This is a genomic window from uncultured Ruminobacter sp. (genome assembly GCA_902764345.1).
In the GTDB taxonomy this organism is placed as follows: Bacteria; Pseudomonadota; Gammaproteobacteria; order Enterobacterales; family Succinivibrionaceae; genus Ruminobacter.
In genome coordinates, this window is sequence record CACWVT010000010.1 from 1 (window position 1) to 57,671 (window position 57,671).

Genomic DNA, 57,671 nt, shown 5'->3' on the forward strand with positions numbered 1-57,671 from the left:
GGCTGACTTAAATAAGAATCAGCTGGCAAATCTGGCGATGAAGGCTTAATTTGGTAAAAAATTTATTTTATAGGTTTTTATAGATCCAAAATAGCGGTAGTAGCTGCTGTTGCTGGCTGAAGGTTACACGACCGAATTCATTACCTGCAGCCTTGATAAGAGGTACATTGTTTTCAAACATACTCTGATACTGCATTTCCAGAGTAGGCTGATAAGCATAGCTGTTATCAAGACCGAGACTTGCATTTGCGATATCAAGATCTCTCTTTCTGGCGAGGTATGAAACATTGGTGCTGTTGGCTTCGTATGAAGCAAGTCTTGCATTATACGCGATACCTCTTACACCTTTACCATTGTTGGCTTCAGCACCGATAATGCCTGAAACCATGGTCCCGTGGAGGATACCGCTGTCCTGTCTTACCTGATTGAGACTGAGGTTGCCGTTGATAAATGATGCAGTGGATGAAGGGCTGTATTTCTTGGAAGCCAGATCCTCATGCTTGAAATCAACGGTTGTATCCCATACGCCGACCTTAACGTTCTTACCGGAAATAAGTTCATTGTTGGCGTCTGTTAAGTGCCACGCAGGGATAACATTAAGATCCACACCGGCAACAGGAGCCTTTCTTACCTTAAATGGATTCTGGCCCAGGTTTTTGATATGCCACTGATCCGTGAATACAGGATCGCCGTTAGAAGCGTCAGCTCCCATCTTAAAGCTGAATGTCTCTGTTGCATTGCTTGAGTTTGCAATAGTGATTGTCTCATTGAATGAATAGTAGTTATCGGTAGTACCGAGTACGGTTTCAGGAACGTAATAGAAAATCTGACCGCTTGCCGCAGCCTTACCGGTCTGAGGATGATTCTTTGAAAATTTGCCGTATCTGGCTCTGATGGTGAACTGCTGCCCTGATGAGGTTCTGCCGTTTGCAGGCTTAATGCTGTAACTGAACACATACGGCTTTCCGGTAAATATATCGCCTGCTTCAGCAACGGTAAGCGAAATAACGCTGTCGGTTATTGCTCTGGTCCCGCCCGTAAAAGGTTCAGCTCCGTCACCGTCATTCGGATCTATGTCCACATCAGCATAACTATCGGAAGCGTTGCCCCCGGTTACGTCTTCTCCGGAATCAACTCCGTCGGCAGGTTCACTGACACTGCTGTCACTGCCGTCGCTGTCGCTCACTACGGAACTGATGTCGTTTCCGCTGCTCCCACTGCCGCCACATGCGGTAAGCGCTGTCAGAGAGGAAATAAGAAGTGCGTTGAAAATAGGTAAATAAAGATTCTGTTTAATGTTAGTCATAATAATAAGTCTCAGTAACGGCTTCCCATTTTAAGGGCAGGGGGATAACACGGGATGAATACGCATGAACAGTACTCGCCCAAAGGATCCCTATGCGGAAACAGGAAAACCGTCAGTAATTATCTTGAATGATATATCCTAAATTTTACGGACGGACATGTCCGTGAAACGATTTCAGTTACTTTAAGTCAGGCTCAATACCGTGATCGTAGGATACGGAAACACTGCGTACCCCCTCGGTATTACCGAGCTCATCCTTAAGAGACTGCCACTGGTCGTAATCATGAACGGTGATTTCGTAAATGTTCTTACTGATCTGTTCAACTTCAAGACCTGCAGGGATGCAGTACTGCTCCTTGGCACACTGAACAAGAATCTTATTGGTGATGATGTAATTGTGATTGTCTGCAGTTTTGACGAAGGCGAGATGCTTAGGATCCTTCTCACCGGCAACAACGACCTTGTCACCGAGAGAACCGATCTCGTTCTGATCTCTCACGATAAGAAGAGATTTTCCGTCGGCTGATTCTCCGGACTTCTTAACGTCTTCCACCTTAAAATTCTCGGTTATGACGGTTATTCCGGCATCCTCAAATTCTTCGGCCTGGGCAGCGACACTTAACGAACAAAATGTGAGCTAAGTATAAAAAATCATGAATCGATTTTCATACAAAATTGCACAAAAAATTCGTTATTTTTTAGACATGGTTCAAAATATTAGAATTTTTTTTGTAATTTTGATAAAAAAAGGCAGTTTAGGACAACGAAAAAAAAGATTTTTTTATATTTTTTACTGAGTTTTATAAAAAATACCTATATCTAATTCTCCTTAATCATTGAATTTACAGGCATTCGGAGCATTAATCCGGTCTTTAGGAATGTGGTTAATCCTTGTGAAGAAAACGGAAAAGGAACTATCCCGAATGATGAAATCCGTCGGTCGGCAGAAAGAGAAGAACAAAAATTTCTGCAAAAATGTTGCTTTTTAAGCCAGATTCACAGAACCGGAAAACGGTCAGTGTTTTGGATAGCTAAATTTAATTTAGCCAAATATAATACTTAATGACCTGTGCGTCACTGACCATATCCGCCTGCTGATTTCAGAAGACACGGATCCGGACATACTGACGTCATTTTTCATCTGGACACGGAGTAACAATATGCACGACTACAATTACTTTGTTCCCGTCCGACTCGTTTTCGGCAAGGGGAAAATCGATGAACTGCCTAAGTACATGTCAAAGTACGGACGCAAAGTTCTTCTCGCCTACGGTGGCGGCAGCATCAAGAAAATCGGTCTTTACGATAAAGTTAAGGAACTTCTCAGCGGATATGAGGTTTTTGAACTTTCCGGAATTGAACCGAACCCAAAAATCACTTCCGTCAGAAAAGGCGTTGAACTGGTTAAGAAGGAAAATATAGATTTCATCGTAGCAGTGGGTGGCGGCAGTGTTCTTGACTGCTGCAAGAACATAGCAGCAGGCGCTTTCTATGACGGAGATCCATGGGATCTTGTACTGGACGGTTCAAAGGTCGGTAAGCATCTGCCTTTCTTCACCGTGCTTACCCTGTCCGCAACAGGTTCCGAATATGACGGTGGCGGAGTTATCTCCAATCCTGATACGAATGAAAAGCTGGCTCTTCTCGGTGAAATATTCCCTGAAGTATCCATTATGGATCCGCAATATACGTTCTCAGTATCAAAGTGGCAGACCGCTGCGGGTTCTTCGGACATCATGTCACACGTTTTTGAATCATACATCGTAAAAGACGGCAATATATTCACCGACGGCGTGTGTGAAGCCATGCTGAAAACCGTCATAGAATGTACTCCGAGAGCTCTTGAAAAGCCTGATGACTATGATGCCAGAGCACAGCTTATGATGGTAAGCTCTTTCGGATGCTGCGGACTTCCTGCACTTGGACGCACCAATTCTCCATGGGTATGTCACGCCATTGAACACGAACTGTCAGCCTACTATGACATTACTCACGGTGCGGGACTTGCTCTCATAACCACCGCATGGATGAAATACAGTCTCAACGAGGAAACTGCGCCTCGCTTCGCCCGGTATGGCGTCAATGTGTTTGGGCTGAATCCAGCGGACGGAGTAATGGCTAACGCCGAAGAGGCTATCAGACTAACCTCTGAATTCTTTAAGAAAATCGGCATGCCTCAGACACTTCGTGAAGCCGGAATTAATTCGGATGAACACTTCGAAGCCATGGCGGATCACATATTCTCCCACTGGTTCGGTGATCTGAAGAGTGCCATCAGACCTCTGGATCGCAATGACGTCATTGCAATACTCAGATCTGCCATGTAACCGTTAAAATTCAGCCGGAGGAAATTTTAAGAACTAATTTTCTTCAAAGGGATAACTTAACACTTTTGTAATTACTGAAAGAAAACCTCTCACTCCAAAAGACTGAGAGGTTTTCATTTGGAGGAATTATTGAGACAGGACAGAAAATTCCGGCACTGTCAGGATGCGCTGATATTAGTTCCGTCAATCATATCAGGAACATTTTGGCTACATTGATTACCCGTAAATCAACACCGGGAGAGAATGTGGCGAAATATCCAAAATAATCCCCCGATAGTTCTGTTCAACTTTAGGGGGCACTTCACAGCAGGGGATTTTTATTTGGCCATCGATTTTGCTTCATCCTTATTACCAGGAGCGGAAACGGAACCTTTACCAGGCTTATCCTCCCAGATATCAAGATTCAGCTCAGGATTGTCCTGATTTGCATTAAGGCTGTACTCTTTTATATCCTCCTTGGCTTCTTCAATTTCATCCGGTTCCATAATTTCCAGCTCTGCCCCGAAAAGAACGAGTCCGGGTCTCAGGTACTGCTTGACGAAGTGATTGGAGCCTTCCTTAAACTCAAGAGACACTTCGTTTTCACCGAATTCTGACGCAGTCTGAATTGTATGAGTTCCCGGTTCCACAAGTCTGTAAAAGAAACTGCACCTGGTAGAATCCCCGATATACTGTCCGTCAACATAAAGTCCCTTATCAAAACCAGCACCGATAACATTGCAGGTTCTGTACAAATAAAGACCTGACCATCCTGCAGGAGGAGGATTAAACTCCTTTGCGTAACTCTCGGAAGAAGCGTCCTGAACGGCAACGCTGGTACATCCTGTTAGGGCTGATGACACAAGCAACACAATACAAGCTAGATATTTTCTCATAGATACTCCTTCATCCAATCGGGCAGTTCCCATCCGTCTACTCTGTTTTCCGACTTATTCAGCTCAGAACCTCATCCTCCCCGTAAAATGACGGTATATTACTGCCTGCAAATATCCGGACTGATATACACGCCGGAACGTGCGGACATAATCAAACATGATGTAATGGCAGCATCCCACGGAAAACCGCCGGGTTGCCGTCACAGGTAATGATGTTAACGGCAACCGAAATAAACGATGCGATAACACTTACATACTTATAGTCTACATTGCTTTGGTTGATTTTTAATCACTTATCACTGAAAATAAATTCTACATTTGTGACTTTACTCCTGCTTTAAGTTCAGGAGACATCTCATCAGGCATATCAGTTATTTGGCGGAAATGCAAAAAGCCTCTGTGTAAAAAATAATACCCGGACATTATTTCCGCGTACTAATCCTTATTACGTGGAAACAGCCGGGCGTGAGTATTAGACGGCAGGGGACACATGGCCAATATGAATTACATAAAAATTAATCCGGATAAATCTGCGGAATAATTAATATCCCCGCTTAATATTCACTCTGTTTTCCAGAGTCTCTCCACGGGCATAATGTCCGAGATCATTCATGAACTTTTCAACCATTACGTCTACGGTTCTTTTAAGCGTACGCTGTCCTGCCATGTGCGGTGTGATTATAAGATTTGGAGCGTCTTTCAGCGGGCTGTCTTCGGAAAGAGGTTCCTTTTCGAGAACATCCAGTGCGACACCGGCAATTACGCCGGATTTAAGAGCTTCCGCAAGTGCCGGCTCATCAATGGCACTGCCTCGTCCGACGTTGATAACCACGGCGTTTTCCGGAAGAAGTGCAAGCCTTTCTCTGTTAAGGATATGTATGGTTTCCGGAGTTTCGGGAAGACTCATGACAAGAATGTCTGTTTCAGGAAGAATTCCGTCCAGATCTGAAATCTGATGCACGGAAGTAAACGCAGGGCAGTCAGATTTACCTGATTTCGAAAGACCGGTTATGGACTTCGGTCCGAAGGCACTGACTCTTAACGCATAATTTCTGCCGATATCACCGGTTCCCAGCAGGGTGATTCTGCTGTCATAAACGGATCTGAGAGGTCGATCATTTCGCCATACGCCGTTTTTACGGTCTTCGGCATATTCAGGCATTCTGCGAAGAAGCATCAGGGTAAGCATGACAAGATGCTCCGCTATTGTGACGCCGTAGGCCCCTGATGAACATGACAGCATGCATCTGCCACTGGTGAATTCATGCTTTGACGTATAGTCGTTAACTCCCGCAAGCGGAAGGCACAGCCACTTAAGATTCTCAGGTACATCGTTTTTCGGATTCATTATGCCGAAAAATATTTCAGCTCTGCCAGTAAGGCTTTCAGCCTTATTCCTGTCGGTTTCATAAATAACGTCAAAACCCAGCTCTGCAGCATATTCCTTTAATCTGATTAGTTTTTCTTCAGGAAGCGGTTCTGATACAACGATAAGTCTGCTCATAATAAAATCTCTCTTGTCCGTAACTGCAAAATAGCCGCAATGCCATAACGATTATTAAAATCACGAAGACAGTTTATATCATAACAGGCTTCTCTGCCAAAGAAAGAAGATTACATGCATTATTATTCTGCGTATGCAGACATGAATGCGAGGGGACATGGAAGGGAGTTTATGAAGCGATGGGAAATTCCGTAAAATTGGCAATTACCTTACAATCTTCTTATTCATGTCACGGTCATTACGTGTCGCAGCCTTGGTTGCCTTGGACTTGTTTACGCCTGAAAGCTCCCCGTTGGTATAGTAATGAAATGTTCTGATTCTTTTAGCGGGATCATCATGAAAAGGATCTGCTTCCATGATATCAAGCTGCAGATGCCAGTCAGTTGCAAGGGTGGTTACCTTATTTCCGAGTCTCTGCATCTCAAGAGCAAGGGAAACAATGGTAGGGTCAGCGTAATGACAGTTAGAACTGTCATGTATAACTGTAATTACTCCTTTACTTTCAGAATAAAGAACCTTCTGGAGAACGTCAAGCGCACGCTTCTTGCGATCATTTACGTATTTTTCACGCGTAACGGTCTCATTGACGGTCGGAATCGTTTTGCTGTGTCGTCTCAGTTCCCTGATTACGGCAGTGGTGGTATAGATTCTGTCAAATTTGTATTCCTTGCGGAATCTGTCAAGAACAGTGTAAACCGATTTGTTTTTCTCCATCCAGATAAAGGAGGAGGTATCGATTATGGCCACGTTGGATTCAGTGACAAACTTGCTTTTCTTATTTGTTTCGTATCTTGATGAAATAGGGAGTTGCTTACGTTTATCTGATCTGGCTTTACGTGCTCTGAAAATTTTTATCATCAGACGCGCAAGCATCAGAATAACAAGCAGTACAACAACAGTCCTTAGTGTCGGATACTGATTAATTAAACGTAAAACGGCCGCCAGTCCCTGGTATATCATTGATCTTCATCCTGCAAATCATGTCCACTTGTATATTATAGAATAAAAGATGCTTTTTCACAAAAATTGCTAAAAAGATCACGCAAATATCTGTTTACATTCGTGAGAAACAAAACATTTTAACGAATACAGTTTACTTATCAAAAGAATCTGGGGCAGATCAGAATAAAAAACAATACTGAACCATGAAAAATAACTGTATAAAGTCATGCTCATGGCAGGGCAGGACAACATAAAAGATATCCGTCTCCACTCCAGTTAAAAAAAACTGCTCCCTAATTATACACGGGAGCAGTTTCAATAATTCAGTCACTCTGTTTAATCTAAGGCATAACCGTCTATCTGAACATAAACGCTATTGTTAAGTTCGTCTACGTCAATAGGGCATATACTTCTTATTTTCAGCTTGAAACTGCCGGTTGACGGAACCATTTCGGTAAAGAAATCTGACGTGCTTATGAGGAACGGATCTGCTGTTTCCTGCTTAAAAAGTGTTCCTGAGAAATCCCAGTTGGCATATACGGACTTAATCAGAGATTCTGTTCCGCCTGGCGATGTCATCGAGATCTGCAGAAGATTGTTTACTCTCGCAACTCCCTTTTTACTGTCATTTGCGGCGTCTGTGCAATCACTTTCGGAGTTTGCAACATACATCAGAGAGCCTACATTAATTTCCAGATTGTCGATCTCAAATGCTTCAGGAACCTCACCGGGATTATCAGCATTTACAAAATCTGACAGCGTACAGACAGTGGTTAATCCTCCGTCAGGGCTCTCGCACGGATTGGCCCGGGTACTTATGAACACTTCAGGAAGCTCCGAACGAAGCTTACATCCGGCATCGTCGTCACAAGCCAATGCTTTCTTAACGGCTTTTGCAGCGTTCACCACACCGAATCCGTAATAGTTTGAAAATCTTAGTCCGGATGCATTATCGTGCCAGGCATTCTCCAAAGTGATGTTTTCACCATACTGACTTACATAAGCCTCTATTGGGTCATAGGCCAGGGGCTCCCATCCCTCGGTTTTATCGTTATTTGAAGTCTTGGCCAGTATGTATCGTACCTGAGGAACGGTAACGTCAGGTTTAGCCTGAATGATAAGTGCAGTTACCCCTGTAACCATCGGTGTCGCTGCTGAGGTTCCGTTCATTCTCTGTGTATAAAACTTCCGTTTGTCATAGTAAGCCTCTTCTGTTCTCCACGGAACATTTTTATCCCAGTCAGAAAACTCTTCCGGAAGATAACTGGAAAGGGAGGTAACAATGGCAGCTGATGAGCTTTTGCCATCTTTACGATAACCGAATTCTCCAGAAAAACCGGCAACCCAGACATGAGAACCGACGGAAGAATAAGAAGACTTCACACCAAGAGAATTGAGTGCGGAGACATTGATAAAATATCTTCCTCTGTTTAATGAGGAGGTCTGATTAAACTGACAATTTACATTTAAATCTTTACAGGTTAACGGATAATAGTTCGAATGAGAAAATAAGACTTCATCAAATTCATTACCGGCAGCCTTTATAAATGGAATGCCGTTTTCAAACATAGCCTGAGCCCAAAGTTCAAGATTAGGATCAAATCCTTCTCCGTGACTGTAGTCCCAACCTATACTTGCATTCACCACGTTATTTACTGCTTTATCCGTCATCTCATTAAAAAAGAAGCCGGAATCGTAGTCATATGAAGTCAGCGATGACTCATATGCAACTCCTCGTCCGCCTTTTCCGTTTGATGCTGAGGCTCCGATTATTCCGGCAACACAGGTTCCATGAGCATAATCCGCAGACTTCTGCAGCTTCTTCAGTGTAAGTCCGGAGTTCACGTAGGATTTGGCGCCAGAAGGTGTATACATTCTGGCTTTCAGTTCCTCATGATTGACATCAACGGGAGTATCCAGTACGGATACTTTTACTCCCTTACCGGAAATAAGTTCATTGTTTGAATCTTTAAGGTGCCATGCGGATATCACGTTAAGATCTTTTCCTTTGGAAGGGGACGTAGTGACACTGAATGGATTCTGACCAATGTTTTTCAGATGCCACTGATCCGTAAAAAGGGGATCTCCGTTTTCGGCATCAGTTCCTAGCTCCAGGAACTCAACCAAACCATGCTCACCGTCAGAAATGGTAATTTCTTCCGTAAATCCGTAAAAATAAGGAAGGGTATTCAGAGTGTTTTCGGGAACATAATAGTAATAAACGCCATCTTCCGCCTGCTCTCCCGTTACAGGATTCTTATCAGTAATAACGCCATACTTTGCCGACAGTTCATATTCCGGGGCTCTGTATCTCTCCGCAATTCTAAAAATATAAGGCTTTCCGGTGAACATATCCCCGGATTCAATTCTGCTAATCGGGTGGTCTCCGCCACCGCTTCCTCCACACGCCGAAACAGAAGCCAGAACGGCCGTAGCGAGAAGAAGGAGGGGGATTTTTGATGATACAGAGTTCATTATTCACCTGCCTTTGTATTCTTAAGCGAAGGCTTAACACCATAATAAAGTGATGGAGAGACGTTCTTCACGCCTACAGCATTGCGAAGACGTTCCTGCACGGACTTCCACTCTTCATAATTATCAACCGTAATCTCATAGACGCTTCTGCTTAGTTTTCTTGCGGCAATATCATCCGGGATGCATTCAGTATCTTTTGCACACTGAATCATAAGAATGTTTCTGATTATAAAGTTATTACGTTCATCATCATGTCTCACAAAGGCGATGTGATCAGGAGCTCTGGTTCCGGAAATAACAATCCTGTCTCCAAGCGTTCCCAAAATTCCTTCAGTTTTATTGATTTTCTCCGCCGCATCCAAAACCTTGAAGTTATCCGTATATACCGTTGTCCCGTTACTTTCTCTTATCATCATCTGAGCATCGGACGCGCATGCCGTAACCGAGAACAGGGAAAGAGCCGACATAAGAACTGTTTTAATCTTCATCACAATCTCCGAAAGTATGACTACCTGTGGTCTAACTTATAATGTCACGAAAAAAACATGCATGCACAAGTATGCTTCATTCATGTATTGTCCAGGGCAGAAGAAGTATTACGCCGGATGGCAATCAATCTCACCATGACAACCATAAACACGCATGCTGACCGATTAGAAAATTGTAAAACACGAATACTGAACAATCGAAAATTACTGAACGGTATTTAGACAGAGGTCGCAATAAAACATTAAAAGAAGATCCCGCAAATAAGGCTCTGCGGGAACCGGTTCTCCGTAATTTTTCTACGAAATAAGGGAATCTGTCTGCCCCCCAAAAAAAATACCGCACCAGTACATTGTTTAACGGTGCGGTATTTAATTTCTGTTCGTTTTGTTCAAACGTTCCGTCGGACTTCAGAGTCCTGAGTCCGTGAGATCAGCTACTTGGCATATCCGTCGATAAGGACAAAGACATCACTGTTAAGGGCTGAGACATCAAGCGGACACATACTCTTGATTTTGAGAGTAAATTTGTCTGATGCAGAGACATCTTCGGTAAAGAAATCAGACGTCTGAATTAAAAACGGTTCTGTTATCTGTTTTCTGTACGTAATCCCTGAATAATCCCAATTTGCATACACAGGTTTAATCAGAGCTTCCGTTCCGGCAGGAGAAGTCATGCTGATCTGCAGAAATGCGTTCGCTTTGGCAACCCCGCTCGCGTACTCTTCAGCCGCATCAGAACACACGCTGTTTGTGCTTGAAGCAAAAACTAATGAACGGACATTAATCGCCAGATTATCTATTTCAAAAACAGCATTAGTATCACTTGGATCATCGACGTTCACAAACCCGGACAGGCTGCATGTTATGTTCAATCCGCCGTCTGTACTGGTGCAGGGACTTGATCCGGAGCTTTTATACATTGAAGGCAGCTCCTTTCTCATTTCGCACCCCTCATCAGAATCACAGTCAAGAGCTTTCTGCACTGCCTTTTCAGCGTTAACGACACCAAAACCGAAGTAATTGGAGAACCACAATCCGGCACCATTCTTATGCCAACCGTTTTCAAGAACAATGTTTTCGCCATCAAACTCGCTTATTTCCTTCTTAACAGGTGAATAATCAAGTGATTCCCATCCTGATGTATTCTTGTTGTTAGCAGTTTTAGCCAGAATATATCTTACCTGAGGCACTGTCACGTCAGGCTTTGCCTGATTAATCAAGGCAATAACGCCGGTAACTGACGGTGCAGCCGATGAAGTTCCGTTCATCCTATGAGTATAGAACTTTCGTTTGTCGTAATAGGTCTGGTTTTCTCTCCACGGACTGTCTTCATCCCAATCATCATACTTTTCAGGTAAATAGCTTGAAAGAGTGGTTACCATGGCTGCTGATGAATTAGCTGCGAGGCGACTATAGCCGAACTCACCGCCGGTACCGGAAACCCAGATATGTGAACCTGTACTTGAATATGAAGATTTTTCACCCAGGGAGTTCAAAGCACCGACATTAATAAAATATCTGCCTCTGTTAATTGATGATGTTTGATTAAACTGGCAGGTTACACCATGATTTAAACAGTATTTCGGATACTGTTTACTGTCGTCAAATTCAACATCTTCAAACTCATTGCCAATAGCCTTCACGAACGGTATTCCGTTTTCAAGCATGGCTTGAGCCTGAATATCCAAATCAGGTTCATAAACGGAACTGTCATCAATCCCCATACTGGCATTGATTATATCTATATCATCCTTAACAGTCAGAACACTATACTGCAAATCCGTACGCATCTCATACGATGTCAAAACAGAATCGTAGGCAATGCCACGTCCGCCGACCCCGTTATTGGCAACAGCTCCTATAATACCGGCAACTGCAGTACCATGAGCCAGAACATCATACTCCTTCAAATCAGTAAGAGAAAGATCTGCGTTTATGTAAGATCTGGACAGCGAAGGAGCGTATTTATGAGCCTTAAGATCTTCATGTTTAAAATCAATTCTTACGTCGTATACCGCAACCTTTACATTTTTGCCTGAAATCAGATTGTTTTTTGAGTCCTTAAGATGCCAGGCAGGTATCACGTTAAGATCTATTCCTTTGACAGGGGATTTTGCGACACTGAAAGGATTCTGTCCCTGGTTCATGATGTGCCACTGTTCATTAAAGAGATAGTCACTTTGGCCTGATGCGGTACCTATATTCAATTCGCCATTGGCAGTGTCTTCCGGAGATACGGCCTCAAATTCTTCCTTGAAATTATAGTAATCTGACGTCGTTCCCAATACTGATTCAGGAACATAATAAAACAGCTTACCTGTTTCTGCCTGCTCACCGGTTAACGGATTAACATCAGAAAGTTCACCGTATCTTGCAGAAAATTCATAGCCTTCGCGATAAGCGTTATTGATGGAAAGAACGTACGGCTTGCCGGTAAACATGTCACCATAGGTCTCAACCGTAAAAATTTTATTGTAATCCGGGTCGGGCTTCGGGTTATCACCGCCACCGCCGCCACCGCCGCAAGCAGTAAGAATTGCCATACTCAACAACGCCAAAGTTGGTTTCTTTGTTAATAATTTCATGATTTTCCTTCAATAATGACGCTACCTCTTTATTATGGGTTTATGGTTCCGTATTCATATTAAAGAGGGGAGAAGCCAAAAATATAATTTAAAAAAATCCATATCGGTTACCGCAGTGAAACCGGCAGCACCATCATTTACCGTAACACGGTAACAAAACATTTATTTGAGCTGAGGTTTGATTCCGTACTCAAATGAAGGCGCCACTTTGAGTACTCCGGCAGTATTACGAAGTTCTTCCTGAAGTGATTTCCATTCGTCATAATTACTAACCTGAAGCTCATAAACACTTCTGCTGATCTTTTTAGCCTCAAGACCTGACGGAATACAGTCCACATCTCTTGCACACTGAACTGAAATTGAATCCTTGATAATGTAATTATTCTCATTATTGGCGTTCTTTACATATGCTATATGATTTGAAGCCTTTTTTCCGGAAACAACAAATTTGTCTCCGAGCGAACCAAGCTCATTTTCGCCGGAAACAACGATAAGAGACTTTGTTTCGCCCTTGTCCTGTTGCTCAACCACACTGAAATTATCAGTGAAAACCGTTGCTCCGTTACTTTCAATCTCATCAGCTGACGCCTGAACACAGGCAATCACTGAAAATAATGACAGGGCAGAAATAATGCTTTTTTTCATGATTATCCTTACGTCTGTAAAACATATCCTAAACCGTTTAAGAATGGCCTTCGATATTACGACGGCACAAACTGAAACGAACCGACATGTCATACGAGTGGCATGTCATTATTATGGTCAGCATTAATGTTAGTAAAATGTAAAAACAATATCGAATGATATACATGAATATTTCGACAGGGATCGCAATATACGGAAGTCGTAAAAAAACAGGATGACAGGGGGCAAAAAACAACGGAATTAGTATTACCTGATTCCGATTCGAAATCCGCTTAAGTGAAGGCTTTACGCGGTGATCATGCAAATAGTCAACTCTCAGCAGAATCCTGCGGTACGCAGTCAGTGTTTTTCACGGACCGGACAATAAATCTGTTTCTTACGATACGGTTATGACTGTCATCGACACTTTTAACATTGTATATGAGAGATACTAAAAGGTGGAGCTGTTCCATTTTAACGATCCCGTTAAAAACATACCGGTAATCTGCAGACGTTCCGGGAGTGTCGGCAGAATAATTACCGGAAAATTCACACCGGTATCATATAATATGGCAGATACGGTTCCCGATACATTTGACCATGCAGCAAGGTAGAGAGGGAAAACATCCGGACACGGATGACCGAATAACGCAGTCTAAGACATATATGGGGATATCGACATACCGACACACCCTTTTGTTAACATAATGGATATTATGCGATCATGTATATATACAAACATTTAAGTTTGCATGCGTTTATTTTCCCCCATTGTTTTCCACTGTAACACCTCTTACTTCTTATCGTGAGTAACAGTCTTTGAGATATGCTGCATTACAAATTCAAGATCGAAATTGGCAAATCGCGGATATATGCTTACCAGATAACTTACAGGTATCTTCTTGATCATTTCTCTGCTCGGAACGTTCACGCATAACTGATAATACGCATAGAACTCACCAATCCATTCAGCAATCTCCGGATCTATGGCTTTACCTTTTTTAAACTCATAAACTTCATTTTTGTCTATGTATTCAAGAAGATCCTTAAGTTCAAGCGTATGCGAACCGACCTCATTCTCATCGATAACTCTTCTTGTTTTTGATTCCATGTAAAAATGAATGAAATCAGCGGTATCCATCTGTGGATATTCCCTTGCAACATATGAGAAAAGCAGTCCCTGTGTTCTGACAAGCATTGCCAGGTAGTCCATTGCATCCTTTGGCTGTTTATCTTCGTCCATATTATCCTCTTGGTATTATTCAGAGCGGTAAAGGTTAATGAAAGCCCTTATAAGCCCTACTCATATTTTACCAATTGAGCATAATTACATAATCTGTTCCATATCTAAAAATTACCACTTAATTTCTTATTGAACACATTATATACATCTTTTATATGTGTTTATTCCGTTTAAGATACGGAAACATATCGTGGATAAATATACTTAGAGTTTTGACGGAGATATTCTTTTGTACCGCATTTTATAATTGATACCATGTTTGATGGAATTATGTTCAGAACAACCTCCGTTCAGCATCAATTTTTCAAATTAAAAGAAGAACTGTATGACTCAGGCAATATCTTTAGGAATTTCATTCAACACGGATAGTAGAATCCGTTCTTAATCCTCCCCAGTCCCAATCCAAATGAAACATATGCTCCTTGCTGATAACCTTTGACATATTCCACTTATCTAATGGTTGAACAAATGCTCCTGCATTTCTAAACATGCAGGACATATTGGTAACGTTGGAAGTATCCCAGTTTTGCAATGGCTGGTTGAATACAAATGCTGAGCGGAACATTTGCGACATTGTTGTTACTTTTGAGGTGTTCCATGATCCTATCGGCTGATTGAATGACCTGGCGAAACGAAACATGTTTGCCATACAGGTTACATTTGACGTATTCCAGCCTCCTATAGGCTGATTAAAGCTCGATGCCCCACCGAACATTTCATTCATGTCAGTGACTTTTGAAGTATCCCAATCTCCGATAGGCTGATTGAAGGATTCTGCATCCCCGAACATGCCACTCATATCTGTTACGTTGGCTGTGTCCCAATTTCCAATCGGCTGATTGAATGAAGAAGCTCCGCAGAACATGCCACTCATGTCGGTAACACTTGAGGTATTCCAGTGAGCCAAAGGTTGATTTAACGCTTCACAGGAACTGAATATGCCACTTAGATCAGTAATGCCGGAGATGGTTGGAATATTCACGGATTCCAGTTCTTTAAGACCGTGAAAAGCCATTGCCAGAGAGTGTATCCTGGGACCAAATCTTATTTCAAAATCAAGATGTTTAAGGGGCTTTTTCAGATTGGCTGCGTAAAAAGGATTTTTTTTGCTGATATAACCATAAAATTTCTTCCAGCTTTCATGCAAACCTCGACGTCTGGTAAATTCATAATTAATAGTCAGCGTCTGCAGATTGTTTGAAATAATCCGATCAATCAGGTTATCAGTTATATCTCTGGAAGAGTTAAGCACAGGATTCAAAAAGTCCTGTTTATGATTAAAAAAAGACTTTATAAGATCACTCAGCATAATGAATAGTCATTTGTTATGGTAAAAATAGCTTCAGATATGATAAATGAATAAACAATTATTTGCCATTCTCACATTTAATGTACCTTAAAGTTTTGATACGTAAAGATACAAAATCATTGATATTTATTTTCTTGACACCACGTGGTTCGATATTAGGAAACTTACCTCCTGTTGCTTCTCTCTGGTTAATCCATTCATACAGGGTATGAGCAGTTGGATAACCTAATTGACGAACGGTTGGAACAATTTTTTTTAGTCTGTCATAAAGCTTTAAAGCCGCCTTGATTTGCTGGACGGTATATGCCATAGATCACCTCTTCTAGGTGTCCAGAATTTTGTCCGCATCCCCCACCCTATGAGGTGAATAGCCGACTTGGGGAATAAAGGGATTTGGCAGACTGCCGGAGTTGCAGTCTGCCATTTGATGTTTATTCTGCTCCTTTTGGTTTAGGTTTAGGGAAAGAATAAGATGTTGTACCTTGAAACATCTCATTCATATTTGTAACATTGGAGGTATCCCAGTTACCGATTGGCTGATTAAAAGCTTGAGCCATTCGGAACATACCTATCATATTAGTAACCTTTGAAGTATCCCAGTTGCCGATTGGCTGATTGAAAGCTCTTGCTACATTGAACATAACACTCATATTAGTAACCCTGGAAGTATCCCAGTTGCCGATTGGCTGATTGAAGGATTCTGCACCCATGAACATCCCACTCATATCAGTAACCCTGGAAGTATCCCAGTTGCCTATAGGCTGATTAAAAGCCTCTGCACCTTGAAACATACTGCTCATATTCCTCACATTTGAAACATCCCAGTTGCCGATTGGCTGATTGAAGGATTTTGCTCTCCAGAACATACCACTCATATCAGTAACCTTGGAAGTATCCCAGTTGCCGATTGGCTGATTGAAGGCTGTTGCTTCGAAGAACATATGGTTCATATCAGTAACCATGGAAGTATTCCAGTCGCCGATGGGCTGACTGAAGGATTTTGCTCCTTCGAACATTCCTCTCATATCAGTAACCTTGGAAGTATTCCAGTTGCCGATTGGCTGATTGAAGGATTTTGCACTATAGAACATCGACTGCATATTAGTAACCTTGGAAGTATCCCTAATATTCACGTATTCAAGGTTTTTAAAGCCAAAAAAAGCACAGGCAAGAGAATTGCTTTTATCAGTCAGTTTTACCTCAAACTCAATGCGTTTTATAGGGATGATGCTATTTGCTCTCCAAAAAGGATTATTTCGATTCTGTTCATTTTTCCATTTGTAAGAATCTCCGTATTTTTTTTTACATTGTGTGAATTCATAATTTATGGTTAATGAATCAATCTTGTTATATGCAATTTTTTGAATTAAATCGCCGGTAATTTCATAAGGGGAATTAATTACTGGATTACGCTCTTTCCAATAATTATACCCTCCGAAACCCCCAACCCCCACCAAAATAACAAGTCCTGCAATAATCCCAAATTTCAAACTGTTTGATTTACCTTTAGTTGGTGATTTTATGGTCGTTCCACAGTGCTGACAAAAAACAGAATTATCGGGTATTTCTTTCCCACATTTATGACAATACATTCAGTAATCCTTGTTAGTACGAATTTAAAAGTCATCATATCATTAATTATTTTTGCAATTTGTATTACCTTTTGACAATTTTGACTTATTCCTCTCTTTGTAAATCTCCTCTGTTACTTGGCACAGGAAAGAGAAGGAAATTTTTTTGTAAAAACAGGTTACTTCTGGGCATTAGTAGGTAGGAGCAATACTTTTACAGGAGAGCCACAATGCAAGTAACCGAAGTTACATCAGTCACTACACCTTCCACCGCACTCAGCCAGATTACACATGAGCAGCTGCAGCATGAATTTAATTTTCTGCTGGCTGAACATATCACGAAAACCATGCTCAACCGAGGTCTTATAACACCTAATGAGTACCGGCTCATCATGGCAGAGAACAAGGTCACTTTCCCGACATCTATCTCGCAAATCCTTTGATTATTGAGTTGATAGTGTTCCAACACAGAGCAAATATGTTACCGACAAAACGGATTGCGAGACACAAACACTGATCACTTTAGGGAGTAATTATGCACATAAAACAAATCAGCAGTTATCCGGAACTGCACATTGAACGTAACCACGCTAGTGATGATCTTCTTCAGGAATTCAACTTTCTGATCGCTGATCGTGATAAGGCATTGGGCTATGAGGCTAAGAACGGTGAAATGCTGCTGCCGTTCTCCGCTGGTTTGCTCGAAAGAGCTGTCCGGGAAACTGGCTATTCGGGAAGCTGGGCGATTTGGCTCGTGAGGTGAATAGCCGACTCGGGTAATGAGGAAATCTTAATTTCCCCTTTTATGAATTTGCATGTTTGCAATCAATTTTAGGCATGAGTGGATGAAGCTCTGCCTAATTATTGGAGTTCGACTCGTCTCTCTTTCTGTTTAGTTCGATAATCGCCCTTTTATATTCTTCATCAAGTTCTTTTTTTTCTCTTCTTTCATCAAGTTTGTCGGAAATAACAGACCTAAGGGAATCACCAATATTTTCTGCTGTTTCTCCGTAATCATCTTTACGTACAATATCTCTACCACAGAATAAACCTTTAAAGAAGAAAAATATTTGAGCGATAATACCACCTATTACAAGATATCCAATGAAAAATAAGATTATGTAAAAAATTACTTCCTTAACCCCCCTCTATTTCACTTCTCAGTCGAATATCGAACTACACTCTCTTATTAGATATACCTATGAACAACGCATAGATAAAACAGGCAAAAGGAATAATAAGCCACAGTAAATTCCACAAAGATCTTCCCAAAGTTTTGGTTCTTATACCTGCCACAACAAAACACACTATACTGGCAATGATGCATACAGCCTGCGCAGTCAAATAAGCATCACCTGTTGCAGGTGAATATCTAAATGCCTGAACAGTAAAAACCCCCAATAAAAAACACGGCCAAAATATTAAGTTGTAGGTCAAACGATTCATTTTGCTTCTCTCCTTTGAACATAAAAAGATTAATTGTTTTATCAATGAACTAACCGACAGCCGATTTGCGCAGGCTACATAAGTTAGTTCAAATATGATTATTCACGAATAGATACCATTACATTATCCCCATATCGCGCAAATACTATGTTGTAGTCTCTTCCTTCAAATGAAACCCAACATTGTGATACGGGATCACCTGATTGCCCACCATGCTCTTCGCAATATTTGGCACAGGCTTCGTAATATACATCTTTCAGAATTCCCCCATCCTTACCATTTGAAAGTAAATACACTAATTTTGAGTCGATAACTGACTCTCTCCAACCCTTTAAGAGTCCAAACATAATTTAATCCTATCTGAATATCACTTGGCTAAAGATTGGGCAGTCTCAGCATTTTTCGGTCCGGGAACTGATCCTTTTCCAGGTTCATTCTTGAATAATTTTAAATTCTTTTTTGGATCGTCTTTATTTTCAGCCAAATTGTAATCAGCGATATCTTTTTTAGCCTCTTCTTCATCCATTACTTCTAAATTGGCGCCACCTACAAATACACCCGGTCTTAAGTACTGCTTAACATAGTGGTTCTTACCCTCGATAAAATTCAAAGACATATCGTTCTCACTAAACTCTGACTCGGTCTGAAGTACGTGCATCCCCGGTTCCACAAGTCTGTAAAAGAATCGGCATCTGGATGTTTCCCCTATGTATTGTCCGTCAACGTAGAGGTTCTTCTTTAACGACATTCCCATAATATTGCAGGTTCGATACAGATAAAGTCCTGACCAGCCTGAAGGTGGAGCATTAAATTCCTTTGCATAATTCTCACTGGCAGTATCCTGAACTGCGACACTAGCACACCCTGTCAGAACTGCAGATAGTAATAAAACAATAGCAATTTTATATTTTTTCATAATGTCTCCTAATCACAATAATTCCAGCCTTCCTTAATTTTCCAGTTTATATCGTTTTGATCTTTAACTTGCTTTTCGTACGAAGGCAGATAACTGCTACCTATATCTAGGCTAATGTATCCACCGGCATCCCACGGAACGATAAAATATGTCGAATAACTTCTGTAATCGGCCTTATATCCGTTTTCTCTAGCAAAGGAATTCAGCTCACTTCCACTGATAGTAAATCCTCTTACTGCGTAAGCATGGCTCCAAGAATAATCGGCACGTTGGTATTTAATACAAGCCTTTAAATCGTCTGTTGCCAAAGATTCATGGGCAGCCAAACATACGATAGGAAATAACAATATGGTTTTCAGAATATTCATCTCGCAACCCCGCTATCATTTCCCATTTACCAGCGACTTTTAGCACAGGGCTTTCCTGTATAAGGATTAACATTCCCCTGAACAGACCAGTTATTATTGTGGTAACCGTCTCTTCCTGAACGATAATGAGGGGAAACATAGGAACCATTACTGCGATAATATCCATTCACGTGTGATGATGAATGGTAGCCACCTCTATGACCACCAGCTTCTGCAGAAGTAACCCCAACTAAAGCTACAAGACTCGCTACAACCAAAATTAGTTGTCTCATATTTCTCTCCCTCCGATAAAAATACCCAATATATTCAAGTTTACATTGAGCCTTTAAACCCTCTTTTTCTATTACCTTGACGCACATCTCGATACACGGCTGTACAACTTTTAATCCTTCAAAAATTATTTTTCTATAGCCTTCGTCAAAACATGGTTTTCACATCCATTGATATAGTAGGAGGTCAAAGATTTATGACAGAACAACAGAAATCCATAATCAAAACTCTGCGCGAGCAGAATTTCAGTTATAACGCCATTGCCAAAGCGATGGGTGTCACCGTGGCTACAGTTAAAAGTTACTGCCAGCGTGCAGGTCTCGCAGGCAACCGTAAGGAGGCGTTTAAGTCTCAGTCAGATACACCTTTGGAGCTTCCGACTTTCTGCAGATGCTGTGATACGTAAAGATACATAATCATTGATATTTTCTCTAAACACTACTGTTTAAATTTATGAGATTTTGGGATTATGTAATTCTTTCAGAAAGTGGAATTACAGACGACTGATGGATACAAAAGTATGCCTGATTGCTTGGAAATACGCTTCTTTGACGATTCAGTTGCGGTAAGACGCATTAAGACTTTCAATGGCATTTGTGGTGTAAATTACCATTGTGCCAGATAGGTTGAAAAGTTTAAACGGATGATGAGTAAACGGTAGCATTTTGATGAACGACTTGTTCGCAGATTAAGCTTAAAATAACAGTTGAATAATTTGCTGGTACTAGTTAAATTACTGACATATGAACAGTACGGCTAATTGTTAACAGGAAGTTATGTCCTGTATCACGGATAAAAATTCGGCGCTATGATAAAATGACAGTCGATGGTGTTGAGTTCGGGGTGGTTAAAGTCATGGGAAGCATTCTGAATCCTGACAAGGAGAACAGTTTTATAAGACTTGCAAATCGAGAAAATAAGTATTTGTTTGTTGATAAAACTGATTTTATTGAAAAAACCAATAAGCGATTGAATGAAGATAACCGCTTCTTTGCCGTAACCCGTCCCCGCAGATTTGGGAAAACAGTAACAGCTCATATGCTGTCAGCTTACTATTCCAAAGGATATGCCGGTCAAAAGATTTTTGATAATCTAAAAATAACGAACAATGAATTTAAAGACAGTTACGAAAAATACCTCAACAAATACAATGTCATTTATATTGATATGAATACCATTGACGGATTGTTTGACGGCTATTCCAACAAGAAACAGAAGGTAGATGGCGTTAATGATCTGGTTGACTATTTCGAGTATTCAATAATTAAAGAATTAAAATCAAGCAGTGAATTTGCAGGGTGTCTCGAAAAACATCAGATTGAAAACACAGGACTTTTGGAAACTTTACTTGCGATTACTCAGGATTTGAATACCAAATTCATTTTTATTATGGATGAATGGGATTTGATATATCGGGAATATTGTAACGATGAAGTTCTACAGAAAAAATTTATTAAGCTGTTAAAAAATTTGTTTAAGGCTGATGGTGGACAGGTTTGCTTCGCACTTGCATATCTTACGGGTATTCTTCCGATCAAAAAATATAACTCTCAGTCTGCACTCAATGGCTTTGATGAATATAACATGCTTTCTCCTGGTGACTATGCTGCTTACTTCGGTTTTACGGAAGATGAGGTTGCCAATATTGTAAAATCACCTAACTGTAAAGTGTCACATCATGATTTAAAGGAGTGGTACAAGGGTTATAAAATCAAAGGTGTGGATATTTACAACCCTAATTCCGTATGCAAAGCTGTCAGCCGAAACGAATGTCTCAGTTATTGGAGCGGAACATCATCCAACGAAGAATTCATATCTTTGATTAACATGAATTTCGCTGGAATTAAGGATGATATCATCCACCTTATAGAAGGCAGCACTATTCAATTCAACTGCAGAACTTTCCAAAACGATATGGTGTCAATTGAGAATAAAGATGATATTTTCTCGTTGCTGGTATGTCTTGGTTATCTCGGGTGCGTTGATGATGAAGGAGATTATCGTGTTGCCTATGTGCCTAACAAAGAAATAAAAACAGCTCTTTCTTCTCTGGTGAAGGCTCAGCCATGGTTTAATTCAATGCCTATAATTGAGCGTTCAGAATCGCTTTTTAAAGCCATAACAGAGCTTGATGGTAATAAGACTGCAGAAATCATCACTGAGATTCATAACTCACCTAATGTATCCCTTCTTACCTATAACCGTGAAGAATCCATGGTGTTCTGCCTTATATCCGGTCTCAAGTGGCGAACCGAACGTGAATATGAATGCTTCCGTGAACTGCAGTCCGGTAAAGGAAGCGCCGCTCTGATTTATGCACCGAAGAGGAACATAAATCTTCCTATCCTGCTCATAGAATTTAAATATGGTCAGAGCGCGGAAGAAGCTATGGAACAGATTAAGGAAAAGGAATATTTCAGCAGATACCGTGATGGTGATTATCCTAACGATGTGTTGCTTATAGGCATTAACTATAATCCTAAAACAAAGGATCACCAGTGCCTGATTGAAAAGTTGGAGAAATAATTCATGCCTAATGATTGTTATACCCGACAGAATCTGAAAGAAGCCAAAATGTGCGCTTTCAAAACTATTGGGAAAATTCAATATCCGAGCTGTCCTCAATGTGGAAAAATCGGTAGTTATACCAGTGGAATAACTTTATCACCTCTTATAGAACTCATAAATCACATTTATAACGGGCATGAAATTCTAAATTTACGCCCCGGTCCAGTACTGCAGTACTGTGACAAATGCGGAACTGTTTATTTCAATCCGGCAAACACTGAAGTTGCTCTTAGCGGTACCCGCAACAGGATCGCCGTACTGTCAGGATTTTGGTTTATGCTGTTTGCCATCATTACGGGATACATACTTTATCTTTATTTTTCCGGATTTTTGAATTGTCTTACCGGAATGCAAGCATCTGCGGGAAATCTTCAGTGTACTGTTACACCTAACCTCATTATCATAAGCATATTCTGTTTTTTGGGTTTGGTTTCATTGATTTATTACGGCGCAAAATATTCCGATGACTGTAAAAAAGAATTTGCCGAATCTGCCCGAAGGCTTAGCAACACAGAATACCTGAAGGCCATGGAAAGATTTGGTATAACACTGCCAGTTAAATACAAAAAACTAATAAATTCCCGAGATAATGCCAAACAAGGCATTTTTTTCATCGACAATTCACAACGTCAAGACGACGTATATCTTATAGATAACTACTGTTGCAGTTACTGCGGTTATATGCTCAAACGCCCGTCTCTTTATGAAAAGAGCATCGGTCCCGCGCTAATCAAATGTCCGCAATGTCACATAAATCTTTATGACAACAATGCAATCGAGCTTGCGGCTCCGGTAAAGGCGTGGCAGTCATACAGATATAAATGTTTTCGAAAATCGCAACTGATATGTATTCTCCTGTTTTCAGGACTTTCCTTTATTTCGGTTGCAATTATGATTTCAGTTGGATATTTTCTTAAGAGCGAGCTACAGGAAATAATGTATGCCGAAGAATTATTCGGCCCAGATGCACCGAATATAAAGCTTTTTGGTTGTGAACTGATGATAGAAATCATCGCTGGAATAGGACTGTATAAATTTTTGCTCGCCATATTCAGACTCCACCGGAAAGGCTAATTTATGAAAAATTTCGATACACTGTTCTCTGAATCAGAACATCGTATGAAAAATCATATCTATGCTGAAAAGGTTGCAAGAGGAGAAAAACTTTTTGAAGAATGGGAAAAATCCCAAAAACTTAAACATTAAGAGAAATGCATACTACCTGATTGCGGTAATTCCCATTACTTCCATCCCTACATCAATTTTATCCCTAATACCACGCTGGAATGTATACGGACTTAACTCGAAAGTATATCCGGTAACTACACATATGCCGTTTTAAGTCAGTGTTTAATCTTCAGTAACTGTTTCTAGACACTTTCTTCTTTTAATTTCAATATATCTCAGAGTTTTCCTCGATCTTGTCAAAAGTGTCGAGGTACTTTTTTATTTTCAGGAGTTTCAAAATGAACGACAGCACCCTCAGGCTTTCTGCCGACACGTCAGCTCTCTCGGATTCACTCTCCAAAATTGCCGAAGAGATGACGGCCATGAAGGACGCTGTTTCCTCCTCGGCTGCGGCTATGGGAGCAAATCTTGATGCATCCGCAAAACAGGCAGAAGCTACCAATGCCGCCATTCACGGACTTGATGACAGCGTTAAGACCGTAACGGATTCGATTGAAGCTCAGACTAAAACCGTAACCGACCTCGGTAGCGAGCAAAGCAAGGTAACAAAGGAAATCAGCGAGACCTTAAATATTCAGAACTCCCGGCAGAAGGATGCCAATACCACTCTTGCCGAGCAGAAGAAAATCATGCAGGAGCAGGAAACCGAAATCAAAAAGGTAACCAAGGCCGTGGACACACAGACCGGAGTTCTGCAGAAAAATGCCGGTGGCTGGAAAATGCTGATGACCGGCTTTGCCATCAAATTTGCCTCTGAAATCGTGGACGGCTTCAAGAGCATTATTTCCACCAGACTTGAGGCCTCCCGTGTCTACGAGGACATGTCAGCAAGACTCACTCCGCTGGTTGGTGATTTTGAAACTGCTCAGAAAACCTTCTGGAGTCTGAACGGTCTTGAGGATGAGACGGCTACCGCTACGGATAAACTCGCCAAAGCCTTTGTAGACTTAGGCAACAACGGACTTACCAACTCAAACGAACAGCTTAAGACCTATGCCACCATCGCCCATGGAACAGGCAGAGACATCAACTCTCTGACTGATGCGGTTATTGCCTTCTCTCAAGGCTCAACAAAAGCACTCCGGCAGTTCGGCATTACGGCAAAGAATAACGGTGACACCATCTCTCTTTCCTATAAAGGCTCAACCACTGAAATTCAGAAGAACAGCAAGGCTCTTGATGAGTACCTTTCCAACCTTGCCAGAAACAATTTTGACGGAGTAATGGAAGCCAAGCTCAACACTGTATCTGCCGCTACCGGAAGACTGGATAATGCCTGGGGAACATTCTGCACAAGACTAATGAAATCTTTTTAATTCTTTGAGGACATATTGTTCAAATCATGAATAAGGTCGGCGGAAAACGTACTCAGGCCTTATTTTGCATACGAGAAATTCTTGAAAAAAATTTGTATGAATGACGCAGATTCAAAGAAGCAGTGGGAAAAAGAAAGATAAAAATCGAATATAATTTCTTCGGTATTATTTTATGATAATATTATTCAGAGCTTTTATAGTGTTTCTCCCGTTAACTCATTTTTGATTTTTCAGTTTTTTCAGTTATAAGTTAAGAAACATTAGTCTCATGATTAGATTATGAAAATGCCAAGCTTTTTTTATGTTTCTTTATACGTAATTGTAAGGATAATGGAATGATAAAAAGTGGGAATAAAAAAAGTCGTATTATGGCCATACTCACATCTGAAAAAACAGGCGTTATTTCACTTTTAGTGGTAGCAATTATTTTTCCATTGGCAATGTTTATCCATTCCTGCAATCAAACAGCTCTCATCGTTCCCGGAAAGAAGTTGGAAAAAACATTGAAAAACATGTCCAACGAAGCGCTTAGCATTCGAAAGACGAATAAGGAAGTAACTTCAGTGACTGGTTTTAAATGCCAAAAAAGATCGAATTTTCTGGAAGCGAGACACCACTGTACGGCTAATGTTCATTTTACAGATGGAACAATGTCTCAGATTTGCATTCTCCGGGATTTTTATCATCCCATCATAGGCTACCGACTTGAAACTCACTGTGTGAACATGACAGTTTCCATGTGTGAATTTGATTCAGATATTGTGATTAAAAAAGATTTTTGCTTTAAAACATTATTCTATGATTTTCACAATGAAGTAGTACAGTAATTAAACCTTAGCTTCATTCCCTAAGAGAAAGCCGACAGTTATCTGCCGGCTTAAATTTATAGAATTTCTAATAGCCAATCTGCCCATTCCAACTACATTCTGTCATAGTCATATTTTGTAGACACCATTCTGTCATTTTCATCAAATATAACTATTTGCTGGTACTAGTTAAATTACTGACATATGAACAGTACGGCTAATTGTTAACAGGAAGTTATGTCCTGTATCACTGATAAAAATTCGGTGCTGTAATAAAATGACAGTCGATGGTGTTGAGTTCGGGGTGGTTAAAGTCATGGGAAGTATTCTGAATCCTGTTGATGGCAATTCATTTGTTGATTTAGCCATATTCAAAGACGAGGATATTTTTGTAGATAAGACTGATTTTATCGCAAAAATGTCAGAAAACATCAATAAGAACAAACGCTTCTTTGCCGTAAACCGTCCCCGCAGATTCGGAAAAACCGTAACAGCTGATATGCTTCTGGCTTATTTTTCTAAAGAGTATGATGGCAAAAAAATTTTTGATAATCTGAAAATTTCCCAAGAAAACAACTACGCCGAGCACCTGAACAAATATGATGTCATATACATTGATATGAATTCCATAAAAGATAAGTATCTCTCGTATAAGGACGACAGTTCTCTATACATTGAAGGTATAGATGATATCGTAGATTTTCTGCAATACATGGTTATTTGTGATCTAAAGGAAAACAAAGAATACGCTGAACAAATAGATAAGGCTCCATTGGTTGGGAAGAAGTCGTTATCCTCTGCTTTGGAAGCTGTATGCAAAAATACAGGCGAACCATTCATTTTTATTATGGATGAATGGGATCTGATTTACAGAGATTATCGAAATGAAGATGCTTTACAGGAAAAATTTATAGAATTTCTGCGAGGTTTATTTAAATCAAAATCCGGACAGGCCTGTTTTGCATTTGCTTATCTTACCGGTATTCTTCCTATCAAGAAGTATAACTCTCAATCCGCATTAAACGGCTTTAAAGAGTACAATATGCTTTCTCCTGAACCATATGAAAAATATTTTGGTTTCACAAAAGACGATATTGCAGAAATTTTAAGAAGTCAGTCATGCGATATTAGTCATCAAGAACTAAATGAATGGTATGAAGGATATAAGCTTAATGGTATCGATATCTATAATCCTGATTCTGTAATTTCAGCTGTTAATGACGGTAAATGCAAAAGTTACTGGAGCGGAACGTCATCCAATGAAGAAGTAGTACATCTGATTAACATGAATTATGACGGAATTAAGGATGATATTATTCATCTTATTGAAGGTAGTACCATTCAGTTTAATTGCAGAACTTTCCAAAACGATATGGTGTCAATTGAGAACAAAGATGATATTTTCTCGTCGCTGGTATGTCTTGGTTATCTCGGGTGCGTTGATGATGAAGGAGATTATCGTGTTGCCTATGTGCCTAACAAAGAAATTAAAACAGCTCTTTCTTCTCTGGTGAAGGCTCAGCCATGGTTTAATTCCTTGCCTATAATTGAGCGTTCAGAATCGCTTTTTAAAGCCATAACAGATCTTGATGGTAATAAAACTGCAGAAATCATCACTGAGATTCATAACTCACCTAATGTATCCCTTCTTACTTATAACCGTGAGGAATCAATGGTATTCTGCCTTATATCCGGTCTCATGTGGCGAACCGAACGTGAATATGAATGCTTCCGTGAACTGCAGTCCGGTAAAGGAAGCGCCGATCTGATTTATGCACCGAAGAGGAACATGAACCTTCCTATCCTGCTCATAGAATTTAAATATGGTCAGAGTGCGGAAGAAGCCATGAATCAGATTAAGGAGAAGGAGTTTTTCAGCAGATACCGTGATGGCGATTATCCGAACGATGTGTTGCTTATAGGTATTAACTATGATCCTAAAACAAAAGATCACAAGTGTCTGATTGAAAAATTGGATTAAATAGAAATGTATAAAATAATGAAAGCCAAAATATTTTGTCTATCATTGTCATTCTCTCTGACGCTATTAAACATTTCACATGCCGGTGATTATCCAAGATGTGAAGAATTAGCAAATAGCTATTTCAAAAGTTCCACTAACGGCAATGAAGAGCAAATCAATGATGAGGATTTATCATTATGCAGAACGGCATGTATAAATTAATATTCGATAAATAATTACTTGGTGCTTATACCGATATCAGTCGGTACATGCCGTTCCTCTTTCTTGACACTCATGTGTCTTTTTTGTATCTTTACAGCAGGAAAAAACGAGATTCAAACATTTACTGTTTTACTTATATCAAGGGCTTTACGCGGTAGTCTGCGTAATGAAATACACTATGAAAAAGAACGATCCTACATTATATGCTCCTGTAGAATGGAACGATTTAACCCAGAATTTCATGTTTGAAGACATTCTGTATCATAAATCTGCTGACGGCATTGCCAAGATTACCATTAACCGCCCTCGCGTACGTAATGCTTTCAGACCTAAAACCGTTATGGAAATGGAACGCGCGCTTGCTGACGCCCGTTTCGATGCGGATATCGGCGTAATTATCTTTACCGGTGCAGGAGATCTTGCCTTCTGCTCCGGCGGAGATCAGAAAATCCGCGGTGACTACGGCGGATATAAGGATGACAGCGGTGTTCATCATTTAAATGTTCTGGATCTTCAGAGACAGATCAGAACCTGTCCAAAGCCAGTTGTTGCAATGGTTGCAGGTTACGCAATCGGAGGCGGTCACGTGCTTCACCTTGTATGTGACCTGACCATAGCTGCCGACAATGCCGTATTCGGCCAGACAGGTCCGAAAGTTGGTTCATTTGACGGCGGTTTCGGTGCTTCATACATGGCCCGCATCATCGGTCAGAAGAAAGCCCGTGAAATCTGGTTCCTCTGCCGTCAGTACAACGCCGAGGAAGCTCTTGAAATGGGGCTTGTAAATACGGTTGTTCCTTTGAAGGATCTGGAAAAGGAAACTGTTGCCTGGTGCCGTGAAATGTTATGCCACAGCCCTATCGCCTTAAGATGCATGAAGGCTGCGCTTAATGCCGACTGCGACGGTCAGACCGGTCTTCAGGAGCTTGCAGGAGATGCAACCATGCTCTTCTACATGACTGAAGAAGGACAGGAAGGCAGAAACGCCTTTAACGAAAAGAGAAAACCTGACTTCTCCAAATTCAAGCGTAATCCTTAACATCAGAAATACTGATTTTTACTCAAGGTTCATCTGACTGATAATGCCAGATCTGAAAAACCGAACCATTGGGTTTCCGGGCAGGACGGAGCTTTGCCGCCCTGCCCGCAGATCAAATAATCCCGAATCACGAACATTTCTTTCTTTGTTATTTCCAGGTAATTATGTCCGCAGATTTCTCTGAACTGAAAATTTACGAATACGAAATTCCTCTCAGAAAAGAGCTTAAACTTCAGAGAGGTGTTCTCCGTGAACGTAAAGGTCTTATTCTTGAGCATCATGGAATATATGCGGAAATAAGTCCCCTTCCGGAATTTTCCCGGGAAAATCTGGCTGATGCGAAGAATGAGATAATCACCTTCCGGAATTTTATCAGTTCGGAACACGCTGATGCATGCATATCAGATTCCGGTGAAAGCGGAAAACAAAACGAAATTCTTCAATATGCCATGTCGGCATTAAAACCTCAATGCCCTTCCGTGCAGTTTGCCATTTGGATGCTCATGCATCCGTTATCAGGTGTTTCCAGAAAAACCGCCTATGATTTTATTCTTGGTAATCCGTCAGAATCACTTGCTCTTTTCAGAAAAATCGTCAGCCGATACGAAGCAGAGAGACAATGTTACGGCGAGAACGTTAAGTCCGGATTATCCGTATGTGGTAATTCTGAAGCGGGAAATGACTGTTCAGATGAGTATCCAGAAAGAATCATCAAGCTTAAAATCGGATTATATCCGCGCAATGACGAACTGATGATGCTGAAAGAAATGGTAAAAATATTAGAAGAACACGAAAAAACATCATCCGTCAGAATCAGACTGGTGCTTGACGCCAATCTTTCCCAGACTCCGGAGTCGGTATTGGATTACTTCAGTACCACTGCTGATTTCATTAAATATATTGAAGACCCGTGCCAGGATATTGCCGGCCTCAGAAGAATCTATCATGATTTGCCGGTGGGATTTGACGAACTATTCAGATCCGGACAGGAAGGAGGCATGCTGTCAGCAATGAAAGCACTGAGCAGCAGTGATACCCTGGTCGTTAAACCGGGACTGACAGACAATATTCACGAACTTCTTAATCTTTACCTGAACCGCAACAGCATTAGGAACGTACCTCTGAATATGATTACTGATGATTCGACAGATTCAGATACTGAGAACCACACGGACAATGATTACCGTAAACTTAGTCTTCCGGGACTTACCCTCTCATCAGCGTTTGAAACTGCCGTAGGTATTGATTACATTGAAAGACTTTCGGAGTTTCTCGGTCTTAATCCGCCGGGAACCGACACGCTTAAATTCTTCCCCGACGACAGTATTGCTCCCGGTCAGATCATAAACAGGTACTCCAAAGAACTGCGCTGACTTACATCAGAGAAGATCCGCAGGTTTTGTCCCTTCCCGCCGTCATCTGCCGGACAATTAATAATAAATTCTTATAAAATAATTCCATGACTTTTGAATTTCGCTCATAAAATCAAAAAAAATTAATATTCCTGAAAACATGTTCTGATAACATGAATATTATTACAGCATCTCCAGTAGCTCTCCAAATGTTTGAAGATTGCTGAGACAATCCCTTAAAACACGTAAAGTGACAAAGGTGCCCGCCACGGCAGTTAAGTTGTATGCCAGGCCTATGATGTTTATTTTCCGAATAAACAGAATAACAAACAGACGACTACGGCACATAACTGCCTTTAAATGATGACTGTTTTAATAACCAGCGATCAGCAATTATTTTTTCACGGGCATTAACATGAAAGACCTAGTTACCACAATCTCAAGCTATCTCTCGGCCGCTCAGGGTTTTATCTAGGGACCTCCAATGATTATCCTGCTCCTCGGGCTGGGACTTCTTCTGACATTAAAACTGAGAGTACTACAGATCAGAAAGCTGTCAACGGCGCTGAAAATGGCATGTACGCCCCATGACGGAGATCCAACCAAGCTGGGTGACGTAACAAGTTTTGCCGCACTCTGTACCGCCCTTGCGGCCACTGTCGGTACGGCAAACATAGCAGGTGTGGCCACGGCGGTAAGCATCGGCGGCCCGGGTGCACTCTTCTGGATGTTTTTCGCTGCCTTTCTCGGAATGGCGACAAAATACGCAGAATGCATGCTTGCGGTCAGATATCGTGAAAAAGATTCCTCCGGTAACTTTATCGGCGGACCGATGCTGTACATCAGAAGAGGTATTGGACCAAGATACTCCAGAACAGCCAAAATTCTGGCAATAATGTTCTCCGTATTCGGCATTCTGGCCGCATGCTTCGGCATCGGAACCTATACTCAGATTGACTCGATCGTAAAATCAGCTGTTCAGCTTCACTGTAACCCGGTTCATGCCTCAGTTCTCGTGACAGTTTTAGTTGCAGTAATCACGTTCGGCGGCATAAGAACCATTTCCACAGCCTCCAGGTTCATCGTGCCGGCCATGGCGCTTCTGTATATCGTGGGATGCTTCATCATTGTCGGTTACAATATCAGTGCCGTTCCGGATGCCATTCAGCTCATCATCTCAAGTGCCTTCCATCCTGCTCAGGCCGTGGGCGGCTTTGCCGGAGCAACGGTTCTTATGGCTATACAGAGCGGCGTGGCCAGAGGTATCTTTTCTAACGAAGCCGGTCTTGGTTCCGCCCCTATTGCCGCGGCATCAGCCAAAACAAACTCCGCTGTGGAACAGGGGCTGATTTCCATGACGGCCACATTTATGGATACCATGGTTATCTGTATGCTGACTGGCCTTACTATTGTCGTCACCAACGCCTGGACCTCAGAATTTACCGGCGTCGACATGACCACCAAGGCATTTCAGTCAGTAATCGGAGATACCGGCGGCAGGCTTATTGTAAACGTAAGCCTTATACTCTTTGCCTTTACCTCCATCATAGGATGGAATTTCTATGCTGAAAGATGTGTTATATATCTTTTCGGAACAAAGGCAATCAGATTTTACAGACCGCTATACATATGCATTGTGGCATCCTATATTCTTGTCGTTATTTTCGTTGATATCCATAACATTTCCGGAAATACCGCCATATTCGCCATTTGGACAATGGCAGACATAGCAAATGGTCTGATGGCATTCCCTAACCTTATCGCCATCTTCCTCCTGAGAAACGTTATCTATGAGGAAACTGTCAGATACTTTAAAATGAAAAAGGCGAAAGCAGCCGGAAAGATTCTGCCAACCGAATAATGCGGAAGCAGCTTCTGTAGAATCCGTATGGCTTAAAAAGACAGAGTTTTCTCTTTAGGCCATACCCAAGCAAAGAAGCGGCCCGGGGATCTGCCCGGCCGGAATGCATGTTCCTCCGGTTCTGCTTACCTGTCGCATTTGGATCCGCTCCTGATGATAAGAGCCTTTCCGGTGGTATACATCCGACCCAGACAGATTTCCGTAACGGAACCGCCCGCAAGGTTTTCATACATGCCGTCCGGAACAATGCTGCCGAGTGTCTGTCCGTCTGCAATCAGGATGTCTGCAAGAGCAACCGTGACTGCCTCGCCTTTCATCGGAAAAACCCCGATCATGACTTCACCGTCAAATGGAACCGATTCATCAGGTCTTGGCGTATTCACGGTGTGGATGCCCTCCACCGTATCATTCTGCAGCACGTGCAGTTTATACGTACTGTCCGTAAATACATGATCCTTTTTCATGTCCGCCAGACGGCGAATCAGCGTTGAAATTTTGGCAGTCAGATCAATCTTCATTGTGAATCCTTTCTCTGAAGACAGGCCACTCCATCCTGTCTGTGTCATTCCGGAAGCATGACTCACTCATAACAGAGCTGCGTAATCGCCGTGGACCGGCCATTGTTCATGCATCCTGGCACTGCAGATTATTTGTGTGCAATTGGACGTTTTATATACAAAACAATGGCATCCTTCACACGGGAACTCCAATTAATCCGACATAATAACTTTTTTTATGTGAACGTTAACGGAGAAAGATATTTTTAGTTTTTTCCTTTTCTCAGACAGTCCGGAGGAAGACGCACCGGAATACAGAGCCCTTCCGGTGGTTATGACAAAATCGTATATCTTTATATTCTCCTTACGTTTTGATAATTACGGCAGACCGCAACAAATCCTTTTTGATAAATGGTGTGCAGAATTGAATTTCACCGTCTCCGTCATGGAGATCGTGATCCCAAAAAATATTACTTCTTATGATGACTGATGTTGATAATTATACAATCTTTATAAGTACGGTCCCCTCAGTTCACGGAGAATTGCCATGAAACAATCATTTATTCCGATCCTGTCCATACTTTCTCTGGTAATCAGTCCCCTTGTCTGGGCTGATGAAGCAGAATACGGCGAAAATATTGAGCCAACCATCATTACGGATAATTTTAAAGTCGAAAACGATACCCAGGCACCAAACGGATCCAGTACCGAAAAAGCCGTTAAAAACGAAAACGAGCTTGGAAAACTGGGAAACAAAAAGGTTGTTGTCGGAAACAGGGATCCCCATCATCTGGCATACGTAAAAAACAGCGATAACAGCAGCTACATAATAAAGGATTCCATACTGGTAAAATGTGCAAAAGGCGTGGACTGCATTCCACCAGGACTAAGCGCCTCCAAATTAAGCAGTACCGTGTATGAAGTAACCGTTAAATCATATGACGAATGGAAAGCCGTTCAGGATGAATTACGGTCGGCTGCTGGCGTCATCAACGTGGCTCCTTCATATGAACACGGGATTTCACCGTCACTTAAATAAGTCTTTTTACCGATGATAATTTGAAAGGCTGCAAGCGGTGCATGGCGCCGCATGTCTTTATAAGAAACGACAGCCGGAACTTACCCGGCTGTACGTTTAACGGACAATCAGGAAAACCCGTGCGGAATTCCGGATGTCAGTCTTGGAGATATGTTTATGAAATGTCCTTTTTGCCAAAAAGAAATCAACGACAATTCCAAATTCTGTCCTGAATGCGGGAAAAAACTGCAGTCTGACACCATTTCTGAAAACAGCAGGCTTCAGAACACTGAGGTTTCCGATGATAAGGAGCCTGCAGGCGGATTGAAATCCGCTGCCGAAACCGCCGGAAACTTTCAGAAAGACGCTGATTTCGAGACGGAACGTAAGGAAGAATTCAGTCAGAGGAACAATGACCCGGAGCTTAATGCAGTCATCAAAAAACTCGACAACATGAACATCATGCAGATTGTCTGTCTCGTGTCTTTTTTTATTCCCGTGGTGAATTTACTGGGACAGATTCTGCTTCTTGTCATTGTCATCATGTCTCTCGGTCTGTCCGTCAGGGTAAGCAGTGTTTTACGCAGATTCCGCTATTATGAATATGCCAGGATATCTGATGGCATTAAAACCAAGTGTGCGGTCATACTGCTGTCGTCAATACTGATGGCGGTAGCGGCAATCATCATGCTTATCGGCGTCGGACGACAGTCCGTTACACTGATGGTTGGAGGCTATGCCGTCTGTTTCGTTATGTCACTTGTGGCAACGGTGCTTGAAATTTACTGCTTCCTCCGCCTCTACACCATAATGAACGTTATGGATTCAATTGCACACAACAGGGAACATCCGAAGAAGCCGGGAGCCGGACTGGTTATCTGTGTTCCCATTGTTTTTGTACTGCTCATATTTACGCTCTCAGGCATAGCTGCTGTCATCGGTTTACCGATAGTCATTCAGCATATGAAAAACTGCATTTTTACCGAAATCCTCATGGAGGCCCACAATGTTCAACGACAGGCTGCAATCTGCGCCCATGAGTATAATTACACTGATTTTGCGGGAATCTGCGACAACACCTCTGAGGCCACCGAGGGCTTCGGCTGGAAGCTGCGTTCACCACGCGACTACGCTACCGAATACGTAGACTCAATAGAGGTAACCTCGACAAATGCGGAAGACAGCGATTCGGGATATCCTGAAATAAAGGTTACCGTTAATGCAAAGGACAGTTATTTTCCGGATCCCGATCCAAAAATCACCTATGTGGGGATAGCAATCAATGACGATATCCGCTGGCGGCTGGATCCAAGAGAAACCACCGTTATCATAGATATACAGTCACCATGGTCGGTCTGGGATATACGCTGATTTACGGAAAGTTCCTAATGATAACGGCGGCAGGACAAACATCCTCTCCGCCGTTATCGTTAAATAAGATTCAGATCCGAAAACCTGAAGTCTGACCGTCCGTCAGTCAAACCAGTTGCCTTCCTGTTTTTCGTCATCGGCAAGATTTATGTTCTTGCGGAACAGAATGGTGAGAGCTCTCTGAAGCTTATCCTCTTCCACAACTATCATGTCGGTGCTGATACCGTACTTGGTAGCGAATGCGTCGAGACCTTCAATGGCCTTCGGGCATGACGGATCGGATACTGCAAGATAAAGAGTATTATCCACGATGCCCATCGGAACAAGTTCATATTTCATGCAGTAATCTTCGTTGAGATATTTCTGGGGAGCAGTTTTGGGATTGAACTGACTGAAATCCATTGACGGGAGTGCATACTCTTCAGCCAGAAGATCCATGAGCTGCTTTGGTTCAGCATAACTGAGACTGATTACCGTCGCTATAACTGACTTCTCATATTCTTCACATTCACCGATAACAACGCTTTTTTTAGGACTGCTGATAATTCCCTTATCAACAAGAAGATTCAGTAAGGCTGACTCTAATGGCATACGTATATTCCCCAAATAGACTTCTTTAAAAACAGTAACATGCCCGCCCTTACCTTTTGCGGTCCGCATGAGCGGAAAACGGTCGTTTTCCGGAATATGCGGATTATTATTAGACTATGATTACCGCAGGGCTGTTTTAAAAATTTTTTATAGGCGACACACAAATTTCAATACCTGTTTACTATTTTACAATAAAATCATGTTATTTTTCAGTGAAGTTATTGTTACATATCACAAAAATTCTATCGAAAATTCCATTTTTATTAAAATCTGAGAAGCCCTTGATAAATTCCACGTATCTTGCCCCTGATTTCTGCTTTATTCGGGATGCCTCACTCACGGTTTCACTGCTGAACATGTACTTGCCGTCGGTGATGAAGAGAACATCGGCCCTGGCAAAATCAGGCTCATTCTCTATCATTTCCGACACCTTAAGCATGGCATTATCTATGGATGTACCGCCTCTGAATGAACGTCTGAGGAAGGAATTCACCTCTTCAAGCGATGCCTCGGTACGACTGCTTTCCACGGTAATGTTTTCAGTTTCGATGGCGAAGTTTATGATGTGACATGGTCTTGATGCCTCGAGACACTTAAGGGCCAGAACCAGAGCAACGGCTTTGCCGTAGTCTTCAGCCTCACCCTTCATTGATCCGCTGGTGTCGACACAGATTATGACAGGCCCCTTTTCCTCCTGCTTCTGCGGTTCGGTTCCCTTTCCTCCTTCAAAAACACGGGCCATTCTTATGAAATCAAAGGTAAGAAGGCAGCGGTTTATGAGCTTTATGTCAAAGAGGTGCTCCAGATCCGGATCGGAAAGTCCCGCCAGTTCTTCCGGCAGGGCATAGTCAAGCGTGTCACCCAGCGTGACACCTGATATGTGCTCCCCGCGCACGTTCCTGCGGTATTTGGCCATTCTTTCGGTATAAATCTTTTCTGCCCTGTCTCCCGCAAGGACATCCAGACTCAGGTACCTTCCCAGGGACTCAAGCATTTTCATGAGAGGAATGTTTTTCCTGACCACGTTAAGGTATTTCAGGAATATGCCGCCGGATGTCGAAGGGCGAACCTTCGAATAGGCACTCAGTACCGTTTCGCGTCCGTCGGTATTCCCCCTGTTACGCTGTTTCAGGTAGGCGGAAAGATAATGCTCCGTCATTTCACGGGTTTCCTCGTCATCTCCGCTGCCGCCGAAGGATCTGGCATAAACGGAATACGGGATCCCCTGCCCGGTACAGAAACTGATATTGTCCCACATTTCGTTGAACTGGGTTTCAAGAGCCCTTTCGAGGAAACTCCTCATGGACTCTTCCTTCTTAAGCTCCAGTCTGCTTATCTCGTTTCTTACCGTGGTAATCAGGGCTTTTCTGATTCCGTCAGCCACATTGAACTCACGTCTGCACCGGTCGGTGAGATCCTCAATTCTGTCAGTCTGCAGCATGCCGTCCTGCCTGGACCTGAGAGCATGGAGTTCCGTTTTGGCCGCTGCAAGTCCGGACATGCGCTCGCGCAGTTCACCGGAATACAGCTGACTGTGAAGATACTTCTCCCCCAGAACATCCAGATCGGAAAGATATTTCTCCTTTTTGCGAAAATCTTCGAGGGATCTGCGGGCAAGATAATCCGCCAGGAGAAGATCCGACGCATACCTGCTGTGATTTTCCAGTCTGGAATTAAAGGCCCCGGAGAGAGAGCCGTTAAGTCTGTTCAGTCCTGCAAGTGCCGCATCGATATTGTTGATTACGGATGGAGACGGAGTCCTGAGTTCCCGAAGCTTATTCTCCCTGAGACTGCGGAGCTTTTCCACGCCGCAGGCATAGAAATCAGTTATCGGAAAAACACCCGGCACGGATCCGGTGCGTTCACGGGAACCGGTTACCGTTTTTCCTTCCGGGGAAGGTTCCGTGTCAGAAAATCCGGAAGTAACTGCAGACCGTTCCGTAACGGATACATCCGCACCGGACACATTCAGCGGATTAACACCGCCTCCGGCTGAAACGCCTGACGTCAGTTCAACTGTCCGCATATATCTCATTCCTTATCTGATGACTGCCGTTATCATCCTTCCCGCCAACCGAATCGCACGGGACGGCATATGATACGGCAGAAAGGTTAGACCAGGACCGTGCGAAACCCACGGTCACTGGCAGAAGCTCCTATTTTGCAGCATGTTTTCTTATGGAGTACTTGTCAACCAGCTCGGAGGCCACCTTTTCATAATAACCGGCCCTGGCTATTTCCGCATTAACAGGAGCGTAAACTTCCTCTATGATATCAGTAAGGCGCTTCTTCTGTTCATCGGAAAGGAAGATGTCATTGTTTACCGAATCACGTATGCCGTCAAGACGCGCTCTGGTGTCCTTTATAAACCTGGCGTTCTCCTCAATAATCCTCCTGACGGTTTTGAAGGAACTTATGGTCTCATTCAGGAACCGCAGAATGTCACTGGATATGAAGCTGTTAACCTCACCGCCGTTGTCAAAACGGATCTTTACGGACCTGCCTGTCGGCGCCTCCCTGGAGGATGCCTTTCCGCAAGGTCTGCCTTCATGATCCAGCACCGTAAACTCATCCTTCTGAGTGAATTCGTCAAACGGTATTCTTGCTGAAGTAATGTCCAGTCTGTCTTCAGGTGACAGCTCAAGAAGCGCCTTTTCGTAATTTATTGTCTGAAGGCGCATGGCATTCCTGCCCGGAACCGGTGTTTCCCCGTCATTGAGAACGCAGTGGAGTCCCCCGGCAAACAGCTCGTTGTCTTCGTTAAAGGTGCAGTTAAGATGTCTGGCGGATGCCATCCCGAGTCTGGTGACTTCGGCATTGAACCATCTGCGATAGCTTTCCTTTTCCGCCCAGACGTAGCCTTTGCCGTTATATCTTCTCTCGTAGGTCAGCACCTCTCCCTTTGCCGGAGGGAAATTGCCGTGCGGAGTCTGATATATTACCCTGTCACCGTTCTCCATGGTCAGGATGTAGACGTCAGTGCCGGCAGTCATCATAAAACGACCCGGCATGTGTTCGCCACGCTCCTCCGGTTTAAGCGGAACGACGGATTTAACGGCCGCAACGTCGGCGGCATGTCTTTCAGCCCGGCCGCATTCCTCACTGAAAATACCTTCAAAATTAATTCTGATGGTTGTTTTGATCTTCTTTTCCAGACCGCCGAAATGGCTCTGAATTTCAGAAATTCGGGCATACATCTCGAACCTGTCCTCAAGTCTGTTCTTAAGCCACAGCTGTACCAGCTTCGGCATGAGAACTGAAGGTGCCGTATAGCGTTCCTCCTCGAGAGACTGACCGTCACTTCCTCTGTGTCCCGGAACCGAGAATGTAAACACCTCTGTGCCTTCAGCATCCCCCTTGGAGAAGTAACCGTTAAGATCACGGTATAGAATAATCCTGATTACGTCACCGGTTTCCGGAAGCAGTATGGCCGTCTTTCCGTCCTTTACCTGATTTCTGCAGCCGGATATAACCTCCTCAGGATAAAGTGATTTGATATCCGTCTTTCTGAACCATGATTCAAGGTTCCAGAAATCGTTGGATTTAACGTAGGTAAAGCCGTAATCCTTAAGCATGCTGAAGGTAACCTTAGGTTCGTCACCCTCATTGAGCATTCTTATGGCAATGTTGTGATCGGTAAAGAGCTGCTCATTGCTGCAGGACGTAAGAATTTCATCAAGTATACGGCTGTTCTCCAGAATCTTTCCTTCATCAGTATTCCGTATTCTCTCATCCAGGGCTCTTCTCAGTTCACCGAGTATCAGTGTTCTGAGTCCGGTCTTTTCCGAAGGAGCATGCCAGAGAATGTCCTCCAGGAGAATAAGATACTTGACTGCAGCCTCATTCTCCTCATTGAAGAATGCCGCAGCCTTCAGATAGCGGGCACTCTGAACCCAGCGTCTGTCGGAAATGTAGGAAACTGAAGTCCCGGCCTTCTCATTTTCCGAGAAGCCGTCATACCCCTGTTTTACGTTTTTCCCTGCGGATTCCTCAGCGTATTTTGCGGAAAGTGCCTCACGGAGGGAAGCCATGGCGCCGAGAAGTTCATCGGATAACCTGATGTCATCAATCAGCTTCTTCCAGTTTCCGTATTCTTCATCCGTAACGGCCAGATCCTTGAGCCGATCCCTGTGAAGATGCTCATCCCTGTCAACCTCAGGAGCAGAAAGAAGCAGCTTCCTGAAATTATCGGTACCGTGTACGGGTTCAATTACGAGTCTTACGATAAATCTGTCGTAAAGTGCGGCAAGATCATCCTCGCTCAGCGGAATCTCATTGGAGGCAACCACCATGTTCCGCAGCGGAGCCGACACTGTCTTATTGCCGTTGTGGTATGTTCTTTCGTTGATGAGGGTAAGAAGAGTGTTCAGTACTGCCGGAGAGGACTTCCATATTTCATCAAGAAAGGCAAAATCGGCATCGGCAAGATACCCGGCGGTTTTTCTTTCGTATTCATCCTGCTTCAGCTTTGAAATGCTTATGGGGCCGAAAAGCTCCTCCGGTGTACAGAACCTGTGCATCAGATGCTCAAAATATCTGCCGTTGCCGGCAAAGATTTCATTAAGTCTGCGGCATATTTTACTCTTTGCGGTTCCCGGAGGCCCGTACAGGAAGGTATTAAGCCCGCACAGGGTTGCCAGAACAGATGATCTGACGGTGTCAGTCCTGTCGGTCAGTCCGTCAGCCACAAGTTCAGTCAGCCGTCTGATTCTGCGCTTTAAGGAAAGAGAAACTTGAGTGTTATTATCAGCCGCTGCTGATTTGGAACCTGATTCCATAATCCCTCCGGTCGGTATGACGTTCCCGGGTAATATAGGGGTTTCCTCCGAAATATCTAAGCACCGGGAAAAACGCCCGTAAACGGTAACATGCCGAATTTCTTTCCGGTACGGAGGGAACTTAACCACATGACTCTGACGGAAGTATTTCCGCCGGGGGAACAGTCTCATTCATGGATACAAACAATTATTATGGGATTATACATCTTAAGATAATACGGGTCTGCGATCCCCGTCGAAGGGTTCATGAATCGCCCTAATGAGCTTAACGACAGCTCGAAACCGTTGAAAAATAAAGGATTGAGACACGCTGATTTCCGGCTGAACCTGCATGATCGCAAAATATGCCACATAATTATTATCTTTTATTTAACATCGGATTAACACAAAAGAATTCAGGCGGAAAAAACCTGACAGGATGAATCGAAAAACTGTTTCTTCAGGCCAAAGACTATGTCGGACAGGCTCCGGTACAGACGCAGCATCTGTTGCAGCCGTGTCTTCTGCGGGAGGTGGACTTTACGTCCTTCCCTTCAGCCCTCAGCCTTCTTATTTCACGTGCTGTAAGCAGCATAAGCTCCTGAGCCTCATCGGGATTAACGGATTTATCCCTGAATGCGGCCTTCTGCTTTCTCGGCTTACGGATAATCTCACCGTCCACTGCTGCGCTCCTGAAAATACTGAATATGACCGTAAATGAAAAGTCACTGCAGACGTACCGCGCTTTTACATATTGCGGAACAATCTCTTACTCTTATCTTATACCACAAAAAACACCGTTCGGACAGTATGAACGCATGCGGTCACACTGAGAACGCATCACCCGTGGAGCCACTCATAAATCTGTTCCGCAAGCTTTCTGCTGATCCCGGGAACCTTGCTGATTTCATCCGCGCTTGCCTTAAGAAGCTCCTGCATGCCGCCCATGTGCTTGAGCAGAGCCTGACGGCGCACGGAACCGACTCCCGGAATATCCTGAAGCCTTGATGTTACACGACTCTTTTCCCTGCGGTGTCTGTGTCCCGTAATGGCGAAACGGTGGGATTCGTCTCTTATGTGCAGCACCAGCTGCAGTGCCGGATTATCCAGGGTAAGATTATGCTCCTCATGGGTATATCCGGTTATCAGTGTTTCAAGCCCCGGTTTGCGGCCTTCGCCCTTGGCGACACCGATAAGAAAAGGAGGCATCACGTCCGTCACGTCCCTGAATATTTCAGCAATCATGCGTTCAGCCTCATGGAGCTGTCCCATTCCGCCGTCAATAAACAGAACCTGGGGTACCTTTCCGTCTGCGGTAATGCCTCTGAATCTTCGCGTAAGAGCCTGATGCATTGCCGCAAAATCGTCACCGGGAGTAATCCCCTCGATGTTGAATCTGCGGTATTCCGAAGTATCAGGCCCCTCACGGTTAAATACCACGCAGGACGCCACGGTAAGCTCACCCATGGTATGGGAAATATCAAAGCACTCCATGCGTTCGACATCTGACAGTCCGAAAAGCTCCTCAAAGCTTTCGATTCTTTCAGCCATGGTATTCTCATGGGCAAGTCTTGATCTGAGTGATGCTTCCGCATTGGCTCTGGCAAGACGCAGGTAGCCCGCACGTTCACCTCTTACGGAAGCCGTAAGTCTGACGTTTTTGGAAAGGGTTCTGTTCAGTGCCTCTTCAATTTCCCGGATGTTTTCAGGCTCTGCCGAAAGAATAATTTCATCAGGAATGCTGCGTCCGTGCCTGTCGATGAGATAGAACTGGCCTATAAATGACTCCAGCAGATATTCGGGCGAATTATCGGCCGGCATCTTAGGAAAGTAGCTTCTGGTTCCGAGGATCTTACCCGTTCTGATAAACAGCACGTGCACACAGGCAAGACCGTCCTCCGTCGCACATCCGAGTATGTCCAGGTCGCTTGAAATTTCTCCGCTGACGCTCTGCTGTTCCTGAACCTTGCGCAGGTTTGTCAGCTGATCCCTGAATTTAATGGCCTTTTCAAAATCCAGATTTGCGGAAGCGGCATCCATCTCTTCAACCAGATCATTCAAAAGTTGCTGATTCTTTCCATGCAGAAAAAGACGGCAGAGATGAACCTGTCGGGCATATTCCGCATCATCACAGATCTCAGGCACGCACGGAGCCATGCATCTGCCCATCTGGTACATGAGGCACGGCCTTTTCCTGTTTCTGTATACGGTGTCACTGCACTGTCTTACGGGAAATATCTTCTGCAGAAGACGCAGAGACTCGCGCACGGCTCCAGAACTCGGATACGGTCCGAAATAGGTTCCCCGGCTTTTTTTGGCTCCGCGATGGGATGAAATCCTGGGATGTTTTTCATCAGTGAGGAGAATATACGGATATGACTTATCATCCTTCAGGAGAATGTTGTATTTCGGCTGATACTGCTTTATGAGATTGCATTCCAGGATAAGCGCATCTGTTTCGGAAAAGGTGACCGTGAATTCAATATGATCAATAAGCGAAACCAGCTTTGCCGTCTTGACGTTCGGCAGGTCCTTCATGAAATACTGACCGAGGCGCTTTCGGAGATCCTTCGCCTTGCCGATGTAGATAATCACACCGTCACTGTTAAACATGCGGTACACGCCGCTCTGATGCGGTACCGTTGCCAGGAAGGCTTCACTGTCAAAACTCATGTCGTGTCCGTCCCCGCCGTTAAAACATATCCGTAACAACCGGTACCGGAAGACGCCCGTCACGAAAACCGCAAGACGTCTTTCCCATCAGTAACCGGCCGTTACCGGTCTTTACATTACAAACTGACTTACCATGATAACCAGAATCAGCACCGGAACGATGTATCTGATTATGAAAAGGAACATCCTTGACCAGACGAATCTGAAAGTTCCGCCACTGGTGATTTCATCTATGACGTCCTCTTTCTTCATTACCCAGCCGATAAATATGGCTGAGCCCAGACCGGTAAGCGGAAGAATAATCTTAGAGGTCGTATAATCCAGAAAATCAACAAGATTCATGCCGAACGGTCTTATGAAATCCCATGGTCCTTGAGAAAGAGACGCCACGCAGGCAACGATCAGGGAAGATACGGAGATTAAAGTTGCGGACTTCTTTCTTGAATATCCGAGCTTTTCCTGAACGAATGCCGTAGCCACCTCATGCAGAAACATTGCGGAGGTTACGGCAGCCACAAAGAGAATGAAATAGAAAAGAGTTGGCACAAACCAGGTCAGAATCGCATTACCGGAGAACGCGGTGCTGAACACTTCAGGAAGAGACACAAACACCAGACCGGCCCCGCTTGAAGGTGACAGTCCGGGAACGGAAAACACCGCAGGGAAAATAATCAGGCCGGCAAGAATCGCAACCATGGTGTCAAGTCCGCCCACGGTGAGAGCCGTGCGGCTGAGATTCACGTTACGTCCGAAATATGATGCATAGGTAACAAGCCCCATACCTATGGAGAAAGAGTAGAAACACTGACCTAGGGCTGACAGACAGACACTCGGAGTAACCTGCTTCGAATCGAAGTCAAACAGAAATCTGTAGCCTTCCTCAGCTCCCGGCATGAACATGGCAACAACCGCAAGCACCAGCAGGATGATAAAAAGTGCAGGCATAAGGAACTTTGAGGATCTCTCAATCCCCTTCTCAACACCGGCCTGAATAATGAAATGGATAATCCCCATTGTTACGGCCGTGCAGACAATCGGCCAGTACGGATTGGTAATGAAGTCGGTAAACTGTTCCTTAAAATGAGCTCCCTCACCACCTGCCGTGAGCTGTCCGGTAAGGCTCTGAACAAAATAATAAAGAACCCAGGCAACAATAATCACGTAATAACAAAAAATGGCGAAGGCAACCAGGGAAGACCCCATGCCGACAATTCCCCATCTGCTTCCCGGGGCAAGCTCGGTATAGGCACGGCCGACATTAGCCCTGGCCCTGCGTCCTATTACAAACTCAGACAGGAGCAGCGGTACGCCGAACAGCAGAATAATGCCCATGTATACAAGAAGAAATGCCGAACCGCCGTTTTCGCCAACCTGTGTCGGAAAACGCCAGATATTACCGAGACCCACTGCGGATCCCGCAACGGCCAGAAGCCCTCCAAGTTTAGAAACAAACGCGGCCCTTGAATGCTGTGCAACCGTGTTATTAGACATTATGTACTCCAATAATATATCTTTTTTAATATATGCTCTTACTGCCTGATTATTCATTTATCCGGACTTATTAACGCGGAACGGGGAATTGCGTGAAAGCCATAATCACCAGTCTCACTTCCGTCCGGAGTATTCCTCATCATGATCCTTTAATTATACCATTCCTTGAGTCTTATGACATCAGCTTCCTGATGTCATTCACCTGCAAAACCGCGTCAGTTGCATGTATGACTGATTTCCGTCCGGACGGAAAATTCAGTTACGACATTCCGCATTCACGTAAAGGAGGCGTTTTATCGGTCAGAATCACCTTTTTCCATTAAAAAAGGCCTTAAATAAAGCCTCAGATCCCGTTATTACGTCATAAATTAAGCAAACCCCGGTCGTAAATCGGATTTTTATACGGTTTATTTGATTTTTACGCATGCGTTACATAGAATTGAGGTATGGAGTCCCATCTGCAACCAATAACCGGACAAAACCATGCTTGGAATAACAGACTACATCCGAAACGATCTGGAAGGCGTATACACCGCTGAACTTCTCCGCGGTGCCATCAGCATGTTTTTTGCGGTCATTCTTACTCAGATTCTTGAACTCGGCGAAGCCCGGGCATACATTCTCATTGTGGCGCTTAACGGTCTGAGATCAATGACCGGAGATACGCTTCCGCGCAGACTCCTTAACATAATCATAAGTCTGTTTCTTCTCGTGGGCACAATCGGACTCAGCATCTGGTACGGACACAACCACATGTACGTTGCCCAGATCGTCACCGCCATCGTTCTGTCTTCCGCAACGGTGTACGCCCTTGCCAGACACAAATCCGCTTCGGGAACGATAATGTTCATGAGCGTTTTCAACATCGTTAATTTCGGCATGGGTCTTCTTGACGTAAATCACGAGGTAAATCCCGCAAACTTCTCCGTCGCCGCGGGATGCGGAGCGCTCTGCGTCATAACCTCGGTTCTTGCGGTACCGGTTCTTAAATTTCACTGGTGTCTGCTGATAAATCACTGCTTCTATCATGATCTTAAGCTCTACGCACGCATGATGTGCCGTTCAAGCTACTATGACTCATTTTCGGATCTCAGCGAAAAGTCCAAGAACAGACTGCTGATGCTCCAGAGCTCGCTTTACAACATAACCAAACACGTGGACGATCCGGAGAGAAAGGAAAGATACGTGAAAATTCTGAACGGTGTGGTTCTCATAACCTACTGGCCGACCACCGACACCGACAGCGAACACGTGGCGCACATAAACAGTCTCAGAAACAGTATATTCAAGCTCATGTACGGTCTGCTTTCCGCAGGAACTGATAAAGACATAAAAACCGCCGTCGATGAGCTTAACTTCTTTCGCCTGAATCTTGCCATGGTGCCGGACGATCCCTTCTGTAACGGCGAAATGAAAAGACACGCGGGAGAAGTGATAGAAGCCATTACCGCACTAAAAATGAGGGAAATAAAAAATGCCTCATCAGAATAAAAGTCCGCTTAAAGCGCAGATTAAGGTCATGGCCGTGTCAATGCTGATTGCGGAGCTCGCCGCATGGGCGTATCCGGTGGATCAGAGCTTCTGGATACCGCTCACCACGTTCTGCGTCTGTCTCTACATTGACACTCCCCTTACGGCACTCAGAAGAACGGTTCACCGCATAGGCGGAAGCATCTGCGGCGTCATCATTGCAGGTCTCATATGTCTGCTTTTTCCAAGCGAATCCGGACTTATGACATTTCTGGTGATATTTGCGGGACTTACACTGTGGAGCCGGGCTTTTACCTCGCTTTACTACCTCTTTGTGTCCTGCATAACCGCTGCAACCATCATGCTTCTGGCCATTCTCATGAGACATACCGCCCTTACGCCGAACTATCTCATCACTGAAAGGGTTATATTCACCACCATAGGTGCGATCATCTCCCTTGCGGTAAGTGCCGTGCTCATGCCGGCAACGGAAAAGCCTGACATGCTGAGAACCTACCGTCACTATCTGACAAGATTCTACTTAGAATACAGACTCTGCATTTACTCTCTCAGAAATCATCCGGACACACCGGAGGAAAAAACCAACATCAGGGTAAATGAAATTCTGAAAAGCAGCAGGGTTTATCAGGAAAAGCTGCCGGTATGGCGCTATGCCCTTTTCTTCAACGTATTCATCTTCAGATCCTTTACCAGATTCCTACACCGCATTCATAAGATGAGAATCCTTAACATGGTTCTTATCTCCAGCATCGGGAACCTGCCTGAGAATCTGAACTTCAGCGATGAAATCAAAACCCTTCTTGAAAGGAACAGAATCCTTACCAAACGCATTCTGCTGAGTCTCATGAATCTGGACAGAAAACGTTCCGAGCAGTATCTTACCGAGCTTCATTCGGTAAATAACGAACTGGAGACGCTGCTGCACGCACACCGTTCCTGCACCACGATTCTCATTGCCGTAAGAGACCTTGAACAGGATATGGTGCATCTTAAAAACGGAGCCGTGCAGATCTATCTGGGATACAGAAATCAGAAATACTGACCGGATCAAAAAACAGACCTGTAAAGATTTTCTTCTTTACAGGTCTGCTTTTTACGTAATGGTAATTGCGTGAAATAAGATATTACTTTAAGCCGTCCAGTCCGTATCTCAGTGCCAGTCTGGTAAGCTCCACGTCACCGTTAATTCCCAGCTTCTTGAACACTCTGTATCTGTAACTGTTTACGGTCTTAGGACTTATGGCGAGCCTGTCGGCGATCTCACTCACCTTCATGCCCTGAGAAATCATTGTGCTTATCTGCAGTTCTCTTTCAGCAAGAATTCCAAACGGATTACCGTCATCACCGACTTCCTTCTTGCCGTTTCCCGGAAAACGCACGAGCGCCATCATCTGGGCAATGTTTGATTCAAGATAGCGATGACCTGAGAAAACCTCATGAATTGCCTTCAGCATTTCTTCCGCTGAAGCACCTTTGGTAAGAAAACCCCATGCACCGGCCTTCATCACCTGACTTGGGATAGGATCGTCAGTGTGAACGGTCAGCATAATGATTCTGGCCCCCGGATTGTAACGAAGTATTCTTTTTGTAGCCTCTATGCCGTCAATTCCCGGCATATTCATGTCCATGAAAATAATGTCACACTGATGCTGTCTGCACCAGGCTACTGCTGCCTCCCCGCTTGAAGCTTCCCCAACAACGTTGATCCCCGTACATTCTTCTAATATCTTTTTAATACCTGTTCGTACAAGGTCATGATCATCCACTAAAAAAATATTTATCAACTTCTCAGCACCTTACCATAACCAGTTCATTAAAATGATTACGGATTATATTTAACAACTGCCGGAATATCATTTTTATTATAATCAGTTTATTAATATCCCATACATGGTAACAAGCAAATTATCTCCACTTAAAAGGATAACTTTTTACTAATAATCATTAAACTTAAGCAATATAATTTTTTGAAGTTTAGCAAAATAAAAAATCACTTTTGAGCAGAATGTAAGCGGTACCACGCTAATCCGCGCCTATTTTAACAAAAAAATTGAACGATAGTGCCCTAAAAGCAGGCATAACAGCCTCAGTTATGATTTTTTGTACATTTTTTATACTTTTGTCTGCTAAAACGACAAAAAAAAGAGTGTCACTCAGAAAGCGACACTCAAATTGCTGGTTAATATATTCTTACTTACTTCTTGGTGATCATGCCGTCAGCCTTGGCTTCAGCTTCCTTTTTTTTGTCTCTTTCAGCCTTCAGACAGTCCTGGCATCTTGAGTAGATTTCAGAACCGTACAGCAGTTCATCACCTTCGGTTACAACGTAACTTCTGTTGCATTCATGACACTTGCTTATTGTCTTGGTATGCATGAACTTGGTCTTGCATGACTGACAGAACTTAGGACTGTCATCACCACCGACCTTGATGTCCCTGTAGCTTACCAGGAAGGTCTTACCACAGCATGAGCACTTTGCAAGACGGCCTCTCTGATTGAAGCAGTGGTGACAGAAACCGTCAGTTACGCTGGCATCAATCTTTGAAACAGCTGAACGGCAGAGCTTACATTCAACGCTGGTTGAAGAGTCTGCAGACGCTGCTCTTGAAGGAGAGAGCTCAAGTGCCATTGGAGCCACGGCAGGATTGGTAATCTCCACCAGGAACTTGTTCATAAGAACAAGCCAATCGTTCACGGTCTTACGGCGATCTGATTCATGGTAACCGGTAGACAGTGAGGAAATGAACGCTTCCTTGATGTACTGAGGCAGATAACTCCAGATGTAGAACGCTTCATCCTTTGGCGGAACCATCGGATCGAATACATTTTCAGGGAATCTGAAGGCAGTAAGCTTATCTACCGGAACACCCTGGAGATGACTGGTTACATATGGACTTCTGCCCAGGAAAAGAAGCTTGAACAGAGTATAGGCAACCACATATCTGTCGCTGATTTCGCCGGCCATGTTGGCTGAAAGCTCACTTGAAAGTTCAGGAGCTGTCACGGCATTCAGAACAGGCAGATAAGGATAATCACCGATCTGCATTCTTTCAAGGTTCAGGAAAGACACCTTCTTATGAGCATCAATCGCAATCGCATTAAGATCCTCAACACCGAGGAAGATGTTAAGTTCATGCAGCTTGGCAACCTTGTTAAGGTAATCCAGTGCCATCCTAACAAGATCAATGCGGTTGTAGCTGTGGAAGTAGTACTCTCTTGAATTGCACATTACCTGCAGAGAAGTGGTGTTTATCTTTCTCATTACGCAACCGACAATGTCACCGGAAGCGTTCTTGATAAGAGCGCGAGGCCACTCAATGCCTTCAATGTTAACCTGATTTTCCATCATGGTTTCAAGCTTTGCAATCATGGAAGCATTCAGAGAATTTCTTCCGAAGATCTTGATGATTGTGTCAGGATCCTTTTCATTGGCGTAAATTGCAAGGCTCTGACTCATGATAATTGGATTTGTCAGTTTAACTTCGGCACCGTTGATGAACACACTGTCGTTAAGCTTTGGAATCTCAACAATACCGAGACCGACGGTAACCTGATAAGGATTACCGGTTCTGGCGAACGGAGCCTGAGCGGAATTGTCCATTGATGAAACCACACTGCGATCCACTGAAACAGGCTTAACGTCAATTGATTCCTCAACTCTGGAAGCCTCAGTTCTTACGGCAGCAACCTCCTTGCCGGCACCGGCCTTCACTCCGTCCTGACTGCTGATGACAATATCAACTGTCTGGGACTGGGTTGAAGTCGCATCGGTTCTGGTCTGAGTCTGCTGAAGTGCAGCTTCAGGCTTTCTGTTTTCGAGTTCTCTGGTTCTTTCCTCGATCATCTGGTTAACGCGTGCGTAATCCTGAGTACTTCTTTCAGGATTGGTCTTCTGCATGCTTGATGACTTAGGCTTGTCACTGAACAGCGAACTGTCAAAGCCGCGAACGTCAGCAACCTTTCTGGCAGTCTGACCGGCAGAGTTTACGGCATTGCCGTATCTGCTCTTGCGCTTGTCATTGGCATTATAGAAGCTTGCGGAATCCAGATTTCTTCTGACTGAAACTTCGCTTCTCTGGCTTGCTTCATAGTTACGAAGCATTTCCTTGCGCTTTTCATTCATGTCGAAATCTTCAACCGGAGTTTCATCCTTGATCTTTGAAGACTTGCCGTATACGTAATCAGCGTTTTCGCCTTCAAGTTCAAACTCCTCGATTGCCTTAACGGTGTTAACGTCTCTGGCATAATCGGCAGCTTCCTTTTCCTGACGGGTCTTCTCAGCCTTAAGAGCTTCAACGAGACCGATATTGTTGATACGGTGACGTTCCTGAAGTTCTTCAGCCTTGTCGGAAGTGATGTTGAATCCGCCGGTAGTCTTGTCCAGCTTAAAGTTCTGGGTAACATGAGGAACCTTGATCTTGCCGAGTGCAATATCCTCCTCACGCTGCTTGGCTTCCTGAGCAAGACGGGCCTTTTCTTCTGCTTCCCTTTCCTTCTGGATCTTTTCAAGTTCCTTTCCGGTCAGGTTGAAGCCCGCAGCACTAGGCTTAAGCTGTAAAGCTGCAGGAGTCTTGTCCTCATCGCGGATAGCATCAGATTCGCCAAAGGAAGTATTTGATTTCACCTGATCAATTGATGAGAGCATTTCATTTACGATTGACTTACCCTTAGCGGCATACTCTTCCCTGGATGTCTTCACCGGATTCAGTTTCTTGATCAGATCCTGAGCATCGTTTCTGCCACTGTCGATGCTGGTAACATCGGCGCTTCTGCCTGCTGATTCAGCTTCGGACTTAACCTTTTCGGAAGCAAGCTCAACGGTCTTGGCAAATGACTTCTTGATCTCCTCGGTTCTCTCAGCCATTGAGGAAGCACTGCCTACCATTACGCTGTTTTCAGCTTTTGTCTTTTTGGCAAGAGCTGATACGGCATCCTTATATGAGGTAGATGAGCCGGCAGTAATGCTTTCCTCGGTTGAACTGATATCACCATCCGCCTTTTCAGCACGGTTACTGCTGTCGATAATGCTGTCAGCGATGTCAGAGACTCTGAATCTGTTGAAGTCGTTAACGATATTCATCTTGTCATCAACAGAAACATTCTTCAGAACATCACTAGCGGTAATTCCGTTGTCCTGAGTCTTAACACTCTGCGAAACCTTGGCACTGTCATGTATCTTAACCGCATCAGCAAGAGACACGGAGGCTCCGTTGCTGTCAAAATTGCTCTTTTGGAGACTTGGCTTTGCAGGAACGTCACTGCTTACTGCCGTGCCTGAGTCCAGAGCAATTCTGGTAGTTTCATGACTTAAGTTGAGAAGCTTCTTGTCATCAGAACTGATTGTATCAGCCTTCTTATCTTCAGTCTTTACAGGTGCCGCTTCGGTCTTCTTTTCTTCAGCCTTTGCAGGTGCTGCTTCGGTCTTCTTTTCTTCAGCCTTGGCAGGTGCTGCCTCAACCTTCTTTTCTTCTGTCTCTTCAGTCTTCTTCTTTACGGTAAACATGAAGTTTGAACCGCTGGAAACAAAACTGTGCTTAGCATGCTCGTCAGAATGAGCATCGGCGTGTTCTTCCGGTGCAGCTGAGTCATCATGCTTCTTCTTAAAGGAGAACTTATAGTTTGATCCGCTGGATACAAACTTTACGGTTTTAGCTTCATGATCTGATGAACCATGTTCGGCAGATGAATCCTTCTTGGTCTCAGGCTTCTTTGTAAAATTGAAGCCCAGCCCTGAGGACATGAATTTCACCTTCTTGTTATGTTCATCGTTATCGTTAAGAACATCAGTATCGCCAACTATGCCGGCAATTGACTCCTTAATACTCTTCTGAGACTTTATTGCATCTTCAACGGATTCACTGGCGCCGTCCGCAACTCCGATTACAGGATCGACACTCTTTAATTCTTCTGCCTTCTCGACTGCTTCAGTCTTAGATTCATCAGTCTTTTCGGTCAATGCTGCCTTAACTTCACCTGCTTTTTCGGCAATGGCGGTCTTAACTTCAGCTGCCTTATCTGCTACAGCGGTCTTAACCTCATCAACCTTAGCCTTGGCATCAGCAAGATTTTCGGCGGTATCTGCCTTAACAGCCTCAACCTTTTCGGTTACGGCAGTCTTAGCATCAGCGGCCTTATCTGCCACTGCAGTCTTAACTTCATCAACCTTAGCCTTGGCATCAGCGATCTTTTCGGCGGTATCTGCCTTAACAGCCTCAACCTTTTCGGTTACGGCAGTCTTAGCATCAGCGGCCTTATCTGCCACTGCAGTCTTAACCTCATCAACCTTAGCCCTGGCATCAGCGATCTTTTCGGCAGTCTCTGCCTTAACTGCTTCAACCTTTTCAGTTACGGCAGTCTTAGCTTCAGCGGCCTTATCTGCCACTGCAGTCTTAGCTTCATCAACCTTAGCCTTGGCATCAGCAAGCTTTTCGGCGGTCTCTGCCTTAACTGCTTCAACCTTTTCAGCTACGGCAGTCTTAGCTTCAGCGGCCTTATCTGCCACTGCAGTCTTAACCTCATCAACCTTAGCCTTTGCATCAGCGATCTTTTCGGCGGTCTCTGTCTTAACTGCTTCAACCTTTTCTGTTACGGCAGTCTTAGCTTCTGCAGCCTTATCTGCTACCGCAGTCTTAACCTCATCAACCTTAGCCTTTGCATCAGCAATCTTTTCGGCGGTCTCAGCCTTAACTGCTTCAACCTTTTCAGTTACGGCAGTCTTAGCTTCTGCGGCCTTATCTGCTACCGCAGTCTTAACCTCATCAACCTTAACCTTGGTATCAGCAAGCTTTTCGGCGGTCTCTGCCTTAACTGCCTCAACTTTTTCGGTTACGGCAGTCTTAGCTTCAGCAGCCTTATCTGCCACTGCAGTCTTAACTTCATCAACCTTGGCCTTGGCATCTGCAATCTTTTCGGCAACATCCGCCTTAACTGCTTCAGCCTTTTCAGTTACGGCTGTCTTAGCTTCATCAACCTTGGCCTGGGCATCAGCAATCTTTTCGGCAACATCTGCCTTAACTGCTTCAGTCTTTTCTGCTACCGCAGTCTTAACTTCGTCAGCCTCAGCCTTGACTTCAGCAGTTTTTTCTTCTTCAGCCTTATTCTTTTTACGACCAAAAAGTGAAAAACCGAAAAAACCTCTGTGCTTTTTTTCTTCCTTTTCAACAGGTTTTGCAGCAACTTTTTCAACGGTCTTTTCTTCAGGTTTTACTTCAGCCTTTTCGACGATCTTTTCTTCAGGCTTTACTTCAACCTTTTCAACGATCTTCTCTTCAGGTTTTACTTCAGCCTTTTCAACGATCTTCTCTTCAGGCAGTACTTCAACCTTTTCTTCAGGGTTTACTTCAACCTTTTCGACGATCTTTTCTTCAGGCTTTACTTCAACCTTTTCAGCGATCTTCTCTTCAGATTTTGCTTCAACCTTTGCCTCAGTCTTCACTTCCGGCTTGGATTCAACCTTTATGTCAGTTTTCACTTCTGCCTTCACTTCAGGCTTTTCTGGGCTGATTTCTTCTGACTTAACAACCTGTTCAGGTTTTGAATCAGAGAATACGGAGTCAAAAGACTCAACCTTTGTTCCTTCCTGAGGCACAATCTTTTCAACTGATACGGCATCAGCAACACTCTTAGCCGCGCCGACAACGGAAACCGTAGTCTTGACATGTTCAGCTTTCTTTTCCTGTGAAACAGGAGTCTCGATCTTCTTTTCGGCCTGAACCGGAGGCTGAACCCTGTCTGCTATGGAAGGCTTCTTTTCGTCACTCTTAACGAACTGAAGATTGTTGTTCTGATTAACCTGACGGATAACGCTGTCGTCAGTGGAGGCGACCTCCGGATTAATCGTGGAAGCTTTAACTGATGAAGTGGCTAAAGGAGCAACCACATCCTGAGACTTAGGCTGAACAACGGCCTTTGCAAAATCCTTGGATTTCGCAAACATCATTTCATTATTCTTCGTTGCGTCGGATTCAACAACGAGATCGGAAAAATCAGAGTTGTTTACCTTGATTATAGGATCGGCAACAGGCTTCTTTTCCTCTGCAGGCTTTGCCTTAGCGCTTTCAATCTGCTTCTTCTTTTCGTCTTCTTCAATGCTGGCTGCAGTACGCGCTTTGGAAAGTTCCGCGTACTTTGCAAAAGAATCCTCATTTGAGTTAAGGAAATCCTTCACCTTTGCAAAAAGGTTGTTTATGTCATTTTTCCAAGGGCTGGAAGGATAATCGGTGTTGGCATCTCCATCCTTAATCTTGAACGGACATACCCAGCGACCGGACAGGTCAGGATCGTTCATGTTGTAGAACTCACTGGCTCTGCTGTCATTAAAAGTCAGAACACCTACATTCTTTTCCGTTCTGAATTTTCTGACTGTGGCGCTGTCATCCCTACCTTCAAGTTGCGGATTGAACGTAATCGCACCAAACTCTCTGTCGAGTCGGCTGTAGCTGGAATCGGCAAAATGACTTATCTTGGCTTCATTATAGAATTTATCAAGATCTGTCTTGCATATATAGAACTTGTACTTAAAACTCGGATTATTGAACAGATTCAGGTCATCAAGGAAGAATGAGGTATTCTCAAAAAACAGTGATGACATGTCGATGATAATCGAATTCATCTTAGCGGCTTCGGCAGGTGAATTACCGAGACTGGCATACTTGTTTCTGATGCCCTTGAAATAATCCAGAGAAGCTTCAAGGTTGATACACTTTATAAACAGATTGTTACTGTCAAATGTATCCTCATTATTCTTGATACCGGTAGCCTGATCGTAGTCCTGAGTGATAAACAGCGTATTGCCGTCAGAATGATGACTGCTTATAAGATCGCCGACTGAGGCACAGTCCACGATGCTCAGACGACCGCTTCTCTGCAGAATATCAAGGTTATTCTTCAGGTTCTTCTCATTTGCCAGTACTTTACGGACATGCTTAATGTAATCACAGTTAACATTTAACTTCTGATTATATTTACGCAGGGTCGGAACCACCAGATCAACGAACGGATTAAAATCCTCGGGACTCTTAAAGCATTCTTGATCTATATATATGATAAAGTCTCTTACAAGCGAGCTAATTATCTTCTGTTCATTATTTTTTTTGTCTGTATCGTTCATAGATCGCCTTTCCAAAAATACAAACCAGCCATTGTCAGTAATATCGGAGTCACGCAGAGGTCTTATATGCAGCCAAGATGTTGATGAATGATTCCCCATGACTGCCTACCAGAAGAAATCCGGCATATCCCGCACGGCAGTTCCTCTGACTTACTTATTACATCGATAGATAAAATCAACGCATCAGAGATATTTTAAATGTTTATCCGCAATAAAGGCATTCAAAAATCCCAAAAAAAACTGAATGACAACATTTGAACGCAACAGCTGTCCAAATGTTAATCATACGTAACTCTCCTATCTTTATAATAATTACATAAAATGCAAAATTAAAAAACTTACTGGATCACTAAATCAAAAAAAGATGTTGATTTTACTTACTTTGAGGCCATTGAAGCCGTCTTAAAAAAGTGACAGAGAGAGCTTACGGGACAGATGTCGCATTTAGGCTTTCTGGCAGTGCAGACGTACCGTCCGTGAAGTATGAGATGGTGATGGGCATTTTTGAGGAAACGGGACGGGATGCGGCGTGCCAGAACATCGCTCATAAGGTCAGGAGTATTTGCATGGCTAAGTCCTATACGGTCAGCAACCCTGAATATATGAGTATCCACCGCAATGGTATTCATGCCGAAAGCCACATTCATCACCACTCTGGCAGTTTTGATTCCGACACCGGGAAGAGACGTAAGTTCCGACTCGGTCATCGGAACTTCTCCTCCGAAATCGGAAACGAGCTTCCGTGCCAGTCCGGAAAGATAACGGGCCTTAGCCCTGTAAAGCCCTATCGAGGATATTATGCGTTCTATCTCTTCTACGGGAAGTTTGGACATAGCCTCTGAATCCGGAGCAAGTCTGAACAGCTCCGGCGTAACCCTGTTAACCGAAGCATCGGTAGCCTGAGCGGAAAGAACCACCGCACAGAGCAGCTCGAATGCGTTACGGTACTTAAGCTCCGATTTCGGACTGTCATTTATGGATTCGAATATTTCAAAAAGTTCCGTTATCTGTGCCCTGTTCATGGCGCAATCCTCAGGTAATGTCTTTGTTTTTTCATTATAAACCGTTTCGAACAAACCGGGGCTTTCTCATGAATTTATTCACTGTAATCAATTAATATAAATTATAGTCGCTATTTTACATTCATTCCTATTAACGTGTATAATTGAGGTATAATAATCTTATTGGGAAAGATTGATTTCAGACCGCACCGATAATGGCAAACTCATTAAAACCTGCGGCAATCCCTCTCAGAATGTCATAAAGTTTTCACCTGCGGAATAATCCTGTCGACAGTCACATGAGCATAATCAGATACACGGATCCGGACAAAGCCACACCGGAAGACATTTCAAGACTCAGGGCCTATGAAATGAATACCTCCAGGCGTTATTTTGCCCTTGCGGACTGTAACAATTTCTTTGTATCGTGCGAAAGACTGTTCCGACCGGATCTGAAAAACAGGCCCGTAATTGTTCTCTCGAACAACGACGGATGCGTAATATCCAGATCAAATGAAGCGAAGCAGATCGGAATCCCCATGGGCATTCCGCTGTTCAAGATTAAACATCTTGTCAGCCGATACGGCATTGCCGTATTCAGCTCTAATTTCAGTCTTTATCTTGACATGTCCAACAGAGTTTTTTCCAAGCTGTGCGAATACGCCGTAAACATTGAAAGATACAGTATAGATGAATCGTTCATGGATCTTACGGGGCTTGGAATAACAATAAACAGACACGATTACTGTCTGGACATCAGACATGCCGTCACCCATGATGTGGGTATTCCCGTATGCGTGGGAGGAGCATCCACCAAGACTCTCGCAAAAATTGCAAATCACTGTGCCAAAAAAGGAATTCTGCCCGGCGGAGTCATGACCATAGACACCGACGACGAGAGACTTTTTGCCCTTAAACAGACACCTCTTGATGACATATGGGGAATCGGCCGTGCTCTTAATGAAAAATTCAGCAGAGACTACGGAATCAGAACCGCATACGACCTTTCCCTCATGGATCCCGAAAAGGTAAAAAAAAGATTCAGCATAACTGTCGCCAACATAATCAGGGAACTTAACGGCATCTCATGCATAACCCTTGAGGACGA

General features: G+C 43.5%; 45 protein-coding genes (1 of these 45 running past the window's edge). 18 read left to right on the forward strand and 27 right to left on the reverse strand.

Translation table 11 applies throughout. From position 1 onward, the window contains the following. Positions 1-67: 67 nt before the first annotated feature. Positions 68-1,306 (reverse strand): S8 family serine peptidase, encoded by a 1,239-nt coding sequence (locus tag QZU58_RS03275; protein ID WP_294494824.1) that lies wholly within the window; start codon positions 1,304-1,306, stop codon positions 68-70. 178 nt (positions 1,307-1,484) lie between these two features. Next, positions 1,485-1,859, reverse strand: a complete 375-nt coding sequence (locus QZU58_RS03280) for a hypothetical protein (RefSeq protein ID WP_294494828.1) — start codon at positions 1,857-1,859, stop codon at positions 1,485-1,487. A gap of 607 nt (positions 1,860-2,466) precedes the next feature. On the opposite strand from QZU58_RS03280, the gene QZU58_RS03285 reads away from it, so the two are divergent. Then, the gene (locus QZU58_RS03285; RefSeq protein WP_294463369.1) at positions 2,467-3,633 is read left to right on the forward strand and encodes an iron-containing alcohol dehydrogenase; all 1,167 of its coding nucleotides are present in this window, start codon (positions 2,467-2,469) and stop codon (positions 3,631-3,633) included. Between the two features lie 317 nt (positions 3,634-3,950). On the opposite strand, the gene QZU58_RS03290 is transcribed toward QZU58_RS03285, so the two are convergent. The 11 genes from QZU58_RS03290 to QZU58_RS03340 all read right to left on the reverse strand — a co-directional run bounded on the left by QZU58_RS03290 (position 3,951) and on the right by QZU58_RS03340 (position 17,270). Next, the gene (locus tag QZU58_RS03290; protein WP_294494831.1) at positions 3,951-4,508 is read right to left on the reverse strand and encodes a DUF2846 domain-containing protein; all 558 of its coding nucleotides are present in this window, start codon (positions 4,506-4,508) and stop codon (positions 3,951-3,953) included. Positions 4,509-5,049: 541 nt separating this feature from the next. Further along, positions 5,050-6,012, reverse strand: a complete 963-nt coding sequence (locus QZU58_RS03295) for a D-2-hydroxyacid dehydrogenase (RefSeq protein ID WP_294494833.1) — start codon at positions 6,010-6,012, stop codon at positions 5,050-5,052. Positions 6,013-6,216: 204 nt separating this feature from the next. Next, positions 6,217-6,972, reverse strand: coding sequence for a hypothetical protein (locus tag QZU58_RS03300; protein WP_294462000.1), 756 nt, complete (start codon positions 6,970-6,972; stop codon positions 6,217-6,219). A 318-nt stretch (positions 6,973-7,290) separates the two neighbouring features. Continuing rightward, positions 7,291-9,429, reverse strand: coding sequence for a S8 family serine peptidase (locus QZU58_RS03305; RefSeq protein WP_294494835.1), 2,139 nt, complete (start codon positions 9,427-9,429; stop codon positions 7,291-7,293). Continuing rightward, positions 9,429-9,917 (reverse strand): hypothetical protein, encoded by a 489-nt coding sequence (locus tag QZU58_RS03310; RefSeq protein WP_294461995.1) that lies wholly within the window; start codon positions 9,915-9,917, stop codon positions 9,429-9,431. The genes QZU58_RS03305 and QZU58_RS03310 overlap by 1 nt, the downstream gene beginning before the upstream one ends. A gap of 434 nt (positions 9,918-10,351) precedes the next feature. Continuing rightward, positions 10,352-12,502: a S8 family serine peptidase gene (locus QZU58_RS03315; RefSeq protein WP_294494839.1), complete on the reverse strand. Its 2,151-nt coding sequence runs from the start codon at positions 12,500-12,502 to the stop codon at positions 10,352-10,354. Between the two features lie 162 nt (positions 12,503-12,664). Beyond that, a complete protein-coding gene (locus QZU58_RS03320) occupies positions 12,665-13,147 on the reverse strand; it encodes a hypothetical protein (protein ID WP_294461990.1) in 483 nt (160 codons plus the stop codon). Positions 13,148-13,919: 772 nt separating this feature from the next. After that, a complete protein-coding gene (locus tag QZU58_RS03325) occupies positions 13,920-14,369 on the reverse strand; it encodes a hypothetical protein (RefSeq protein ID WP_093143128.1) in 450 nt (149 codons plus the stop codon). 352 nt (positions 14,370-14,721) lie between these two features. Next, positions 14,722-15,384: a BspA family leucine-rich repeat surface protein gene (locus QZU58_RS03330; RefSeq protein WP_294494844.1), complete on the reverse strand. Its 663-nt coding sequence runs from the start codon at positions 15,382-15,384 to the stop codon at positions 14,722-14,724. A 352-nt stretch (positions 15,385-15,736) separates the two neighbouring features. After that, positions 15,737-15,988 (reverse strand): hypothetical protein, encoded by a 252-nt coding sequence (locus QZU58_RS03335; RefSeq protein WP_294494847.1) that lies wholly within the window; start codon positions 15,986-15,988, stop codon positions 15,737-15,739. Between the two features lie 121 nt (positions 15,989-16,109). Beyond that, positions 16,110-17,270 carry a BspA family leucine-rich repeat surface protein gene (locus QZU58_RS03340; RefSeq protein WP_294494850.1) on the reverse strand — a complete coding sequence of 387 codons (1,161 nt, stop codon included), beginning with the start codon at positions 17,268-17,270 and terminating at the stop codon, positions 16,110-16,112. Between the two features lie 209 nt (positions 17,271-17,479). Between QZU58_RS03340 and QZU58_RS03345 the strand changes: the two genes are divergently transcribed. Together QZU58_RS03345 and QZU58_RS03350 are read left to right on the forward strand one after the other, a co-directional pair. Continuing rightward, positions 17,480-17,692: an SHOCT domain-containing protein gene (locus QZU58_RS03345; protein WP_294494853.1), complete on the forward strand. Its 213-nt coding sequence runs from the start codon at positions 17,480-17,482 to the stop codon at positions 17,690-17,692. A gap of 92 nt (positions 17,693-17,784) precedes the next feature. After that, on the forward strand, positions 17,785-18,012 hold the full coding sequence (locus QZU58_RS03350; RefSeq protein WP_294494856.1) for a hypothetical protein: 228 nt from the start codon (positions 17,785-17,787) through the stop codon (positions 18,010-18,012). 413 nt (positions 18,013-18,425) lie between these two features. Here QZU58_RS03350 and QZU58_RS03355 read toward each other — a convergent pair whose 3' ends face one another. The 4 genes from QZU58_RS03355 to QZU58_RS03370 form a co-directional block, all read right to left on the reverse strand. Beyond that, a complete protein-coding gene (locus QZU58_RS03355) occupies positions 18,426-18,695 on the reverse strand; it encodes a hypothetical protein (protein WP_294494858.1) in 270 nt (89 codons plus the stop codon). Between the two features lie 98 nt (positions 18,696-18,793). Then, positions 18,794-19,042, reverse strand: a complete 249-nt coding sequence (locus QZU58_RS03360; RefSeq protein ID WP_294494861.1) for a hypothetical protein — start codon at positions 19,040-19,042, stop codon at positions 18,794-18,796. A 20-nt stretch (positions 19,043-19,062) separates the two neighbouring features. Then, positions 19,063-19,611 (reverse strand): DUF2846 domain-containing protein, encoded by a 549-nt coding sequence (locus tag QZU58_RS03365; RefSeq protein ID WP_294494863.1) that lies wholly within the window; start codon positions 19,609-19,611, stop codon positions 19,063-19,065. Positions 19,612-19,619: 8 nt separating this feature from the next. Further along, positions 19,620-19,979, reverse strand: coding sequence for a hypothetical protein (locus QZU58_RS03370; protein ID WP_294494866.1), 360 nt, complete (start codon positions 19,977-19,979; stop codon positions 19,620-19,622). Positions 19,980-20,445: 466 nt separating this feature from the next. On the opposite strand from QZU58_RS03370, the gene QZU58_RS03375 reads away from it, so the two are divergent. The 10 genes from QZU58_RS03375 to QZU58_RS03420 all read left to right on the forward strand — a co-directional run bounded on the left by QZU58_RS03375 (position 20,446) and on the right by QZU58_RS03420 (position 32,564). Then, positions 20,446-20,655 (forward strand): sigma factor-like helix-turn-helix DNA-binding protein, encoded by a 210-nt coding sequence (locus tag QZU58_RS03375; protein WP_294494869.1) that lies wholly within the window; start codon positions 20,446-20,448, stop codon positions 20,653-20,655. A 410-nt stretch (positions 20,656-21,065) separates the two neighbouring features. Continuing rightward, on the forward strand, positions 21,066-22,775 hold the full coding sequence (locus QZU58_RS03380) for an AAA family ATPase (protein ID WP_294494872.1): 1,710 nt from the start codon (positions 21,066-21,068) through the stop codon (positions 22,773-22,775). A gap of 462 nt (positions 22,776-23,237) precedes the next feature. Next, positions 23,238-23,891: a hypothetical protein gene (locus tag QZU58_RS03385; protein ID WP_294494876.1), complete on the forward strand. Its 654-nt coding sequence runs from the start codon at positions 23,238-23,240 to the stop codon at positions 23,889-23,891. Between the two features lie 3 nt (positions 23,892-23,894). Then, on the forward strand, positions 23,895-24,023 hold the full coding sequence (locus QZU58_RS03390) for a hypothetical protein (protein WP_294494879.1): 129 nt from the start codon (positions 23,895-23,897) through the stop codon (positions 24,021-24,023). A 260-nt stretch (positions 24,024-24,283) separates the two neighbouring features. Further along, positions 24,284-25,321 (forward strand): hypothetical protein, encoded by a 1,038-nt coding sequence (locus QZU58_RS03395; RefSeq protein ID WP_294494883.1) that lies wholly within the window; start codon positions 24,284-24,286, stop codon positions 25,319-25,321. Positions 25,322-25,656: 335 nt separating this feature from the next. Further along, complete coding sequence (locus tag QZU58_RS03400) at positions 25,657-26,148, forward strand: hypothetical protein (RefSeq protein ID WP_294494886.1); 492 nt, start codon at positions 25,657-25,659, stop codon at positions 26,146-26,148. A 256-nt stretch (positions 26,149-26,404) separates the two neighbouring features. Continuing rightward, complete coding sequence (locus QZU58_RS03405; RefSeq protein WP_294494889.1) at positions 26,405-28,108, forward strand: AAA family ATPase; 1,704 nt, start codon at positions 26,405-26,407, stop codon at positions 28,106-28,108. Between the two features lie 382 nt (positions 28,109-28,490). Next, positions 28,491-29,351 (forward strand): 1,4-dihydroxy-2-naphthoyl-CoA synthase, encoded by an 861-nt coding sequence (gene menB, locus QZU58_RS03410; RefSeq protein WP_294463455.1) that lies wholly within the window; start codon positions 28,491-28,493, stop codon positions 29,349-29,351. A 164-nt stretch (positions 29,352-29,515) separates the two neighbouring features. After that, positions 29,516-30,724, forward strand: coding sequence for a hypothetical protein (locus tag QZU58_RS03415; RefSeq protein WP_294494892.1), 1,209 nt, complete (start codon positions 29,516-29,518; stop codon positions 30,722-30,724). A 463-nt stretch (positions 30,725-31,187) separates the two neighbouring features. Then, a complete protein-coding gene (locus tag QZU58_RS03420) occupies positions 31,188-32,564 on the forward strand; it encodes an alanine/glycine:cation symporter family protein (protein WP_294494895.1) in 1,377 nt (458 codons plus the stop codon). 125 nt (positions 32,565-32,689) lie between these two features. On the opposite strand, the gene QZU58_RS03425 is transcribed toward QZU58_RS03420, so the two are convergent. Then, a complete protein-coding gene (locus tag QZU58_RS03425; protein ID WP_294494898.1) occupies positions 32,690-33,082 on the reverse strand; it encodes a hypothetical protein in 393 nt (130 codons plus the stop codon). Between the two features lie 526 nt (positions 33,083-33,608). Here QZU58_RS03425 and QZU58_RS03430 point away from each other — a divergent pair. Both QZU58_RS03430 and QZU58_RS03435 read left to right on the forward strand, forming a co-directional pair. Next, entirely contained in the window at positions 33,609-34,100 is a 492-nt protein-coding gene (locus tag QZU58_RS03430; RefSeq protein ID WP_294494901.1) for a hypothetical protein, read from the forward strand. 156 nt (positions 34,101-34,256) lie between these two features. Beyond that, positions 34,257-35,450 carry a zinc ribbon domain-containing protein gene (locus tag QZU58_RS03435; protein WP_294494904.1) on the forward strand — a complete coding sequence of 398 codons (1,194 nt, stop codon included), beginning with the start codon at positions 34,257-34,259 and terminating at the stop codon, positions 35,448-35,450. A gap of 102 nt (positions 35,451-35,552) precedes the next feature. Here the strand turns inward: QZU58_RS03435 and QZU58_RS03440 are convergent, their stop codons facing one another. From QZU58_RS03440 to QZU58_RS03465, 6 genes are all read right to left on the reverse strand, one after another. Further along, on the reverse strand, positions 35,553-36,041 hold the full coding sequence (locus tag QZU58_RS03440) for a hypothetical protein (protein WP_294461781.1): 489 nt from the start codon (positions 36,039-36,041) through the stop codon (positions 35,553-35,555). Positions 36,042-36,243: 202 nt separating this feature from the next. Then, the gene (locus tag QZU58_RS03445; RefSeq protein ID WP_294494908.1) at positions 36,244-38,067 is read right to left on the reverse strand and encodes a VWA domain-containing protein; all 1,824 of its coding nucleotides are present in this window, start codon (positions 38,065-38,067) and stop codon (positions 36,244-36,246) included. Positions 38,068-38,197: 130 nt separating this feature from the next. After that, positions 38,198-40,819 (reverse strand): AAA family ATPase, encoded by a 2,622-nt coding sequence (locus QZU58_RS03450; protein ID WP_294494911.1) that lies wholly within the window; start codon positions 40,817-40,819, stop codon positions 38,198-38,200. A 451-nt stretch (positions 40,820-41,270) separates the two neighbouring features. Beyond that, positions 41,271-41,480: a hypothetical protein gene (locus QZU58_RS03455; RefSeq protein ID WP_294494913.1), complete on the reverse strand. Its 210-nt coding sequence runs from the start codon at positions 41,478-41,480 to the stop codon at positions 41,271-41,273. A 158-nt stretch (positions 41,481-41,638) separates the two neighbouring features. Continuing rightward, positions 41,639-43,471 carry an excinuclease ABC subunit UvrC gene (uvrC, locus tag QZU58_RS03460; protein ID WP_294494915.1) on the reverse strand — a complete coding sequence of 611 codons (1,833 nt, stop codon included), beginning with the start codon at positions 43,469-43,471 and terminating at the stop codon, positions 41,639-41,641. A gap of 111 nt (positions 43,472-43,582) precedes the next feature. Beyond that, on the reverse strand, positions 43,583-44,962 hold the full coding sequence (locus QZU58_RS03465; protein ID WP_294494917.1) for a sodium-dependent transporter: 1,380 nt from the start codon (positions 44,960-44,962) through the stop codon (positions 43,583-43,585). Between the two features lie 483 nt (positions 44,963-45,445). Between QZU58_RS03465 and QZU58_RS03470 the strand changes: the two genes are divergently transcribed. After that, positions 45,446-46,453 (forward strand): hypothetical protein, encoded by a 1,008-nt coding sequence (locus tag QZU58_RS03470; protein ID WP_294494920.1) that lies wholly within the window; start codon positions 45,446-45,448, stop codon positions 46,451-46,453. Further along, on the forward strand, positions 46,437-47,495 hold the full coding sequence (locus tag QZU58_RS03475) for an FUSC family protein (RefSeq protein ID WP_294494923.1): 1,059 nt from the start codon (positions 46,437-46,439) through the stop codon (positions 47,493-47,495). Before QZU58_RS03470 ends, QZU58_RS03475 begins: the two co-directional genes overlap by 17 nt. A gap of 82 nt (positions 47,496-47,577) precedes the next feature. Here QZU58_RS03475 and uvrY read toward each other — a convergent pair whose 3' ends face one another. The 3 genes from uvrY to nth form a co-directional block, all read right to left on the reverse strand. After that, positions 47,578-48,237: a UvrY/SirA/GacA family response regulator transcription factor gene (gene uvrY, locus QZU58_RS03480; protein WP_294463459.1), complete on the reverse strand. Its 660-nt coding sequence runs from the start codon at positions 48,235-48,237 to the stop codon at positions 47,578-47,580. A 410-nt stretch (positions 48,238-48,647) separates the two neighbouring features. Next, complete coding sequence (locus QZU58_RS03485) at positions 48,648-55,562, reverse strand: hypothetical protein (protein ID WP_294494926.1); 6,915 nt, start codon at positions 55,560-55,562, stop codon at positions 48,648-48,650. A gap of 377 nt (positions 55,563-55,939) precedes the next feature. After that, positions 55,940-56,584: an endonuclease III gene (gene nth, locus QZU58_RS03490; protein WP_294494929.1), complete on the reverse strand. Its 645-nt coding sequence runs from the start codon at positions 56,582-56,584 to the stop codon at positions 55,940-55,942. Positions 56,585-56,862: 278 nt separating this feature from the next. On the opposite strand from nth, the gene QZU58_RS03495 reads away from it, so the two are divergent. Then, positions 56,863-57,671, forward strand: the 5' portion of a protein-coding gene (locus QZU58_RS03495) for a Y-family DNA polymerase (RefSeq protein ID WP_294494932.1). Its footprint extends 562 nt past the window's final position; only the first 809 of its 1,371 coding nucleotides appear in the window; its start codon is at positions 56,863-56,865; its stop codon lies off the right edge, out of view.

What these genes read in the sequence shown, in the direction of transcription:
- QZU58_RS03420 (WP_294494895.1), top strand. Translation starts at nt 31,188, where the DNA reads ATGATTATCCTGCTCCTCGGGCTGGGACTTCTTCTGACATTAAAACTG.
- QZU58_RS03450 (WP_294494911.1), bottom strand. Translation starts at nt 40,819, where the DNA reads ATGGAATCAGGTTCCAAATCAGCAGCGGCTGATAATAACACTCAAGTT.
- menB (WP_294463455.1), top strand. Translation starts at nt 28,491, where the DNA reads ATGAAAAAGAACGATCCTACATTATATGCTCCTGTAGAATGGAACGAT.
- QZU58_RS03405 (WP_294494889.1), top strand. Translation starts at nt 26,405, where the DNA reads ATGACAGTCGATGGTGTTGAGTTCGGGGTGGTTAAAGTCATGGGAAGT.
- QZU58_RS03350 (WP_294494856.1), top strand. Translation starts at nt 17,785, where the DNA reads ATGCACATAAAACAAATCAGCAGTTATCCGGAACTGCACATTGAACGT.
- QZU58_RS03415 (WP_294494892.1), top strand. Translation starts at nt 29,516, where the DNA reads ATGTCCGCAGATTTCTCTGAACTGAAAATTTACGAATACGAAATTCCT.
- nth (WP_294494929.1), bottom strand. Translation starts at nt 56,584, where the DNA reads ATGAACAGGGCACAGATAACGGAACTTTTTGAAATATTCGAATCCATA.
- QZU58_RS03345 (WP_294494853.1), top strand. Translation starts at nt 17,480, where the DNA reads ATGCAAGTAACCGAAGTTACATCAGTCACTACACCTTCCACCGCACTC.
- QZU58_RS03310 (WP_294461995.1), bottom strand. Translation starts at nt 9,917, where the DNA reads ATGAAGATTAAAACAGTTCTTATGTCGGCTCTTTCCCTGTTCTCGGTT.
- QZU58_RS03340 (WP_294494850.1), bottom strand. Translation starts at nt 17,270, where the DNA reads ATGTATTGTCATAAATGTGGGAAAGAAATACCCGATAATTCTGTTTTT.
- QZU58_RS03390 (WP_294494879.1), top strand. Translation starts at nt 23,895, where the DNA reads ATGAAAAATTTCGATACACTGTTCTCTGAATCAGAACATCGTATGAAA.
- QZU58_RS03425 (WP_294494898.1), bottom strand. Translation starts at nt 33,082, where the DNA reads ATGAAGATTGATCTGACTGCCAAAATTTCAACGCTGATTCGCCGTCTG.
- QZU58_RS03365 (WP_294494863.1), bottom strand. Translation starts at nt 19,611, where the DNA reads ATGAAAAAATATAAAATTGCTATTGTTTTATTACTATCTGCAGTTCTG.
- QZU58_RS03430 (WP_294494901.1), top strand. Translation starts at nt 33,609, where the DNA reads ATGAAACAATCATTTATTCCGATCCTGTCCATACTTTCTCTGGTAATC.
- QZU58_RS03275 (WP_294494824.1), bottom strand. Translation starts at nt 1,306, where the DNA reads ATGACTAACATTAAACAGAATCTTTATTTACCTATTTTCAACGCACTT.
- QZU58_RS03315 (WP_294494839.1), bottom strand. Translation starts at nt 12,502, where the DNA reads ATGAAATTATTAACAAAGAAACCAACTTTGGCGTTGTTGAGTATGGCA.
- QZU58_RS03485 (WP_294494926.1), bottom strand. Translation starts at nt 55,562, where the DNA reads ATGAACGATACAGACAAAAAAAATAATGAACAGAAGATAATTAGCTCG.
- QZU58_RS03440 (WP_294461781.1), bottom strand. Translation starts at nt 36,041, where the DNA reads ATGCCATTAGAGTCAGCCTTACTGAATCTTCTTGTTGATAAGGGAATT.
- QZU58_RS03470 (WP_294494920.1), top strand. Translation starts at nt 45,446, where the DNA reads ATGCTTGGAATAACAGACTACATCCGAAACGATCTGGAAGGCGTATAC.
- QZU58_RS03465 (WP_294494917.1), bottom strand. Translation starts at nt 44,962, where the DNA reads ATGTCTAATAACACGGTTGCACAGCATTCAAGGGCCGCGTTTGTTTCT.
- QZU58_RS03445 (WP_294494908.1), bottom strand. Translation starts at nt 38,067, where the DNA reads ATGCGGACAGTTGAACTGACGTCAGGCGTTTCAGCCGGAGGCGGTGTT.
- QZU58_RS03320 (WP_294461990.1), bottom strand. Translation starts at nt 13,147, where the DNA reads ATGAAAAAAAGCATTATTTCTGCCCTGTCATTATTTTCAGTGATTGCC.
- uvrC (WP_294494915.1), bottom strand. Translation starts at nt 43,471, where the DNA reads ATGAGTTTTGACAGTGAAGCCTTCCTGGCAACGGTACCGCATCAGAGC.
- QZU58_RS03400 (WP_294494886.1), top strand. Translation starts at nt 25,657, where the DNA reads ATGATAAAAAGTGGGAATAAAAAAAGTCGTATTATGGCCATACTCACA.
- QZU58_RS03380 (WP_294494872.1), top strand. Translation starts at nt 21,066, where the DNA reads ATGACAGTCGATGGTGTTGAGTTCGGGGTGGTTAAAGTCATGGGAAGC.
- QZU58_RS03395 (WP_294494883.1), top strand. Translation starts at nt 24,284, where the DNA reads ATGAACGACAGCACCCTCAGGCTTTCTGCCGACACGTCAGCTCTCTCG.
- QZU58_RS03435 (WP_294494904.1), top strand. Translation starts at nt 34,257, where the DNA reads ATGAAATGTCCTTTTTGCCAAAAAGAAATCAACGACAATTCCAAATTC.
- QZU58_RS03475 (WP_294494923.1), top strand. Translation starts at nt 46,437, where the DNA reads ATGCCTCATCAGAATAAAAGTCCGCTTAAAGCGCAGATTAAGGTCATG.
- QZU58_RS03285 (WP_294463369.1), top strand. Translation starts at nt 2,467, where the DNA reads ATGCACGACTACAATTACTTTGTTCCCGTCCGACTCGTTTTCGGCAAG.
- QZU58_RS03290 (WP_294494831.1), bottom strand. Translation starts at nt 4,508, where the DNA reads ATGAGAAAATATCTAGCTTGTATTGTGTTGCTTGTGTCATCAGCCCTA.
- QZU58_RS03305 (WP_294494835.1), bottom strand. Translation starts at nt 9,429, where the DNA reads ATGAACTCTGTATCATCAAAAATCCCCCTCCTTCTTCTCGCTACGGCC.
- QZU58_RS03330 (WP_294494844.1), bottom strand. Translation starts at nt 15,384, where the DNA reads ATGGCTTTTCACGGTCTTAAAGAACTGGAATCCGTGAATATTCCAACC.
- QZU58_RS03300 (WP_294462000.1), bottom strand. Translation starts at nt 6,972, where the DNA reads ATGATATACCAGGGACTGGCGGCCGTTTTACGTTTAATTAATCAGTAT.
- QZU58_RS03375 (WP_294494869.1), top strand. Translation starts at nt 20,446, where the DNA reads ATGACAGAACAACAGAAATCCATAATCAAAACTCTGCGCGAGCAGAAT.
- QZU58_RS03355 (WP_294494858.1), bottom strand. Translation starts at nt 18,695, where the DNA reads ATGAATCGTTTGACCTACAACTTAATATTTTGGCCGTGTTTTTTATTG.
- QZU58_RS03335 (WP_294494847.1), bottom strand. Translation starts at nt 15,988, where the DNA reads ATGGCATATACCGTCCAGCAAATCAAGGCGGCTTTAAAGCTTTATGAC.
- QZU58_RS03325 (WP_093143128.1), bottom strand. Translation starts at nt 14,369, where the DNA reads ATGGACGAAGATAAACAGCCAAAGGATGCAATGGACTACCTGGCAATG.
- QZU58_RS03360 (WP_294494861.1), bottom strand. Translation starts at nt 19,042, where the DNA reads ATGTTTGGACTCTTAAAGGGTTGGAGAGAGTCAGTTATCGACTCAAAA.
- QZU58_RS03370 (WP_294494866.1), bottom strand. Translation starts at nt 19,979, where the DNA reads ATGAATATTCTGAAAACCATATTGTTATTTCCTATCGTATGTTTGGCT.
- QZU58_RS03295 (WP_294494833.1), bottom strand. Translation starts at nt 6,012, where the DNA reads ATGAGCAGACTTATCGTTGTATCAGAACCGCTTCCTGAAGAAAAACTA.